This window comes from Pseudomonas sp. GW822-FHT02G04, from assembly GCF_058802085.1.
In genome coordinates this window covers 1-57671 of record NZ_JBXANU010000011.1, presented here as the reverse complement: position 1 = coordinate 57671, position 57671 = coordinate 1, and the positions used below count along the sequence as shown (strand labels likewise).

Here is a 57671-nt window from a genome sequence, read left to right as displayed (position 1 = left end):
GTGGACGATGGTTGAGCCCTCGTGACTCATACACATACGTCTTTACTTGTACATACAAGCATATGCAATCAAGCGGCCAACTTGTTGGTTGAGCATCCAAGAAAGTTTCTGGAAGGGCTGTAAAGCGCCTGGATCAAGGGTTCTGGCGTAGATGAAATTTTTCGGGGGGATTTTTTCGGCGACGCGCTGGTTGTTACTTGAGCGTGGTTTTGCGCCACGCTGGGGCGTTCGGTAACAAATTGGTGCGCGATGGGGAACGCTTAAAAGCAAAAGATCGCAGCCTTCGGCAGCTCCTACATTGATCGTGCTCACCACAAATATTGTGGATGGACATCGAACCTGTAGGAGCCGCCGAAGGCTGCGATCTTTTGGGGATGTTGAATCAGCGTGCGATCAGCTCGATCACACAGCACGAACCATTGATGGCGACGTCCAGCAGACCGACGTTACCGTCCAGTTGCAGGCAATCATGGCGACCGAGTTGCGATGCGCTGTTACCGACTTTCACTTCAAGCGCTTCACTGACACTGAACACCAGCAGAGTCCCGGCTTCACTAAAAAACCGCTGCTTACCTTCCAGCCACTGCAACCGCGCACTGTAGCGATCCGGCGCATAAATCAGGTTGAAGTCGCGAATCGCTCCACCGAGCAATGCGCAGGACACATGACTCTCACCACTGAAAGCAAACGGGTCCAGCGGTAACAACGCCCGCGTGTCCTGGCCATCGACGCGCAAGGTCATGCCCTCGCCTTGCAGTACGGTGATCACCCGCTCATAACCGGCAAAGGTGGAAAACCCACCCGACTCGCCAATGTCGGCAATCGACAGGCGCCAGCCAAAGCCATCAAGGCCTACACCCGTATCGCGAGTAATTTCTTCAGTGCTGCCGCCACCGTTTTTCCACGGCATGCGCGGGTAATCGGTTGCGCGTAAGACCTTCAACTGCCCCATTTGTGTCTCTCTACTTATGGTTCTTATTTATGGAACCGCCCTTCCAGACGATGACGGGAACCGGGGTGGATCAAGCGGGCGGCGGTCACTGGCTGACGGCCGGACCAGGTGCGGCGACGAATCAGCAGGCACGGCTCGCCCTTTTCAATCTGCAGCAACTTGCATTCGGACGGCTCGGCGAGAATCGCTTCGACCACATGCTCGCCTTCGGTCAATGGCGCGACCTGATTCAGATAGGCGTATGGCGTTTGCAGGGTGAAGTCTTGCTTGAGGTACTCCGGCGCCACCAGTGCATTGACGAAACGGTCTTCGATTTGCACCGGGATATCGTTTTCGAAATGCACGATCAGCGAGTGGAACACCTTCTGGCCTTCGCGCATGTCCAGGGCCAGGGCACGCTCGGAACCGGCGGCCTCTTCTTCAAGGGTGATCACCTTGCACGTGTGACGATGGCCACGGGAGGCGATCTCGTCGGCGATGTTATGCACTTCAAACAGCGCAGACTGACTTTTCGGCTCGGCGACGAACGTTCCGACGCCTTGCATACGCACCAACAGGCCGTCGGCTGTCATCTCGCGCAGGGCGCGGTTGATGGTCATGCGGCTGAAACCCAGCTGGCTGACCAACTCGCTTTCCGACGGAACGCGGTAGTGCGGCGGCCAGTTTCCACTGTCGATTTGCTGGGTAATCATCTGTTTCACGCGGGCGTACAAGGGCGCCGGACTGTCGCCCATGTTCGCGGCCAACGGGGAGACTGCAGGCGGAGTCGGCACGGTATTTCCCTGTTCGTTTAGTAAAGGTTGCTAGCTTGCCGGAGTTTACCGAGCAGGCAAACGTCTGTATATGTATATACAAATAACACACGATGGGGTGCTGAACCATGTCCGCCTTCTTTGCCGAACGCGCGCTGCTGCCTAGTGGATGGGCCAACAATGTACGTCTTGAAGTCAACGCCAATGGCGTGCTGACCCATATCCAGGCTGATTCCCACGCAGATGGCGCCGAACGGTTGAGCGGTCCGCTGCTGCCGGGAATGCCGAATTTACACTCCCACGCCTTCCAGCGGGCCATGGCCGGCCTGGCGGAAGTGGCGGGTAATCCGAATGACAGTTTCTGGACCTGGCGCGATCTGATGTATCGGCTCGTCGGAAAAATCAGCCCGGACCAACTCGGGGTTATCGCCCGTCAGCTGTACATCGAAATGCTCAAGGCCGGTTACACATCGGTCGCGGAATTTCATTACGTCCATCACGACAATAATGGCCAGCCGTATGCGGACCCGGCCGAACTGGCACTGCGCATCAGCCAGGCGGCCAGTTCCGTCGGTATCGGTTTGACCTTGCTGCCGGTGCTCTACAGCCATTCCGGTTTTGGCGGCCAGGCCCCGAACGAAGGCCAGCGCCGTTTTATCAACAGCACCGAAAACTACCTGAAGCTTCAATCACGTTTGCAACCGATTCTGGCGCAACAACCGGCGCAGTCGCTCGGCCTGTGTTTCCACTCGTTACGCGCGGTCACACCGCAGCAGATCAGCGAAGTGCTGGCGGCCAGCGACAAGCAGTGCCCGGTACACATTCACATCGCCGAACAACAGAAGGAAGTCGATGACTGCCTGAGCTGGAGCGGGCGCCGTCCGCTGCAATGGCTGTACGAAAATACCGAAGTCGATCAGCGTTGGTGCCTGGTCCATGCGACCCACGCCAATCCGGAAGAAGTCACGCTGATGGCCAAGAGCCGCGCCATTGCCGGCCTGTGCCTGACCACTGAAGCCAACCTCGGCGACGGGATTTTCCCGGCGGTGGATTTCCTGGCGCAGGGCGGGCGCATGGGTATCGGTTCCGACAGCCATGTGTCGTTGAGCGTGGTGGAAGAATTGCGCTGGCTGGAATATGGACAGCGTCTGCGCGATCAGCGGCGTAATCGTTTGTATGGCGCGAATCAGCCGATGGTCGGCCGCACGCTGTACGACGCCGCGCTGGATGGCGGTGCCCAGGCGTTGGGGCAGCCGATTGGTGCCCTGGAAGTCGGCAAGCGCGCGGATTGGTTGGTGCTCGACGGCAACGATCCGTACCTGGCGACGGCCAGTGGCGACGGGATTCTCAATCGTTGGTTATTTGCCGGTGGCGATCGCCAGGTGCGGGATGTGCTGGTCAATGGCCAGTGGGTCGTGCGCGATGGGCGGCATGCCGGCGAAGAAGAGAGCAACCGGGCATTCACCCAAGTCTTGCGCGACCTTCTGGGCTAAACGGCAAAAGCAAAAGATCGCAGCCTTCGGCAGCTCCTACGCGCCTGTGGGAGCTGCCGCAGGCTGCGATCTTTTTTCAACCGCGCCGCTAATTCGAAGTCTTGGCCATTTTGCTATCCGACGCGCGCCAGATCAGCCGCGTCGTGTCATACCCTTGCTGACGCGCCCTGCTCAGCAGTTCTTCACGCACTACGCCATTGACCGTCGGGGTCCGTGACAGCAGCCAGAGGTGATGGCGGCTCGGGTCGCCGACAATCGCGGTCTTGTAGTCATCGCTGACGTACAACACCCAGTATTCTCCCTTCGACACACCGGGTATCAATCGCGAGAACCAGGTATCGAATTCGACCCACAGTTTGTCGGCCTTGCCGGGTACCTGTGGATAAGCCTTGCCCTTGGCCTCTTCCCATTGCCACTCCGAGGTCAGGCAGCGGTTCAGCACCGCCATCTCACCGTCAGGCTTGAGGCTGTAATGGGCTTCGGATTGCGCACAGTTGCGCTGGAAATACACCGGCAGACGCGCCAACTCGTACCAGGTTCCCTGGTAGCGCTTGAGGTTGACGCTGTTGACGGTCTTGGGCGCCAACGGATCTACGCCAGACGAGGCGCAGCCGGCCAATACCAGGCCGGCCAAAAGAACGATCAGGAACCGCTTCATTATTTTTTTCTCCCGTGGGCGCATAGCCCCGGTTTACTTCAAGCCTTGGCCCGAAAACATCAGCACTTTGTCACCAGCGTACTGCACGCTGATAAAGCTGTTTTTGTCACCCCAGGTGCAACTGGACATGCCGAGCGCGCCCGAGCAATCGGCTGGTTTGCCCAGCAAGGTTTCAACCTCGGCCTTGGGCATGCCGGTCGACAGCTTTGAGTAATTTTCCTGATTGATCTTGCTGCACGCGGCCAACAGCACGCAGAACGAGAGCAAGGCGATAGAACGCAGCGACATGGTGTAACTCCTGGAGCGGAAGGGGGGTGGCATGTTGCCAACCAGAAGCTTAGAAGAGAAAACCCCTGTCTGGTTCCCTGAGCGTCCGGCTATTTATCAGGCCGCTCGTCAGCCTTTTGCCAAGAAATCAGCCACTTTCTCGCGTCGTTGAGTATTTCGTCGGTTTTCGTCAAAACCCGCCTAATCTTTGGCGCTGGCCAGTCGACATAAAAGCAGCGCCAAGCCCTCGACTGTGGCAAATTGACGCCCCTTTGCTGACCAGCCACTGCGCGGTAGATCATTTAATGACCAGAAACATGAAATTCAGCCACAAGATCTTGTTGGCAGCCGCTCTCGTGGTGGCCGTTGCATTCGCCTGTTTCATCCTGTTCAACGATTACCGCCAGCGGCAAACCCTGCGCAGCAGTACCGAGTCTTCGATGCAGGAACTCGGCAGCCTGACCACCAGCAACATCCAGACCTGGCTGGAAAGCCGCATCCAATTGCTGCAATCGCTGTCCCAGCAGATCGCCGTGGATGGGAGCGCCCAGGCCAATCTCAAGCGCGCTATCGACCTGCCGGCCTACACCAGCAACTTCCAGCTGAGCTACTTCGGCGGCACCGATGGCGTGATGTTCTCGGTGCCGGCCGGTAACCGCGCCGCGGACTACGACCCCCGCGCCCGTGGCTGGTACAAGGCTGCCAACAACGCGCAACAGACCATCGTCACCGAACCCTACATCGCGGCGTCGTCGGGCAAACTGGTGATCACCGTGGCCACGCCGGTGAAGCACCAGAACCAGATGATTGGCGTTGCGGGTGCGGATATCGACCTGTCCAGCGTCAGCGCAATCATCAACTCGCTGAACTTCGGCGGTCACGGCCAGGCGTTCATTGTCAGCGCCGACGGCAAGATCCTGATCCACCCGGACAGCAAACTGGTGCTCAAGAACCTGGCCGACGCCTACCCCAACGGCGCGCCGAAAATCAGCCCGGGCCTGAAGGAAGTCGAACTGGACGGCAAAACCCAGTTCATCTCCTTCACCCACGTTAACGGCGTACCGTCGGCCGACTGGTACGTAGCGCTGGTGCTGGACAAAGACACCGCGCTCTCGATGCTCAGCGAGTTCCGCACCTCGGCGATCATCGCCATGGTCATCGCCGTGGTGATCATCATCGCCCTGCTGAGCATGCTGATCCGCGTGCTGATGCAGCCGCTGCTGATCATGGGCCGGGCCATGCATGACATCGCCGAGGGCGAAGGCGACCTGACCAAACGCCTGACCATCCACGGCCAGGATGAATTCGGTGCACTGGGCACCTCGTTCAACCGTTTCGTCGAGCGTATCCACACCTCGATCCGCGAAGTATCTTCGGCCACCGGCCAGGTCAACGAAGTAGCCCTGCGCGTAGTGGCGGCCTCGAACTCGTCGATGTTCAACTCTGATCAGCAGGCGTCGCGCACCAGCAGCGTCGCGGCGGCGATCAACCAGCTCGGTGCCGCTGCCCAGGAGATCGCCCAGAACGCCGCCCTCGCCTCGCAACACTCGAGCGACGCGCGCAGCCTGGCCGAAGACGGTCAGCAAGTCGTGGATAAAACCATCGCCGCGATGCACCAGCTGTCGGCAAAAATCAGCGATTCGTGCGGCAACATCGAAACCCTGAACAGCAACACGGTGAACATCGGCCAGATTCTGGAAGTGATCACCAGCATCTCGCAACAGACCAACCTGCTGGCCCTCAACGCGGCCATCGAAGCGGCCCGTGCCGGTGAAGCCGGCCGTGGTTTTGCCGTGGTGGCCGACGAAGTACGCAACCTCGCCCACCGCACTCAGGATTCGGCGCAGCAAGTGCAGAAGATGATCGAGGAGTTGCAAATTGGCGCCCGGGAAGCGGTCAGCACCATGACCGACAGCCAGCGCCAGAGCGAAAGCAGCGTCGGCATCGCCAACCAGGCCGGCGAACGCCTGGGCAGCGTGACGCAGCGCATCGGTGAAATCGACGGGATGAACCAGTCGGTGGCTACCGCGACCGAAGAACAGACCGCCGTGGTGGAATCGATCAACGTCGACATCACCGAGATCAACACGCTGAACCAGGAAGGTGTGGAGAACTTGCAGTCGACTTTGCGTGCCTGTGCCGATCTTGAACAGCAGGCGGCGCGGTTGAAGCAGTTGGTCGGAAGCTTCAGGATCTAAGTCGCTCTCAGCGGCCTCCTGATCGTTCCCACGCTCTGCGTGGGAATGCCTCAACGGACGCTCCGCGTTCGACTCTGGAAGGGACGCGGAGCGTCCCGGGCTGCATTCCCACGCGGAGCGTGGGAACGATCAGTCGAAAAGCTAGAAGCGCGATCCAGGCCCTGAAAGAAACTCCAGTTCCTCAGCCGTAGACTCACGCCCCAACACCGCATTGCGATGGGGAAACCGACCAAACCGCGCAATGATCTTCTGATGCCGTTCGGCGTAATCCAGGTTGCTGGCAAACACCGCCCGATCCGCCTCGGGTTGCTGTTCCACCAGATCGAGAAACCGCGAAACCGCTTCGTTCTGCACCGCCAGGTTTTCGCAGTGTTCGAACACCAGATAGATAAAAACCCGCTGGATCGGTCGCAGTTGCCGATCGAAATCCGCTGCAATGCCTTGCGCCACCAGTGCCTGGGCCCTGACGTCGCCGGAAAAGGATTTGGGGGTGTCGCGAAAGATCATTCGCGGCAGTTGATCGAGCAGCAGCACCAGAGCCAGCCAACCTTCGGGGCGTTGCGCCCATTCGGTCAATCCGCCGGCCAGTGCCTGCTCGACCAGGTCCCCGAAACGCATCCGCGCTTCGAGGTCCTGACTGTCACGCTTGCCGAACCATAACTTGCCCTTGTCAGCCGCTATTTCGTTGGGTGATTCGAAAGATCCAAACCACCATACGAGTAACGGCTGCCAGGGCGCGGTCATGTTTTATTCCTTGTGGTAAGCCGTGACGCGGGCAACTTCTTCTTTCGAACCGAGGAACACCGCAACACGCTGGTGCAGGCCTTCCGGCTGGATGTCGAGGATGCGCTGGTGGCCGTCAGTGGATGCGCCACCCGCTTGCTCCACCAGGAACGACATCGGGTTGGCTTCGTACATCAGGCGCAGTTTGCCCGGCTTCGACGGCTCGCGGCTGTCGCGTGGGTACATGAACAGACCGCCGCGGGTCAGGATGCGGTGCACGTCGGCCACCATCGCGGCGACCCAACGCATGTTGTAGTTCTTCTTCAGCGGGCCTTCATCGCCAGCCAGCAATTCGTCGACGTAGCGTTGTACCGGCGCTTCCCAGTGACGCTTGTTGGACGCGTTGATCGCGAATTCCTGCGTGGACTCCGGAATCGTGATGTCTTCATGGGTCAGTACGAAGCTGCCCATTTCACGATCCAGGGTGAAGCCTTTGACGCCATTGCCCAGGGTCAGCACCAGCATGGTCTGTGGACCGTAAATCGCGTAACCGGCGGCAACCTGCTGAGTGCCTGGCTGCAGGAAGGCCTTTTCGTTCAAAGGCTCGTTCTGGGTCAGGTATTCGTTCGGGCAACGCAGCACCGAGAAGATCGTACCGACCGGCGCGTTGATGTCGATGTTCGACGAACCGTCCAGCGGGTCGAACACCAGCAGGTACGCGCCTTTCGGGTATTTGCCCGGGATCTGGTAGGCATTGTCCATTTCTTCGGATGCCATGCCGGCCAGGTGACCGCCCCATTCGTTGGCTTCGAGCAGGATGTCGTTGGACATCACATCAAGCTTCTTCTGCACTTCACCTTGGACGTTTTCAGTGCCCATGCTGCCCAGGACACCACCCAGGGCGCCTTTGGAGACGGCGTGGCTGATTTCCTTACAGGCACGCGCCACCACTTCGATCAGGAAACGCAGATCGGCAGGAGTGTTGTTGCTGCGGGTCTGCTCAATCAAATAGCGACTCAGGGTAACGCGGGACATGGACGGCTCCGGAGGAATGGGGGGCTAAAAACCCGCGCAGTTTAACGCGAGTCGGGGCGCATTTCCTCCTATCAGACGTGATACGTCCAATAGAGTTCATGCGCGGGGTTGAGCGTAGTTGGAAATGGGGCCGCGATTGGCGGCAGTTTCAATATTTTTGGTGGCAGGAAGGACGCCTTCGCGGGCAAGCCTCGCTCTTGTAGGAGCGAGGCTTGCCCGCGATCTGGCGCACAGCGCCAGCCACCCTCAGGATTTAGCAGCAGGCTTGCGCAGCAAACTGAACGCCATCCCCCCCAGAAACAGCACACTGAGCAGCAACACCGCCCACAGCCCGATCTTTTTCCAGTTCGTGCCCAGCACCGTTGGCGCTGTCGCCACCGGGGTCACCACTGCCCCGCCGTCCACCGTCGCCTTGCCCAACGTCGCCAGCTTCGCCGCGCTGTAATCGGGAATCAGCGTCGACAACGGCAAGCTTGCAGCCTTCACCGTCGCACTGCCCAGCGCCAGCGTATAAGGCCCGGCCCCGCGTGCCAGGAACACCAATTGCGTGGAGCGCACGGCATACCGCACGGTGGGTGCTTCGGCGCCCAGGCCACCTCCGCGTTCATCCACCGTCAGTTTCAATTGCTGCACGGTCTGGCCCGACAACTGCAATTCGTTCTGCACCACGTCCTGGCCATTCTGGGTCAGGCGATAGAGCAAACCGTTGGTCAGCGTTTGCCACGGCAGGCTGGTCTCCCGGCGCCCTGATAATGTCACCGGTGCCAGGCTGTTGGGCTGATTCAGTTCGATCTGCAAACGCTGGACGTTCAACCCCATCGGCAATTGCCAGATGTACTCACCGGCCTTCACGCTGCTACCGGCCAATGGTTGCGACCAGACCAACGGCAGCGGCAAGGTGCGAGGGTTGGTGCTTTCCAGTTGCGCCGACGTCAACACCGGCGCCGATTGCGGTGAACTCCACAGCAAGCGCAAATAGCGCGCCGATTGCCCCGGCAGGCCGACTTCATGTTGCTCGACCCGTTCGTCGGCAAACGTCAGACGCGCCACCTGCCCTTCACCCCACGACTGCCAATGCTGCAGATCGTTGCTGGCTTCGATGCTGAAACGCTGGAAACCGTCGCGTTCGCTGGTCCAGTCGAGGATCAATTGCTGCAACGGCGCCTTGATGCCGCTGGCATCGAGTAACCAGCCGCGCAGTTCTTCTTCGCCCGCCTCCAGCTGGCTGGACGGCTGCACTTCGATCAACGTGCCGTTGGTGTTCGATTGCACCCGTACGCTCGGCGTGCGTTCAGTGTCGTCCGCCGAGTTGTACAACGGGAACCACTTTACGTCGGTCAGCATACGGTTTTCGTGGGTCTGCGCCGGCTCTCGGGCCAGGGCGTACGCCTGAGGCTCACCAGCGGCGTTGAACACACGTACATCGCTGAGATCGGTTTGCCGCGCGTTCAGTTGCACGCCCAAGGGCAATTCCAGGCGATACCACGGCCCCTCGCCGCTCACGGACAACGGTACCTGCGTGGCGAAATCCGAAGGTTTTTCCTGCGCACTGACCGACAGCGTCACACCCAGCACAACAGCACCGCACCAACCCAGCTTCAGCTTCTGACTCAAGACGACACTCCTTCGGTTTCAGGGGCCGGTTTTTCAGCATCCGGCGCGGCTTCGGCACGCTTGGGTGGCAACGGGGCGAAGTAGCCCACCACCAACAGCAACACGCCAACGCCGATAAACGACACGATCCGCGCCAGCCCGCCGCGGTTACTCAATTCAACGAAGAACAGCTTGGCGACCACCAGCGCGATCAGCCCTGCGCCGATCAGCCAGACTTCACGGCGGTGACGCAGATGCCCACCGATCATCAGACTCAGGGCCATCAAGGTCCAGACGATGGACAGGCCGGCCTGCACCAGCATCGATTCAAGCAGCAGATCCAACGCAAACGGCACGCCACCCCAGTGATGGGCCGCGCGCATCACCAGTGCGGTAAAGAAGGCGAACAGTGAAACACCGGCAATCACCTGCGTGGCGTTATCGGCGTAATCCTTGCGGATCGCCAGTTGCGTGACTGCGTTGCGGGACCAGACATAAACGCCGAACAGGGAGAACAACAGGCCCAGCTCCAGCGGGTTGATCAGTGGCACATACGGCAACGGCTCGGCGGTGCCGTCGCTGGCAATGTTCGCCAGCCAGAACCAGCCGAGCATCAACACCGCCAGCGGCGCGGCGGCATAGACCCGGTACTCGCGGGAATAAGCCGACACTGGCCATGGCCACGCGCGCGGTGTGGCCGCCAGCACCAGATACAGGCTCGGCAGAATTGCCCAGCCCAACCAGCGCCAGGCGTTGTACTGCTCCGACAACAGCAGCAAGCCATAACGCAGCTCCAGGGCCAACACGCCGATCAATAGCCAGCAACCGAGCACATGGGCGGTGCTCAGGGCTTTTTCGGGCAGCATCGGCGCCAGACGCCGCAACGAGATGAAATGCACGACGAACACCGCGGCCCAAACCAGCCAGCCGAAGTTGGCGGCCGGGTGATAACGCGAATGCCAGGCCGCGAGCAACACCAGACCGGCGGCGGGAATCAGCAAGGTGCAGAGCAAGCCTAGTGACGACCACTTCAGGCGCGGCGCCAGCACCGCCCACAGCGCCACACTCACCGCCGCGACCGCCAGCAACAACGTCGCTTGCAGGTTCACAGGCGCAAAGCGCAGCACTTCGCTGATCCACGCCAGTGCCCACCAACCCGCGCCCCATACCAGCAACACCTCGGACAAACGCTGCAGGCTCAACACATCGAAAGCCGAAGCATGGTTGCCGAGCTGCAAACGCCAGGCCCCGACAAATGCCGCCAGCCCCAGCACCAGCGGTGTCCAGAACCCGCTATGCGCCAACGGTCGCAAGCCTTCGCTGAGCAGCGGCCCGAGCAGGTCCGGCCCGGCGAACAGGAACGCTACGCCGCCGATCACCTGCAACAGCAGACCAAAGACAAAACTCACACGCTGCTTCAGGTACAGGCTCAGCCAGATGATGAACAAACCACTGGCCGCCCACACCGCACTCGCGGTTTGCCACGGCAACACGAACAGCACCGCGAGGTTGATCAGCACCAGACCGGCCAACAACACCACCGACAAGCCGCGCAGCAAACGCACGTCGCTGCGCACCATTTCGTCCCGGGCCGCCATCAACATGCCCGCGATCAGTGCCAGCCCGATCAAAGATGCGCTGAGCAAACCGCTCCAGCCGGCGCTGAACACCGCAGCCGAGTCTCCGCTCGCCCCTCGCAGCCGCACCAGGAACAACGCACCGCCAAGCAGTTGCACGGCGAACGCGCTGAACAGGAACGCCCGCGATTGCAGGCGCAGGCCGACGAACAGCGTCGCCAACCCGGCCAGCGCCCAACTGATCGCCGTGCCATGAGTGAAGAAAAACAGCGGCGCCAGCAGATAGAGGAACGTCAGGCCCAGGCAGGCCAGCACCGGCAACCCTTGGCGCTCCCACGGCAACGCCTGTTCAGGCAACGCTTTGCGCAATTGGTAGAAGCTGAACAGCAGCGCCACGCCGAGCATCAACGCCCCCAGCGGCGCACCATCGAGCAGGCTGCTCTCGCCGCTGCGCAATTCACTGAGGAAGGCCAGTGCCGAACCCAGTTGCAGCAGCAAGGCAAAGGCGCGTGCCAATGGCCGTTGTTGACGCAGGCCGAGCCAGAAAATCCCCGCGCCTTCCACTGCCCAGGCTGCGGCGGTCCAACGCGCGTCGAGCCCCAGAGGGATCGCCAGGCTGGCGAAGATCACCCCCAGCGCCAGGCAGGTTTCGGCCAACAACAGTGCTCGACCGCCCATCAGCAACCGGGCCAGGCCCATGTAAATCATGCCCAGCGCCAAGGCGCTGAAGGCCGCGGCAAATTCCAGATGTTCCACCAGCGCGAACTGCAAACCGAAGCCCACCAGCGGTGGCGCAAACAGCATCGTACCGTCGACGTAATCACCCTTGCGCGCCGACCAGTGCAACAGTGCATCGCGGCTGTCGTCCTCGGGCGCGTCGCTCATTTCCAGCAGTTTGCGACGGGCGAACAACAGGCCGATGGCCAGGTACATCAGGAAAAACAGAATCAGGAACGGCTCGGTGCTCCACAGCAGTTCCGGTTTATAGGAACGCAGGCCCCAGGCAAACCCGATGCCGAAGGTGCCGACAAAACCGATCAGGTTGAGCAGTCGCCAGGCCTTGAACCAGGCGATAGCGAGGATGCCAGCGTTGAGCAGGGCGAAATAGCTGAACAGCGCGACATGGTTGCCGGCACCGGTGGAGGTCAGGATCGGCGCGGCGAAACCGCCCAGAGCAGCGGCGGCGGCCAGGCCCAACGCATTTTGGGTAATGGCGAGAATCGCCGAGAACACCGTCACCACCACCAGCAACCCCAGTGCCGCCGTAGGGTCGAGCAGCGGATGCAAACGCATCGCGGCAAATACCGTGAGGTACAAGACTGCGATCCCGGTGCCTTGCAGCATAAGCGCGTAGTTGCTGTTGCGCAGTCGCAGCCACCAGCCCAGGGCGAGCAGGCCCAAGGCCGCCGCCGCGACACCGGCGTAACGCAGCTCGACTGGCACCACCATGCCTTCGGTGGCGTAGCGCAACAGGAAAGCCAGTCCGAGGAACAACAGCACCACGCCGACCCGCAGCACGGTATTGCCGCCGAACAGCCAATTGCGTGCGCCACTGATAGCGCGTTCGATGAAGTTCGGGCCGCGCGGCTCGGCCGGTTGCTGTGGTTCGCGGACGACCGGTTCGGGTTTCCAGGCATCAGCGGGCAGCGGACGACTGGCTTCGGCGGCGGCCACCGTGACGGGTTCGAGTTCGGGCGGCAGCTCCCAGACCAATTCCGGGGTTGCGACGGGGGCTTGTTCGAGGATGATTTCAGGGGATGCAGCGGGCTCGCTGGCAACCGGTTCGCCTGATTCCGGTGCCTTGAAGCCCGACACCTCCAGCAACGCCAGTCGCTGCTCGACTGCATGCAGCGCAACCTGAGCCTGATCGAGCAAACGCCGCTGCTCGGCCGATTGAGTGCTCAAGCGGCCAATGCGAATGGCCTGGCCGAGACCCAGCCCGAGCAACGCGCCCAACAGCGCGTCGCTGAACGACTCGTCAAGTATCCAGCCCAGCAGCAGCCCAATCAGCATGAACATCCATTGCATGGTCGATATCCCTAAGCGCAGTGGCCAATCCGAGAAGATTAGCGCAGCCCGTACAGCAAAGATCGCAGCCTTCGGCAGCTCCTACAAAGGCGACGTTCACCACCATGTTAGGTGAACACTGACCGTAGGAGCTGCCGAAGGCTGCGATCTTTTCCGGCGCGTCAGTATATCGATCCGAGCGAAGACTTACTCCAAAGCCTTCCAGATATCCGTGGCGTACTCGCGAATGGTCCGGTCGGACGAGAACCAGCCCATCCGCGCGGTGTTCAATACCGCCGAACGCCACCACTCTTTCGAGTCGTGCCAGTGAGCTTCGACCCGCATCTGAGCGTTCCAGTAAGAGTCGAAATCGGCGCAGACCAGGAAGCGGTCGTAGTCCACCAGCGAATCGATCAGTGAGGTATAACGGGACGGATCGTCCGGTGAGAACACCCCGCTGCGAATCGCTTGCAGCACGTCGTTGAGTCGATGGGAGGCGGCAATGTCCGGCGCTGCGTTGAATTCATGGTTACGTTTGCGCGCTTCCACTTGCTGGGCGCTGAGGCCGAAGATGAACATGTGCTCGGCACCGATGCGCTCGCACATTTCCACGTTGGCCCCGTCCAGGGTGCCGATGGTCAGCGCGCCGTTGAGGCCGAACTTCATGTTGCTGGTGCCCGAGGCTTCGAAGCCGGCGGTGGAAATCTGCTCCGACAAGTCCGCCGCCGGAATGATGCTCTCGGCCAGGCTGACGTTGTAGTTGGGCAGGAACACCACTTTGAGCAAACCACGTACCGTCGGGTCGTTGTTGACCACCCGCGCAATGTCGTTGGTCAGTTTGATGATCAGCTTGGCCTGGTGATAACTCGCCGCCGCCTTGCCGGCGAAGATTTTCACTCGCGGTACCCAATCGATTTCCGGCTCGGCACGAATCGCCTGATACAGCGCAACGGTATGCATCAGGTTGAGCAACTGACGCTTGTATTCGTGGATCCGCTTGACCTGCACATCGAACATCGCCGCCGGGTTGATCGCGATCCCCAGCCGTTCATGAATCAGATACGCCAGGGCTTTCTTGTTGTGCAACCGTTGTTCGGCGAACTGCTTGCGAAATGCAGTCTTCTCGGCAAACGGCTCCAGAGCGAGCAAGCGCTCCTCGGGGTTGTCCAGCAGGTTCGGGCCGAGGGCGTCGACCAGCATGGAGGTGAGTTCGGGGTTGGCCTGATAAAGCCAGCGGCGGAAGGTAATGCCGTTGGTTTTGTTGTTGATCCGGTCCGGGTAAAGCTTGTGCAGTTCGGAGAACACCGTGCTGCGCATCAGCTGCGTATGCAGGCCGGATACGCCATTGACGCTGTGGGAACCAAGGAACGCCAGGTTACCCATGCGCACGCGGCGACCGTTGTCTTCCTCGATCAGTGAAATCGCACGCAACACGTCGAAGTCGTGGATGCCCTTGGCCCGCAACGAGTCGATGTGCTGGGCGTTGATCAAATAAATGATCTGCATGTGCCGTGGCAGCATCCGCTCCATCAAACCGACCGGCCAGGTTTCCAGCGCTTCCGGCAACAGCGTGTGGTTGGTGTACGACAGCGTGTCGACCGTGATCTGCCACGCCGCATCCCACGCCACGTCATAGACATCGACCAACTGACGCATCAGTTCGGCCACGGCGATCGAGGGGTGAGTGTCGTTGAGTTGAATGGCGGCGTGATCGCCCAGGGTCAGCACCGAGGTGTGCATGTTGCGATGGCGGCGCAACAAATCCTGCAAGGACGCGGCGACAAAGAAATATTCCTGACGCAGGCGCAACTCCTGGCCGGCCTCGTTGCTATCCGCCGGGTAGAGCACACGAGAGATACTTTCTGCCCAGGCCACTTCCGCGACCGCGCCCAAGTGGTCGCCCGCGTTGAAGCGCTCCAGATGCAATTCTTCCATGGCCCGGGCGCGCCACAGCCGCAGGGTGTTGACACTCGCGCCGCGCCAACCGACCACCGGGGTGTCGTAGGCGATGGCCCGCACGGTTTCCGCCGGGGACCAGACTTGCCTGGACTTGCCGGCTTCATCGGTCACGGTTTCGACACTGCCGCCAAAACCGATCGGGTAGGCAACCTCCGGCCGTTCGAACTCCCACGGGTTGCCGAAATCCAGCCAGTGTTCGGTCTGCTCCTGCTGCCAGCCGTCGACGATGGCCTGGCGGAACAAACCGTGTTCGTAACGAATGCCGTAGCCATGGCCGGCGATGCCGAGGGTCGACATGCTTTCCATGAAGCACGCCGCCAGACGCCCGAGGCCACCGTTGCCCAGTGCGGCATCGGGCTCCAGCAGACGAATGCGTTCGATGTCGACGCCCAGTTCGGTCATGGCCTCGCGGGCCACATCGAGCAGGCCGAGGTTGCTCAGGCTGTCGTAGAGCAAGCGACCGATAAGGAATTCCAGGGAGAGGTAATAAACCCGTTTCTGGCCTTTGCGGTAGATCTGCCGGGTGTGGTCCATCCAGTGCTCGACCATGTGATCACGCGCCGCCAGGGCAATGGCTTCGAACCAGTCATGGTCGAAGGCGTGATCCGGGTCTTTACCCACCGCGTAAGTGAGCTTGGTCAAGACGGCGTCGCGGAATGCGGCCACCTCTGCTTCGCGAACAAGTGGTTCTTGAGTCATCGATAGGACCTCGAGCGAGCGTGGAATTGTCTGAGCCTAGTCGGTCTGACAGACCGTAGAGACTCTGGTTCGGCAGTTTTTCCTGTTAGTACGAGATAGATCGACATTAGGTTATCGCGTGCCTGAAACGATGCAGGGGTCGTGCCGGACACAGGACTATTTTGCGACAAGCAAAAAAATCTGGCGAAAGGTTGTTCAAAAATCCACCAGTCCCGGTATGATCGCGCGCCCTGATGCACACGCTGGTAACAACCGATGATGAAGCCCAACCTGATCGCCGCCGCGGAAATCGATCGCCTCGATACCTGGGCCAAGTACTCTGCCCCAATGTGCGGCTCGTGCATGTCCAGCTGCTGCACGCTGCCGGTCGAGGTCAAGATCAAGGATCTGATCCGTATCGGCATCGTCGACGAATTCGAGCTTGGCGACCCGCCGAAGAACATCGCCAAGCGTTTGCAAAAGGAAGGGATCGTCGAGCGCTACAATCAGAAGTCCGAGATCTTCACCCTCCAGCGCATGAGCAACAACGATTGCCTGTACCTGGATCGTAAAAGCCGTTTGTGCACTATTTATGATAAGCGCCCGGACACCTGCCGCAACCACCCGAAGATCGGACCGCGGCCGGGGTATTGCGCGTACAAGCCCAAAGAAGTGGTGCGCGAGAACAATCCGCGGACGCTGGACAAGTTCTGATCCCAATCTTCGTCGCCTGACAGATTGCCCGCGATAGGGGCAGCACAAACACCGCACAAAACCCAGACAAACAAAAACGCCCCCGGCCTTTCGACCGGGGGCGTTTTCATTCAGCCTGAGTTAACTCAGTTCTTGGCTTTCTTGGCAGCGCGGGTACGCTCGCCTTCGTCCAGGATCTTCTTACGCAGGCGGATCGACTTAGGTGTCACTTCGCACAACTCGTCATCCTGGATGAATTCCAGAGCCTGCTCCAGAGTGAAGCGAACAGGTGGAACCAGGGCGATGGTTTCGTCTTTACCCGAAGCACGCATGTTGTCGAGCTTCTTGCCTTTGGTTGGGTTGACGCCCATGTCGTTGTCACGGCTGTTCAGACCAACGATCTGACCGTTGTAGATCTCTTGACCGTGTTCAACGAACAGCTTGCCACGCGCCTGCAGGGTTTCCAGGGAGTAGGTCAGTGCCTTGCCGGTTTCTACCGATACCAGAACACCGTTCTGACGGCCGGACATGTCGCCGGACTTCATGGTGTCGTAGCGATCGAAGATCGAGGTCAGGATGCCAGCACCGTTGGTCAGGGTCAGGAACTGGTTACGGAAACCGATCAGACCGCGAGCAGGGATGTTGTATTCCAGACGAACACGGCCTTTGCCATCCGGCACCATGTTGGTCAGGTCGCCTTTACGCAGGCCCATCTCTTCCATGACCTTGCCCTGAGATTCTTCAGGGGTGTCGATGGTTACGTTTTCGAACGGTTCCTGCTTCACGCCGTCAACTTGACGGATGATCACTTCCGGACGACCAACGCCCATTTCGAAGCCTTCGCGACGCATGGTTTCGATCAGTACCGAGAGGTGCAGCTCACCACGGCCGGAAACCTTGAACTTGTCAGCCGAGTCGCCTTCTTCAACGCGCAGTGCAACGTTGTACAGCAGCTCTTTGTCCAGACGCTCCTTGATGTTACGGGAAGTCACGAACTTGCCTTCTTTACCGCAGAAAGGCGAGTCGTTTACCTGGAAGGTCATGGAAACGGTTGGCTCGTCAACGGTCAGAGGCTTCATCGCCTCGACGTTGTCCGGCTGGCACAGGGTGTCGGAGATGAACAGCGAGTCCATACCGCTCACGCACACGATGTCACCGGCAAACGCTTCTTCAACGTCGATACGGTGCAGGCCGTGGTGACCCATCAGCTTCAGGATACGACCGTTACGCTTCTTGCCGTCGGCGCCAATGGCCACGACTGGAGTGTTCGGCTTGACGCTACCACGAGCGATACGGCCAACACCGATAACACCCAGGAAGCTGTTGTAGTCCAGTGCCGAGATTTGCATCTGGAACGGGCCTTCACGGTCAACTTTAGGAGCCGGTACGTTGTCGACGATCGACTGGTACAACGGGGTCATGTCTTCAGCCATGTCGGTGTGGTCCAGACCGGCGATGCCGTTCAGGGCCGAGGCGTAGACGACTTTGAAGTCCAGCTGTTCTTCGGTAGCACCCAGGTTGTCGAACAGGTCGAAGATCTGGTCCAGAACCCAGTCCGGACGCGCGCCTGGACGGTCAACCTTGTTGATGCACACGATTGGACGCAGGCCGGCTTCGAACGCCTTCTTGGTCACGAAACGGGTTTGCGGCATAGGGCCGTCTTGAGCGTCAACCAGCAGCAGAACGGAGTCGACCATCGACATTACGCGTTCAACTTCGCCGCCGAAGTCGGCGTGGCCCGGGGTGTCCACGATGTTGATGTGGTAGCCGTTCCAGTTGATGGCGGTGTTTTTCGCCAGAATGGTAATACCGCGCTCTTTCTCCTGGTCGTTGGAGTCCATCACGCGCTCGTCGTTGAGCTCGTTGCGCTCCAGGGTGCCGGATTGACGCAAGAGTTTGTCTACCAGGGTGGTTTTACCATGGTCAACGTGGGCAATGATGGCGATGTTGCGTAGATTTTCGATCACTTGTGTATCTCGATCAGAGGATTCGGTGTGCTGACAAGTCTTGGCAGCGATTGACAGTAGTGTCCGGCATGGCCGTTACAGCTTGACGGCAGTGTCGGGGGGCCGGTGACGCAGGCCACAGGCAAACAGCCCCGGGCACTTAGCTCGGTCGATAAACGCGCACATTGGCATGCCCCTCACTGAGCAAATGGTGGGCATGCAGGCGACTCATCACGCCTTTGTCGCAATACAGCAGGTACTGGCGAGTAGGGTCCAGTTCCTTGAAACGAGCGTTCAGTGCATAAAACGGCATCGTTTGTACCTCAATGCCAGAAAGCTCCAGCGGGTCGTCTTCGGCGGCATCCGGGTGACGGATATCGATGATGATCTGGCCCGCCAGCGCTTCGCTGACTTCTTCAATCTGCAAGTCCTGGCCCAATTCGTCGATCACCCGATCGATCGGCACCAGTTTGGCGTTTTCGAGCGCACGCTCGAGCACCGCCATGTCGAATTCTTTCTCTTCGTGTTCAACGCGGTAGCGCTTGGCCGCGGTTTTCGGATTGACCGAGATGACCCCGCAGTACTCCGGCATGTGCCGGGCGAAATCGGCGGTGCCGATCTCGTTGGCCGTGTCGATGATGTCCTGCTTGTGGCTGGCGATCAGCGGGCGCAGCACCAGTTTATCGGTCACACAGTCGATCACCGACAGGTTCGGCAGGGTCTGGCTCGATACCTGGGAGATCGCTTCGCCGGTGACCAGCGCATCGATGTGCAGCCGGTCAGCGATACTGGACGCGGCGCGTAACATCATACGCTTCAATACGACGCCCATATGACTGTTATCGACTTTGCCGAGAATCTCGCCCAGCACTTCCTCGAACGGCACACTGACAAATAACACGCGTTGGGAGCTGCCGTACTTCTTCCAGATGAAATGCGCGACTTCCATGACGCCCAATTCGTGGGCACGTCCGCCCAGGTTGAAGAAGCAGAAGTGGCTCATCAGGCCGCGGCGCATGATCTGGTAGGCCGCCACGGTCGAGTCGAAGCCGCCGGACATCAGCACCAGCGTCTGCTCCAGGGCGCCGAGCGGATAACCGCCGATGCCGTTGTGCTGGCTGTGGATCACGAACAACCGTTGGTCGCGAACTTCGATACGGACTTCAATTTCGGGCTTTTTCAGGTCGATCCCGGCGGCACCGCACTGACGGCGCAACTGGCTGCCGACATATTTCTCGATGTCTATCGAACTGAATGGGTGCTTGCCCGCACGCTTGCAGCGCACCGAGAAAATCTTTCCGGCCAGCGCATCGCCGTAGTGCTGCTTGCACTTCTCGACGATGTCGTCGAAGTCGCCCAGCGGGTACTCGTCGATCTGCAAAAAGTGCGCGATGCCCGGCGTGCAAGTCAGGCGCTCGCCCATCTCTTTCAGGACCTTGGGGTCGCTGACGCGGGTTTCCAGCTCGAGATTGTCCCACACACCGTTCACCACCACGGCCGGGTCCAGATCGCGGAGCACGGTACGGATGTTTTTGGCCAACTGGCGGATGAAACGCATCCGGACCGGGCGGCTCTTGATGGTGATCTCGGGGAAGACTTTTACGATTAGTTTCATGAAAACAGCGCGCGCAGGGCCAGCCGAAAAAGGGGGGCGCGGATTATAGCGGAAATTGCTCAAGGTTTAACCAGTTAATGTGCAGAAGGTTTTGCACGCACCAAAACAGGTCATTTATGGAATTCGACGCTACATTACAGGGCGAGATTTTGCGCTTTATGGTGCGCCACCCCCTAATAAGCGTGATATTGGGGCAAAAAACCCATGATGAGGCACTGGCATGCAATTTGCTCCCTTGTGAGGCAGGTTGCCTTGGCAGAGTATTCGCGCCGGCATCACCCACATTCTAAGGGCATCCACTACTAAGCCCGAAGCCACCCGGAGGACACTATGTCGAAGTCGGTTCAACTCATCAAAGATCATGACGTCAAGTGGATTGATCTGCGCTTCACGGACACCAAAGGCACTCAGCACCACGTGACCATGCCGGCTCGCGATGTGCTGGATGAAGCTTTCTTCGAAGAAGGCAAAATGTTCGACGGTTCCTCCATCGCTGGCTGGAAAGGCATCGAAGCTTCCGACATGATCCTGATGCCGGACGACAGCACTGCCGTTCTCGACCCGTTCACCGAAGAGCCGACCCTGATCCTGGTTTGCGACGTGATCGAGCCTTCGACCATGCAAGGCTACGACCGCGACCCACGGGCGATCGCCAAGCGTGCCGAGGAATACCTGAAGTCGACCGGTATCGGCGACACCGTATTTGTGGGTCCAGAGCCTGAGTTCTTCATCTTCGACGAAGTGAAGTTCAAGTCCGACATCTCCGGCTCCATGTTCAAAATCTTCTCCGAACAAGGTTCGTGGATGTCCGACCAGGACGTGGAAGGCGGCAACAAAGGCCACCGTCCAGGCGTCAAAGGTGGCTACTTCCCGGTTCCACCGTTCGACCACGACCACGAAATCCGTACCTCCATGTGCAACGCCATGGAAGAAATGGGCCTGGTCATCGAAGTTCACCACCACGAAGTGGCGACTGCCGGTCAGAACGAAATCGGCGTGAAGTTCAACACCCTGGTTGCCAAGGCTGACGAAGTTCAGACCCTGAAATACTGCGTACACAACGTAGCTGATGCATACGGCCGCACCGCGACCTTCATGCCTAAGCCTCTGTACGGCGACAACGGTTCGGGTATGCACGTTCACCTGTCCATCGCCAAAGATGGCAAGAACACCTTCGCTGGCGAAGGCTATGCCGGCCTGTCTGACACCGCTCTGTACTTCATCGGCGGCATCATCAAGCACGGTAAGGCTCTGAACGGCTTCACCAACCCGTCGACCAACTCCTACAAGCGTCTGGTCCCAGGTTTCGAAGCTCCAGTGATGCTGGCCTACTCGGCTCGCAACCGTTCCGCTTCGATCCGTATTCCTTACGTGTCCAGCCCTCGCGCTCGCCGTATCGAAGCCCGTTTCCCGGATCCAGCAGCTAACCCGTACCTGGGCTTCGCTGCACTGTTGATGGCTGGCCTGGACGGCATCCAGAACAAGATCCACCCTGGCGACGCAGCTGACAAAAACCTGTACGACCTGCCGCCTGAAGAGGCGAAAGAGATCCCACAAGTTTGCGGCAGCCTGAAAGAAGCCCTGGAAGAGCTGGACAAAGGTCGTGCGTTCCTGACCAAAGGTGGCGTTTTCAGCGACGACTTCATCGACGCTTACATCGCTCTGAAAAGCGAAGAAGAAATCAAGGTTCGCACCTTCGTACACCCACTGGAATATGAGCTGTACTACAGCTGCTGATCCGGTAGCGCCGCGACACGCGGCGTGACAAAAGAGAGGCCTCCTTCGGGAGGCCTTTTTTGTGGGCGAACGTCTGTCATCGGATGCCCGGTTGCGTGCATCATGCCCGTCATCCGATAAAGCCGAGATCCTCCATGCGCCTACGCCCATGCCTTGCCTTGTTCACTGCCTTGCTGGCCAACAGCGCTTTTGCCAGCCCGGCACCTGCCACCCTCGCCCCGCTGCTTGGCACCATTGAGGAGCGCCTGGCGATTGCCGATCAAGTCGCGTTGAGCAAATGGGACAGCGGCAAACCCGTCGAGGACCGTCAGCGCGAGCGTGAGGTGATTGCCGGCGCCGTTGCTCTGGCACCTGCTTATAAATTGAGCAACGAAGCCGTCGAACAGCTCTTCTCGGCGCAGATCGAGGCCAACAAACTGGTGCAATATGCGCATTTGTCTGACTGGCATGCGCAAGGCAAGGCTCCCAACGACCCTCGCCCGGATCTCGTCGGGCAGATTCGCCCGCAACTTGATCAGTTACAAAAACGCCTGCTGCAACAACTGGCCGATTTCAGCCCTTATCGCAACGACCCGCAGTGCCCATCCTGGCTGGCCAAGGCCAACAAATCCGGCGCCCAAGTGTCACTGCGCGAGCTCGCCCGGGTACGCGCCACCGCCGAGTTGTGCAGCGCCAGCCGCTGAGCCGGCCTGCCGACATGCGCTGATGTGCTCTATGCTCAGCGCTTAGTCGCCACGAACGGAATAGGGCCGGACACTTGCCCAACGGCCAATGGAAGCCTGCAATGCGCTCATTGTTGTTATGCCTGCTCGTACTGATCGCCCTGCCCGCCACCGCGCAGATCTACAAGTACACCGATGCCAATGGCAACACTGCCTACAGCAATCAACCGCCCGATGGCGTTAACGCCCAGCCGGTCGAATTGCCACCGCTCAACAGCGTCGAGCGTCAGTCGCCAAGCGAGCCGGTAGCGCCTGCGCAAGCCAGTAGCCGTGACCAGCCCCACAGCGCTTATCAGGTGCTGGAGTTGACCGGCCTGCCCACCGAAGAAGCCTTGCGCGCCAACAACGGCACGTTCACCGTCAGCGTATTGATCAATCCACGCCTGCAAGGCTCTCATCGATTGAGGCTGTTGCTGGACGGCCAATCCTACGGCCAGCCAAGTAACGTGCCGATTCTGCAACTGGTGAACATCGACCGTGGCGAGCACAACCTCGCGGTTCAGGTGATCGACGGGCAAAACGTCGTGCAACAGAGCCCCACCGTGACCTTCACCGTACAACGGGTGCATAAGCCTTGAGGGCCTGGTTGTTGATCGCGTGCCTGGTCTGTCTGCCGGCAATGGCCGAAGTTTTCACCTACGTCGATGCCCAGGGTAATCGGGTCTTCACCGATCAGCCGGGAACCCGCAACGCCAAGCGCGTGCCACTGGCGACCAGTAATCGAATGTCGGCCAACCCGAGCGGCGCGGCTCCCATGACGGCGACAAAATCAAAACTGGCCATACCACTGTTTCATTACGACATGCTTCGGGTGCTGGTACCGGAACCGGATGCCACGATCCGTAGCAGTGCCGGTGAATTGATCGTCAGCGTTACCAGCGAACCCGGCCTGCAACGGGGCCATCGTTACCGATTGCTGCTGGACGGCCAGCCCACCGCCGAGCCCGGCCCCAGCCCGGTATTCGCCCTGAACAACATCGACCGCGGCAGCCACAACCTGTCGGTGGAAATCCTCGACGAACAGGGCCGCACCGTCGAACGCACGGCCAATCAGCCGTTCCACATGCTGCGCATTTCCCTGGCGCAGAAACGCCAGGTCAAACCCTGCGTCCTCACCGACTACGGCCAACGGCCGGAATGCCCCCTCAAAGACAAACCCGAAGAAGAAAAAAGCTCCTTCCTGCGCTTCTTCTAACTTCGTTCAGGCTTGCGCACCATATTGGTGCAACAATCTGCACCATACTCACATCTCAACCCATTTTGGTTCGAAAGTACCCGCAAAAGCTGGCAGAACGCCACGCAAACGAGCGTAAAACGCCTGTTTCAGGCTCTAAACGCTTCTTTTCGGAGCCTTGGTTTGGTTTTTGCATTTTCCTCGTATCAGCGCTTGTTTCCTTTCGCGCGCCCTGCTCCAAAAGAGGTCCTGATGACCATTAGCGACGCACTACACCGCTTGCTACTCGACAACCTGACCACCGCCACCATCCTGCTCGACGCCGAACTGCGCCTCGAGTACATGAACCCGGCGGCGGAGATGCTCCTGGCCATCAGCGGCCAGCGTAGCCATGGGCAGTTCATCAGTGAGCTGTTCACCGAATCCACCGAAGCGCTGAACTCCCTGCGCCAGGCGGTCGAGCAGGCGCACCCGTTCACCAAGCGCGAAGCGATGCTCACCGCCCTCACCGGCCAGACCCTGACCGTCGACTACGCGGTAACGCCGATCCTGAGCAATGGCGACACGATGCTGCTGCTGGAGGTTCATCCCCGCGACCGCTTGCTGCGGATCACCAAGGAAGAGGCACAACTGTCGAAGCAGGAAACCAGCAAAATGCTGGTGCGCGGTCTCGCCCACGAGATCAAGAACCCTCTCGGCGGGATTCGCGGCGCGGCTCAGTTGCTCGCCCGTGAGTTGCCGGAAGAAAGCCTGCGCGATTACACCAACGTCATCATTGAAGAGGCCGATCGCCTGCGCAATCTGGTGGATCGCATGCTCGGCTCTAACAAGCTGCCGTCGCTGGCCATGTGCAATGTCCACGAAGTGCTGGAGCGTGTGTGTCAGTTGGTGGAGGCCGAAAGTCAGGGCTGCATCACTTTGGTGCGCGACTACGACCCAAGCATTCCGGATGTCTTGATTGATCGCGAACAGATGATTCAAGCCGTGCTGAACATCGTCCGCAACGCGATGCAGGCCATCAGCAGCCAGAACGAGCTGCGCCTTGGCCGCATCAGCTTGCGTACCCGCGCCATGCGCCAGTTCACCATCGGCCACGTGCGCCATCGCCTGGTGACCAAGATCGAAATCATCGACAACGGCCCGGGGATCCCCGCCGAGCTGCAGGAAACCATCTTCTTCCCTATGGTCAGCGGCCGCCCGGACGGTACCGGGCTGGGCCTGGCCATTACCCAGAACATCATCAGCCAGCACCAGGGCCTGATCGAATGTGACAGCCATCCAGGCCACACCACGTTCTCGATCTTTCTGCCACTGGAACAAGGAGCCACATCGACATGAGCCGTAGTGAAACCGTGTGGATCGTCGATGACGACCGTTCTATCCGTTGGGTCCTGGAAAAAGCCTTGCAACAGGAAGGCATGACCACGCAAAGCTTCGACAGCGCCGACGGCGTGATGAGCCGCCTGGCGCGCCAGCAGCCGGACGTGATCATCTCCGACATTCGCATGCCGGGTGCCAGCGGCCTGGACCTTCTGGCGCGGATTCGCGAACAACACCCACGGCTGCCAGTCATCATCATGACCGCTCACTCTGACCTGGATAGCGCTGTCGCGTCCTATCAGGGTGGCGCGTTCGAATACCTGCCCAAGCCGTTCGACGTCGACGAAGCCGTTTCCCTGGTCAAGCGCGCCAATCAGCACGCTCAAGAACAACAAGGCCTGGAAGTCGTCCCGACGCTGACCCGCACCCCGGAAATCATCGGCGAAGCGCCGGCGATGCAGGAAGTGTTTCGCGCCATCGGGCGCTTGAGCCACTCCAACATCACCGTGCTGATCAACGGCGAATCCGGGACCGGTAAAGAACTGGTGGCCCACGCCCTGCACCGTCACAGCCCACGGGCGACCTCGCCGTTCATTGCGCTGAACATGGCGGCGATCCCCAAGGACCTGATGGAATCCGAGCTGTTCGGCCATGAAAAAGGCGCGTTCACCGGCGCAGCCAACCTGCGTCGCGGGCGTTTTGAACAGGCCGACGGCGGCACGCTGTTCCTCGATGAAATCGGCGACATGCCGGCGGACACCCAAACTCGCTTGCTGCGAGTACTGGCGGATGGCGAGTTTTACCGCGTCGGCGGTCACACGCCGGTGAAGGTCGATGTACGCATCATCGCTGCAACTCACCAGAATCTGGAAACCCTGGTGCACGCCGGGAAATTCCGTGAGGACTTGTTCCACCGCCTCAACGTGATCCGCATCCACATTCCACGGCTGTCGGACCGTCGCGAAGACATCCCGACCCTGGCCAAGCACTTCCTCAGCCGCGCCGCGCAAGAGCTGGCGGTGGAACCGAAGCTGCTGAAAAGCGAAACCGAGGAATACCTGAAAAACCTGCCATGGCCGGGCAACGTGCGTCAGCTGGAGAACACCTGCCGCTGGATCACCGTGATGGCTTCGGGTCGCGAAGTGCACATCAGCGACCTGCCGCCAGAGCTGCTGAGCCTGCCGCAGGATTCGGCACCGGTGACCAACTGGGAGCAGGCGCTGCGCCAGTGGGCCGACCAGGCGCTGGCACGCGGCCAATCGAGCCTGCTCGACAGCGCCGTGCCGAGTTTCGAGCGGATAATGATCGAAACCGCCCTCAAACACACCGCCGGCCGCCGCCGCGACGCCGCCGTGCTGCTGGGCTGGGGGCGCAATACCTTGACGCGCAAGATCAAGGAATTGGGGATGAAGGTAGATGGTGGGGATGATGATGAGGGGGATGAGGGTTAATCCCTTCACCTGATCGTTCCCACGCTCCCGCGTGGGAATGCCTCAATGGACGCTCTGCGTCCGCTTCGGCAGGGACGCGGAGCGTCCCGGGCTGCATTCCCACGCAGAGCGTGGGAACGATCATCGTCCCTCCGTGCACCGCCGCAATGCACCGTGAACCGCAATCGCGCACGGCATCTACTTTGAAGTCCTCGATTCATCCGCAACAAAACCCGAACTGCAAAAACACAAAAGCCCCGTAATACGGGGCCTTCAGCGCTGCTCAGCGACTTCTTTCTTCAATCTGTCAAAAACTGGCACGCGCCCTGCAATAGTCCAATCAGTGATTCGATTCACTACCCAGTTTCGGGGACCTTGGTACAGGCAGGCCGGGGATTCCCCTCTTTACACCGGGCTCACACCGCAACAGCGACGAGCCCACCCAGTTTTGGGGTCCTTGGTACAGGCAGGCCGGGGATTCCCTCTTTACACTGGGCTCACGATGCAATGCGCGAGCCCTCCCGTTTTGGGAACCTTGGTACAGGCAGGCCGGGGATTCCCTCTTTTATTGCTCTCGGAGATGGATCTCCAGCCGCCAGCGGTCATCGACCTCGCTACCGGCCCACTCACCCTGCAGTGGCCGGGCCGCCACCACCGTCAGCAACAATCCCCCATCACTCAATCGCGTTCGCCAGTTCACGTCCTTGCCGTTGAGCTTGAACTGACCTTTCTGTGCACGGCCTTCAGCCTCAAACAGCAACGCAACACTGCCGTCGACCATCTCGCCGTGGTTTTTTGGTTCGTTGTTGAACCACACCACCAACCCATCGCTGGTCACCTCGACCTGCTGCAAAACGCTGGGGTCAGGCGCGGTCAGACGACCGATCATCAGGCCCACCATCACCCCGACAATCGCCAGCGAAGCCATCACCCGCGGGAATAGTTTCGAACGGGGATCCGCTTGCGGCGTAGAATGCTGCTCATCTTTACCTTCGGAGCCGTGCATGTTTCACGTCATCCTTTTCCAACCAGAAATTCCGCCGAATACCGGCAACGTTATCAGGCTGTGCGCCAACAGTGGCTGCCACCTGCATTTGATCGAACCGCTGGGCTTCGAGATGGACGACAAGCGCCTGCGCCGGGCGGGCCTCGATTACCACGAGTATGCCACCCTGCAACGCCATGCAGACCTCGCCAGTTGTCTGGAAAGCCTCGGCCACCCTCGACTGTTCGCCTTTACCACCAAGGGCTCGCGGCCGTTTCACGACGCCAGCTTCGCCGAGGGCGATGCGTTCCTGTTCGGCCCGGAAAGCCGCGGCTTGCCAGCCGAAGTGCTCGACGCCCTGCCCGGCGAACAACGCCTGCGCCTGCCCATGCGCGAAGGCTGTCGCAGCCTGAACCTGTCCAACACCGTGGCCATCGCGGTGTACGAGGCGTGGCGCCAGCTCGGGTTCAAGTAGGACCACCGGTGTGACGCGGAGCGTCACGGGCTGCATTCCCACGCAGAGCGTGGGAACGATCATTGCCCCCTGCGAGTTCGTTTGCCCCATGAAAAAAGCGCCCGTTACGGCGCTTTTTTCGTTACGGCATCGAACGCTTATTGAACGGTCGGAGTCTCGCCAGCCGCCTGCATACGTTGCAGCTCTTGTGCGTACAGCGCGTCGAAGTTCACCGGAGCCAGCATCAGGGCCGGGAACGAACCGCGGGTCACCAGGCTGTCCAGGGTTTCGCGAGCGTACGGGAACAGGATGTTCGGGCAGAACGCGCCCAGGGTGTGGCTCATCGACGCCGCGTCCAGGTTCTTGATCAGGAAGATCCCGGCCTGTTGCACTTCAGCAATGAACGCCACTTCTTCACCGTTTTTCACGGTGACAGACAGGGTCAGCACGACTTCGTGGAAGTCACCTTCCAGGGCCTTCTGACGGGTGTTCAGATCCAGACCGACGCTCGGTTCCCACTGCTGGCGGAAGATTGCCGGGCTTTTCGGGGCTTCGAAGGACAAGTCACGTACGTAGATGCGCTGCAAGGAGAATTGCGGTGCGTTTTCTTCTTCGCTAGCTGCAGTGTTCTGTTGGTCAGTCATCTCAGATCCTTTCTGATCTCGGGTCTTATAGGATTAGCTATTTCTAAGTAACGCAGTCAGGCCTTGAGCATGGCGTCGAGCTTGCCGGCGCGCTCCAGGGCAAACAAATCATCACAGCCGCCAACGTGGGTACTGCCGATCCAGATCTGCGGCACGGACGTACGCCCGGCCTTCTGAGCCATCGCGGCACGCACCTGCGGCTTGCCATCGACCTTGATCTCTTCGAAGGCTACGCCTTTGTTCTCGAGCAAGTACTTGGCTCGAGAGCAATAAGGGCAGTAATCGCTGGAATAGACGACGACGTTGTTCATATCACTTCACCAGTGGCAGATTGTCGGCTTTCCAGCTGGAAATACCGCCAGACAGCTTGGCAGCGGTGAAGCCGGCTTTCACCAGTTCACGGGCATGAGTGCCGGCAGTCTGGCCCAGGGCGTCGACCAGAATAATGGTCTTGGCCTTGTGCTTTTCCAGTTCGCCGACGCGAGCGGTCAGTTTGTCCTGAGGAATGTTCAACGCGCCAACGATGTGACCGGCGGCGAAATCCTTGGTCGGACGAATGTCGACCACTACGCCTGCGTCCTTGTTGACCAGCCCGGTCAGTTCACCGGTGCTCAGGCTGCGGCCGCCGCCTTGCATCTGATAGGCCAATAGCAGGGCCGCCAGTACAACGAAGATACCCACGAGAATGTAGTGGTTGGTGGCGAATTGAATCAGGTGATCAACCATCGAAGGAGGTTCCAGGGCGTTAAAATGTCGGCCAGTATACACAGCCACTATGGTGGGCCAAACCCCGTCCGGCGGTGACGGCGCCGGAACTTAGCTTTAAACTCCTACTCCCTTTTCCATCGCCCTCTTTTAATTCAGCCACGAGTGGAATCCATGACTACCACGCCTAAACCTTTGGTCCTGATTATTCTCGACGGCTTCGGTCACAGTGAGAGCCCTGAATCCAACGCCATCTATGCGGCGAAGAAGCCCGTACTGGACCGTCTGTGGGCCACCGTGCCGAACGGCCTGATCTCGGGCAGCGGCATGGACGTCGGCTTGCCGGACGGCCAGATGGGCAACTCTGAAGTTGGCCACATGAACCTCGGCGCCGGCCGGGTGGTGTATCAGGACTTCACGCGCGTGACCAAAGCGATCCGTGACGGCGAGTTCTTCGAGAACCCGACCATCTGCGCCGCGGTGGATAAAGCCGTTGCTGCCGGCAAGGCCGTGCACTTCATGGGTCTGCTGTCCGATGGCGGCGTTCACAGCCACCAGGACCACCTGATCGCCATGGCTGAACTGGCCTTCAAGCGCGGCGCCGAAAAAATCTACCTGCACGCCTTCCTCGACGGCCGCGATACTCCGCCGAAAAGCGCCCAGTCGTCGATCGAGTTGCTGGACGCGACCTTCCAGGCCCTCGGCAAAGGCCGGATCGCCAGCATTATTGGCCGCTACTACGCCATGGACCGCGACAACCGTTGGGATCGCGTGTCCCAGGCCTACAACCTGATTGTCGATGGCGCCAGCGAATTCAACGCCGCCACCGCCCAGGAAGGCCTGCAAGCCGCGTACGAACGTGGCGAGAGCGACGAATTCGTCAAAGCCACCAGCATCGGTGAGCCGGTGAAGGTCGAAGATGGCGACGCCGTGGTCTTCATGAACTTCCGCGCCGACCGTGCCCGCGAACTGACCCGCGTGTTCGTCGAAGACGATTTCAAGGAATTCGAACGTGCTCGCCAGCCAAAACTGGCCGGTTTCGTCATGTTGACCCAATACGCCGCCAGCATCCCCGCGCCGTCGGCTTTCGCTGCGGGCAGCCTGGAAAACGTACTGGGCGATTACCTGGCGAAAAACGGCAAGACTCAGCTGCGCATCGCCGAAACCGAGAAATATGCCCACGTGACCTTCTTCTTCTCCGGCGGTCGCGAAGAACCGTTCCCGGGCGAAGAACGCATCCTGATCCCGTCGCCAAAAGTCGCCACCTATGACTTGCAGCCCGAGATGAGTGCCCCGGAAGTCACCGACCGCATCGTCGATGCCATTGAAAACCAGCGTTACGACGTGATCGTGGTCAACTACGCCAACGGCGACATGGTCGGCCACAGTGGTGTGTTCGAGGCGGCTGTCAAAGCGGTCGAGTGCCTGGACCTGTGCGTGGGCCGCATCGTCGATGCCCTGGAAAAAGTCGGCGGCGAAGCCCTGATTACCGCCGACCACGGCAACGTCGAGCAAATGTCCGACGCCTCCACCGGCCAGGCCCACACCGCTCACACCACCGAGCCGGTGCCGTTCATCTATGTCGGCAAGCGTGACTTGAAGGTTCGTGAAGGCGGTGTTCTGGCCGACGTGGCGCCGACCATGCTGAAGTTGCTGGGGCTTGCGAAGCCTGTGGAAATGACCGGAACTTCGATTCTGGTGTAATCCGCCTCTTCAAACACCACACAACCCTGTGGGAGCGGGCTTGTGTGGTGAGGGGGCTTGCCCCCGTTCGGCTGCGTAGCAGTCGTAAAACAACTGCATGCGGTGTACCTGATACACCGCGATTGCAGGTTTTGGGGCCGCTTCGCGACCCAACGGGGGCAAGCCCCCTCGCCACACAGGCTCGCTCCCACATTGGTTTTCAGTCCAGTTATCACACAGCCCCAATTGGGCGTTTTTTTTGCAGCGTGGGGCGGGCATACTAGGCCGTCCCTTTCCCTGGTGTCGCCCGCCTCTATGCTTCGCGTCCTGATAGCCCTCGCTCTGACATGCCTGCTCCAACCGGCCTTTGCCGACGAGCGCACGCAAACCCAACAACAGTTGGACGCCACGCGTCAGGACATTGCCGAACTGAAAAAGCTGCTGGGCAAGCTGCAGGAAGAAAAGTCCGGGGTGCAGAAAGACCTCAAAGGCACCGAAACCGAGATGGGCAAGCTCGAGAAGCAGGTCGAGGCGCTGCAAAAAGAGCTGAAGAAAAGCGAATCCGAGCTGCAGCGACTCGATGCCGAGAAAAAAAAACTCCAGAGCGCGCGCGTTGAACAGCAACGACTGATCGCCATCCAGGCCCGCGCGGCCTATCAGAATGGCCGCCAGGAGTACCTGAAACTGCTGCTCAACCAGCAGAACCCGGAAAAATTCGCCCGCACCCTCACCTATTACGACTACCTGAGCCAGGCCCGCCTGGAGCAGCTGAAGAATTTCAACGAAACCCTGCGCCAACTGGCCAATGTCGAAAAAGACATCTCCATGCAGCAAGCGCAATTGCTGGTGCAGAAAAGCAGCCTCGACAGCCAGCGCGACGAACTCGACAAGGTCCGCAAAGAGCGCCAGCAAGTCCTGGCCAAGCTCAACGACGACGTGAAGGCTCGAGACCAGAAACTGGCCACCCGCGAGCAGGATCAGGCAGATCTGTCTAAAGTCCTTAAAACCATTGAAGAAACCCTGGCCCGTCAGGCCCGTGAGGCAGAAGAAGCGCGGCAAAAAGCGCTGATCGCCCAGCAGGAAGCCGAAAAAAAGCGGTTACGTGAGGCTCAGGCAGCAGCAGACGCCACCGATGCCCCACGCAAACCCGTCAAATCGACGCCCGGCGCCCTGGTTTCAAGTTCAGGCGAGACCTTTGGCGGCCCCTTTGCTTCCACCCGCGGCAAACTTCCATGGCCGGTTGATGGTCGACTGCTGGCGCGCTTCGGTGAAACCCGTGGCGACGATGCCCGAACCAAATGGGACGGCGTGATGATCAGCGCCTCCGCCGGTAGCCAGGTGCATGCCGTTCACGGCGGCCGCGTGGTGTTTGCCGACTGGCTGCGCGGCGCCGGGCTGCTGGTGATTCTCGACCACGGCAACGGTTTTTTGAGTCTTTACGGTCACAACCAGACGCTGCTCAAGTCTGCGGGTGACGTGGTAAAAGCCGGTGAGTCCATCTCCACTGTCGGTAACAGTGGCGGGCAGGACACACCAGCACTGTATTTCGCTATTCGTCAGCAGGGTCACCCGAGTGATCCAGCGCAATGGTGCCGTGCGCAAGGATAAGCACGCCATCTACTTCAGGAGTTCGTTCGACATGCTGCATTTGTCCCGCCTTACCTCGCTGGCCCTGACGATCGCCCTGGTGATCGGCGCGCCTCTGGCGTTTGCCGCTCAACCGGCCCCGGCGGTCGCGCCTGCCGGCACCGCTGCGACCACCAAGGCGCCATTGCCGCTGGACGAGTTGCGCACCTTTGCCGAAGTCATGGACCGGATCAAGGCAGCCTATGTAGAACCGGTAGACGACAAGACCCTGCTGGAAAACGCCATCAAAGGCATGCTCAGCAACCTCGACCCGCACTCCGCCTACCTGGGCCCAGAAGACTTCGCTGAATTGCAGGAAAGCACCAGCGGCGAATTCGGCGGCCTGGGCATCGAAGTCGGCGCGGAAGACGGTTTCATCAAAGTGGTTTCGCCCATCGATGACACCCCGGCCTCCAAGGCTGGCATTCAGGCCGGCGACTTCATCGTCAAGATCAACGGCCAGCCCACTCGCGGCCAGAGCATGACCGAAGCCGTGGACAAGATGCGCGGCAAGATCGGCCAGAAGATCACCCTGACCCTGGTTCGCGACGGCGGCGCGCCATTCGATGTGACGCTGGTCCGCGCCATCATTCAAGTGAAGAGCGTGAAGAGCCAGTTGCTGGAGTCCGGCTACGGCTACCTCCGCATCACCCAGTTCCAGGTCAAGACCGGCGAAGAGGTCTCCAAGGCCCTGGCCAAGCTGCGCAAGGACAACGGCAAGAAGCTCAGCGGCATCGTCCTCGACCTGCGTAACAACCCGGGCGGCGTGCTGCAATCGGCGGTGGAAGTGGTCGACCACTTCATCACCAAGGGCCTGATCGTCTACACCAAGGGCCGCATCGCCAACTCCGAACTGCGCTTCTCCGCCACCGGCAAGGACGAAAGCGAAGCCGTGCCAATGGTCGTGCTGATCAACGGCGGCAGCGCCTCGGCCTCGGAAATTGTCGCCGGCGCCCTGCAGGATCAGAAACGCGCGGTGGTCATGGGCACCACCAGTTTCGGCAAAGGCTCGGTCCAGACCGTGTTGCCGCTGAACAACGATCGCGCACTGAAAATCACCACGGCGCTGTACTACACGCCGAACGGGCGCTCGATCCAGGCTCAGGGCATCGTCCCGGACATCGAAGTGCGCAAGGCCAAGATCACCAACGAGCAGGACGGCGAGTATTTCAAGGAAGCCGATCTGCAAGGTCACCTGGGCAATGGCAACGGCGGCGCCGACAAACCGACCGGTTCCAGCGGCAAAGCCAAGGCCATGCCGCAGGATGACGATTACCAGTTGGCCCAGGCCCTGAGCCTGCTCAAAGGACTGAGCATCACCCGCGGCCACTGAGATGCGCTTGCGGTTGCTACTCGGTCTGCTGTGCAGTCTGGCGGGAGTTGCTTATGCGGCGCCCGCTACGACAGCGACCACAGCTCACAAGGCTTATCTGAGCCTGATCATTGATGACCTGGGGCAGAACCTGCCCCGGGATCGTCGCGTGCTGGCCCTGCCCGGCCCGGTCACCACGGCGATCATGCCCGATACGCCCCACGCCACCGAATTCGCCCGCGAAGCCCATCGCGCCGGCAAGACTGTCATTCTGCACATGCCCATGGACCCGGCCACCGGACCGTTCGCCTGGCATCCCGAGTTGCCCATCGAAGAACTCGAGAAGCGTCTGAATGCGGCGTTCAACGCAGTGCCATACGCCGCCGGCATCAACAACCATATGGGCAGCCGCATGACCGCTCAGCAACCGGCCATGGCCTGGCTGATGGCGGACTTGCAGCGTCGGCACAAGTTCTTCGTCGACAGCCGCACCACTGCACAAACCGTGGCCGCCGCCGAGGCGCAGAAGATCGGTTTGGCGAGCGTTTCGCGGGATGTGTTTCTGGATGATGAGCGCACCGAAGCGGCGATCTTCACGCAACTACAGACGGCGATCAGCCTGGCGCGCAAGCAGGGCTCGGCGGTGATGATCGGGCATCCGTATCCGCAGACGCTGGCGGTGCTGGAGCGTGAGTTGCCCAAGCTCAAGGCTCAGGGGATCGACTGGATCGACATCAAATTGATGATCAGCGTACGTGGCAACAAGGCGACGGCCGGGCATGGGAAAGATGGCGTGTACCGCTGAACAGATCACAGCCTTCGGCTGCGATCTTTTGATTCACGCTACAAATACCGCGCCATGATGTCGTCCACCACGCCTTCCTTGCGCAACTGATCCAGCGCGGCCTGCAGCTTGGCCACGGTCTCATCCGGTACGTCCTTGTTCAGCGCCAGGTACAACTCGGCGCTATTGAAGCGCAGCACAGTCTTGAGCCCGGTCACCCCGTCCTGCCGCGCCAGGTAACGCCCGGCCGGATCGCCGGTGGCCCACAGGTCAATCTGACCGTTAACCAGTTTCTTCGCGTTGTCCTGATCGCGCAGCACCACAATCGGCTTCAGCCCTTGCTTGGCCAGCGTCTCGGCAATCGCATCGCCCTTGTAGGCGCCAATCATGTACTTGCGCGCCTGCTCCAGCGACTCGAGGGTGATCTTGCTATCGGCCTTGGCCAGCATGATCCAGTCGTCCGGGCCGATCGGGCCGACCCACTTGAAGAGTTTCTCGCGGTCCGGCAACCGCGCCATCACAAACACGCCATAACCGGGTTTTTCCAGGGCGAGTTTGTAGATTCGCTCCCAAGGGAAACGCAGCGTCAGACTGTAGGGGATGTCGGCGCGCTTGAACATCTCGCGGACGATATCCACGGCGATGCCGTTGATGTTCTCGTCCTGGGCGAAGTTCTTGCCGTTCTTCGCCATGTTGTACGGCGGGAAATTTTCCGTCAGCAGCACCAGGCCAGTGTCGGGACTTTCTTCGGCATAAACTCCGTTGATGAACAACAGAGAAGCGCTAGCGAGGGCAAGAAGAAGTCGTTTAAGCATGTCGGGCTACCGGAATCCATGGCGTGCCCAAGAGTGCCTTGAGCCCGCCATACTGTCCACCGGCCTGTATGTTTAACGCATCACGATTCCGCGATGAGCCATGTAGGCCTTGGCTTCCTGAACGGTGTATTCGCCGAAGTGGAAAATACTCGCCGCCAATACCGCGCTGGCGTGGCCTTCGAGAATGCCGTCGGCCAGGTGCTGCAAGTTGCCGACACCACCGGAGGCGATCACCGGAATCCCCAGCGCATCGCTGATGGCGCGGGTGACGCCCAGGTCGAAGCCGTTTTTCATGCCGTCCTGGTCCATGCTGGTCAGCAGGATTTCGCCGGCACCGAGGCCTTCCATCTTCTTCGCCCACTCAACGGCGTCGAGGCCGGTTGGCTTGCGACCACCATGGGTGAAGATTTCCCAGCGCGGGGTTTCGCCAGGACCGGAAACTTTCTTGGCGTCGATGGCGACGACAATGCACTGCGAGCCGAAATGCTGCGCCGCTTCGCCGACGAATTCCGGGTTGAACACTGCGGCGGTATTGATCGATACCTTGTCCGCGCCGGCATTCAGCAAATTGCGAATGTCCTGCACGGTACGCACGCCGCCGCCCACGGTCAGCGGGATGAACACCTGGCTGGCCATGCGCTCGACGGTGTGCAGCGTGGTGTCGCGACCGTCGACGCTGGCGGTGATGTCGAGAAAGGTAATCTCGTCGGCACCCTGCTCGTCGTAGCGACGGGCGATTTCCACCGGGTCGCCGGCGTCGCGAATGTTCTCGAACTTGACGCCCTTGACCACCCGGCCGTTATCCACGTCCAGGCAAGGGATGATGCGTTTGGCCAGCGCCATGGTGAGTCCTCAGCCTTTGTACGAATCGCAGAAAGCTTGCGCTTCAGCGACGTCGAGGGTGCCTTCGTAAATCGCCCGGCCGGTGATGGCGCCGATGATGCCGGGCGCCTTGGCGTCGAGCAGCGACTTGATGTCACCCAGATTGTGGATACCGCCGGATGCAATGACCGGGATCTTCGTCGCAGCAGCCAAAGCAGCGGTGTAAGAGACGTTGCAGCCCTGCATCATGCCGTCTTTGGCGATGTCGGTATAAACGATCGCGGACACGCCGTCGGCTTCGAATTGCTTGGCCAGGTCAATGACCTGCACGGTGCTGATTTCAGCCCAGCCGTCGGTGGCGACAAAACCGTCTTTGGCATCGAGGCCGACAATCACCTTGCCCGGGAACGCGCGGCAGGCTTCAGCGACGAAGGCCGGATCTTTCACGGCCTTGGTGCCGATGATCACGTAGCTCACGCCAGCTTTCACGTAGTGTTCAATGGTTTCCAGGGAACGGATACCGCCGCCGATCTGGATCGGCAGGTTCGGGTAGCGCTTGGCGATGGCGGTGACCACTTCGCCGTTGACCGGCTGGCCTTCGAACGCGCCGTTCAGGTCGACCAGATGCAGACGACGGCAACCGCCCTCCACCCACTTGGCAGCCATGCTCACCGGGTCATCGGAGAACACTGTGGAATCTTCCATGCGGCCCTGGCGCAGACGAACACAGGCACCGTCTTTGAGATCGATAGCGGGAATAATCAGCATCTGGCAAACCTTCAAATTCGAGTGTTCAGCTTCGCTCGGAAATCAGTTTTTCTCGAGCGCCCACAGGTCGCTTTCGATGCTCTCGAACCTCTCTTTGAGGTGCGTCTGCACATCGAAAATCGCCCTGTTGTAATAGTGCGGAGCAATTTCGCGGGTAAACAGCTCAAGGATTTCAGCCGCTTCGAATGAACCCAGGTCCAGTTCGAAGCGGTCTTCCATGAAGCGTTTGATCTTGTGATTGGCCTCTCTCTCCTGCTCGGGAGTGAGGGTCAGGATCGGCGGCTTCTTCTTGACAGCCATTTACCAGCGACCATCCCACGCAGCGAAGTTCTGCAGCAATTGCAGGCCATGGGTATGGCTCTTCTCCGGGTGGAACTGCACGGCGAAACGCGAGCCATCGGCCAGCGCGGCGGCGAAATCGACCCCGTAGTGACCGCTACCGACCACCTGCCGCGCATTGCCGGCAGCGATGTAGTAGCTGTGCACGAAGTAGAAACGCGCCAGGTCCGGAACGTTGTGCCACAGCGGGTGACTCACCGTTTGCTTCACTTCATTCCAGCCCATGTGCGGCACTTTCAAGTGTTCGCCGTCCTCGTGCAAATCTTTGCCGAAGAACTTCACCTGGCCCGGGAACATACCGATGCAGTCGACGCCGTCGTTCTCTTCGCTGCTGTCGAGCAAGGCTTGCATGCCCACGCAAATGCCGAGGAACGGACGGTCCTGGCTGACTTCACGCACCAGCGAATCGAAGCCCAGGCGACGGATCTCCGCCATGCAATCGCGAATCGCGCCGACGCCGGGGAATACCACCCGGTCGGCTTCGCGAATCACGTCGGCATCGCTGGTGATCAAGACCTTGCCGGCACCCACGTGCTCGAGGGCCTTGGCCACCGAGTGCAGGTTGCCCATGCCGTAATCGATAACCGCGACCGTCTGCATTACAGAACGCCTTTGGTCGAAGGCATTTGCCCGGCCATGCGGTCATCCAGCTCCACAGCCATGCGCAGCGCGCGGCCGAAAGCCTTGAACACGGTCTCGATCTGGTGGTGGGTGTTGTGCCCACGCAGATTGTCGATGTGCAGGGTGACGTTGGCGTGGTTGACGAAGCCCTGGAAAAACTCCTGGAACAGGTCAACGTCGAAGCCGCCGACGGTAGCGCGGGTATACGGAACATGCATCTGCAGGCCAGGACGGCCAGAGAAGTCGATCACCACACGCGACAGTGCTTCATCGAGCGGCACGTAGGCGTGGCCGTAGCGACGGATGCCTTTCTTGTCGCCGATGGCTTTGGTGAAGGCCTGACCCAGGGTGATACCGACGTCTTCCACCGTGTGGTGGTCATCGATATGCAGGTCGCCCTTGCTGACAATATCCAGGTCGATCAGCCCGTGACGGGCGATCTGGTCCAGCATGTGCTCAAGAAAAGGCACACCGATATCAAATCGGGCCTTTCCGGTGCCATCCAGGTTGATCGAGGCTTTGATCTGGGTTTCCAGAGTGTCGCGCTCGACAGACGCCATACGTTCGGCCATCACCAGCTCCGCAAAAAATCATTGGGGCGAAAAAGGCAGCCATTATAGGGTCGCGGGCGCTAAACAGAAACACGGGAGGTGATATCACTGACGGAGTGAACCCCGTGCCGTCGGGGATAGACATGTCCATACAAGCATCCCGGGACCACTGATCGCTCCCACGCTCTGCGTGGGAGTGCAGCCCTGGACGCTCCGCGTCCGCTCTGAAGGTGACGCGGAGCGTCACGGGAGGCATTCCCACGCGGAGCGTGGGAACGATCAGCTACAGGGGTAATGCGTTTACTTAGTGGAAGAGGACAGCCGTTTTCTGCAGAGTCACCCAAACACCCCACGCCAACGGAATCCCCACCACCAGCCACGCAGCCACCGCCAACGGTTTGGTGCCCGCATCCGCTTTCCACTCCAGCACGGTGCTGGCGTCAGCACCCTTGTCGTGGCCCAGCGCCTGTTCGGCAGCCAGTTCAGCGTCGGTCATGAAGTACTTGTCCGCCACCGGACGCACCAGCAGGTTGCAGATGAAACCCAGCACCAGCAGGCCCGCGAGGATGTACAGAGTGATGTCGTATGCCGCGGCACGTTCGACGCCGATGCTCAGCTGATATTCACGCAGGTAGTTCACCAACACCGGCCCCAACACACCTGCCGCCGCCCAGGCTGTCAGCAGACGACCATGGATCGCGCCGACCATTTGCGTACCGAACAGGTCCGCCAGATAAGCCGGCACCGTGGCAAAACCACCGCCGTACATCGACAGGATGATGCAGAACGCCGCCACGAACAGCGCAACGCTGCCCAGGTGACCGAGGTTCGGGATCAGCGCGTACAGGGCGAAACCCAAGGCGAAGAACACAAAATAGGTGTTTTTGCGGCCCAGGTAGTCCGAGAACGAAGCCCAGAAAAAACGGCCACCGATGTTGAACAGGCTCAGCAAACCGGTGAAACCGGCAGCAATGGCAGCGATCGAAGCCAGCTGCGAAGCGTCCAGTTGACCGAACGTCAGGTCGTTGCCAAGCAATTTACCGGCGAACACTTCCTGCAACAGCGGCGAAGCCATGCCAAGGATGCCAATACCCGCCGAAACGTTCAGGCACAGCACCAGCCACACCAGACGGAACTGCGGAGTCTTCCACGCCACATTCACGTGCACGTGGCGGTGCGTGATCATCGCGTTCGAGGCTTTTTTCGCCGGAGCCGTCCAGCCTTCAGGCTTCCAGCCGGTTGGCGGAACGCGATAGGACAGCGCGCCACCGATCATGAATACGAAGTAGATCGCGGCCATCACCAGGAAGCTCTGCCATACACCGACACTGGTTGGCGAAGCAAAGTGGCCCATCAGGGCTGCAGCCAGTGGAGCGCCGACCATCGCGCCGCCACCGAAACCCATGATCGCCATGCCGGTCGCCATGCCGCGCTTGTCCGGGAACCACTTGATCAGGGTCGAGACCGGCGAGATGTAGCCCAGGCCCAGACCGATACCACCAATGACTCCGGAGCCGATCCACATCAGCCAGATCTGGTGGGTATAGACCCCCAACGCCGAAATCAGCAGACCGCCACACCAGCACAGCGCCGACACAACACCTGCCTTGCGCGGGCCTGCGTGTTCGAGCCAGCCGCCCCAGATCGCTGCCGAGCAACCCAGGAAGATGAAGAACAGGGTATAGATCCAGCCGAGCATCGAGATCGGCCAGTCGCATTGCGACGAAAAGACTTGGGCGATGAAGCTCATGTCCGGCGCGCAAGTCACGGCTTTGGTGACGCCCAGGGCTTTGGACAGCGGCAGCCAGAACACCGAAAAACCGTAGGCCATGCCGATGCACAGGTGGATGGCCAGAGCGGCCGGTGGTACAAGCCAGCGGTTAAAACCGGGCTTGGCGATGATGCGCTCCTTGGACAGGAACGCGGGCTGGTCGGCTTTAAGGCCGTCCGCCGTGATGCTCGTGGTCATTGTGTATCCCCCAATTATTAGAATGGTTCGTCAGCGCTCCTCACCCCCAGCCTTTATGCACGCAGACATGACTGTTTTTAGGTGAAGCTTCATTTTGGTGCGACATCACGTCGCAGAAGGACGGACGAACGGGCAGAGGTTACCATTTGCACGTGACAGAAAAACCAAACTGATATCACCTTTTGTATGTCATCTGATCTCGTACCACTGGATGAACATTGTTTTCACGCGTACGGGGAATGGCTCCGTTTAACTTCACAGGAATCTCCATGCCGATCATTGTCGAACTGCTGAACCAGGCCACTTATCAGGATCAGCAAGATCTGCAGAAGATCTACCGCGACGCCCCGGACTGGCTGTTTGCGCCATTTACAGGCAATGCTGAGCTGATCGAAAGCTGCTTGCGGGACGGCTCTCTGATCGCCGGACGCTTCAACGATCGGCTGCTGGGTGCGGCACGTCTGCAACGGCACCATGACACCTGGCATTTGTCCCATTTATGCGTACGAACAATCACCCGCCGCCGTGGTGTTGCCGAGCGTCTGGTGAGCGAAGCGCAGAAAATGGCGGCGCAATCGGGCGTGACATTGCGCCTGCTGGCACCTGCCGGGCACCTAGAAGCCCAAGCGCTGGCGGCTAAGCTGAAAGTGCCGCTGGATGTGCTCCCGACATGATCGCTGACCGGGCGGCCACTTCGGGGCGCTATACTCCCCGGCTAAATTTCGAATTCGACTAATACAAGGACTCGCCCATGAAAGCGTTCGGCAAAATCCTGGGTCTGGTACTTCTCGGGCTGTTGCTGATCATTGTGGCGCTGGGCTTTGCCCTGACCCACCTCTTCGATCCCAACGACTATAAAGACGAGATTCGCCAGATTGCCCGCGACAAGGCCCACATCGAGCTGACGCTCAATGGCGATATCGGCTGGAGCCTGTTCCCTTGGCTGGGCCTGGAATTGCATGAAGCCAGTGTGGCGACGCTGGCCAAGCCCACCGAGCCGTTTGCTGACCTGCAGATGCTCGGCCTGTCGGTCCGTGTGATTCCGCTGCTGCGCCGCGAAGTGCAGATGAGCGATGTGCGCGTCGAAGGCCTGAACCTGCGCCTGAACCGCGACAAGGACGGCCACGGCAACTGGGAAGACATCGGCAAGGTGCCGGCGCCTGCCGCTCCGACAACCTCGGCCACAACGCCCGCCACCACCGGCGAACCCGCGCCAACGACCACTGCCCAGGCCGAAAAACCGGCTCAGCCGGTCCGCCTGGACATCGACAGCCTGACCGTCAACAACGCCCGCGTTGAGTACAGCGATGAGAAAACCGGCAAGCAGTTCAGTGCCGAAAGCATCCAGCTGAGTACCGGCCCGGTACATGACTCGACCAACATCCCGGTCAAACTCACGGCGTTCCTGGGTACCAACCAACCGGTTCTGCGGGTGCGGACCGAGCTGGCCGGCGAGCTGCGTTTCGAGCGTGCGCTGCAACGCTACAAATTCGAAGACATGAAACTCTCCGGCGAAGTCTCTGGCGATCCGCTGCAAGGCAAGACCATGACCTTCGCCGCTCAAGGTCAGTTGCTGCTGGACAAGGCCGCCAACGTCGCCGAATGGACCGGCATCAAGATCTCCGCCAACCAGTTGCGCGCCCTGGGTGAACTGAAGGCCAACGACCTCGACAAGACTCCGCAAATCAGCGGTGGCCTGTCGATTGCCCAATTCGATCTGGCGAAATTCGTCGACAGCATTGGCCAGAAACTGCCGGCGATGGCCGAAGGTAGCCTGAGCAAAGTTGAACTGGTCAGCCAGGTTGCCGGCACGCCGACCAGCCTGTCGCTCGACAACCTCAACCTGAAACTCGACGACAGCAACTTCAGCGGCCGCATCGCCATCGAAGACTTCGCCAAGCAATCACTGCGGGCAACCCTCAAGGCCGACACCTTTAACGTCGATCGTTACCTGCCGCCGAAATCCGCCGAAGCCAACAGCGCAACGCAAGTGCGCAAGGCCGAAGTCGCCAGCACCGAGGCCGATGCCCTGGCCGGCGCGGGCAGCACACCGCTGCCGCCATCACCGACCAAAGGCCCGTGGAGCACTGAGCGTCTGTTGCCGGTGGAGCGCCTGAGCAAACTCGACGTGGACGCCGACCTGACCTTCGGCCAACTGACCCTCGACAAACTGCCAATTCAGAACGCAGCGCTCAAGGCTAACGGCCAGGGCGGTTTGCTGACCCTGGAGAACCTGCGCGGCGATCTGTACGACGGTGACTTCGAAGCCAAGGGCACCCTGGATGTACGCCAGCAAGTGCCGGCCCTGAACATGCAGACGCGCATCAACAAAGTGCCTGTGGAAAAAATCCTCGAAAGCCAGGGGAAAAACCCACCGGTCAAAGGCCTGGTCACGCTCAACAGCGCCCTGACAGGCAGCGGCAATAGCCAGAGCGCACTGATCGACAGCCTCAACGGCAACGCCAGTTTCGTCATCAACAACGGCATGTTGCTCAATGCCAACCTTGAGCAACAACTGTGCAAAGGCATCGCCACCCTGAATCGCAAAACCCTCAGTGGCGAACCGCGGGGCAAGGACACGCCGTTCGAGGAGCTCAAGGGCAACCTGATTTTGCGCAACGGCGTGGCCAATAACCCGGACCTGAAAGTGCGCGTCCCGGGTATGACCGTCAACGGTAACGGCGACATCGACCTGCGGGTGCTGGGCATGGATTACCGCCTGGGCATCATCGTCGAAGGCGACAAGAGCGACATGCCGGACCCGGCCTGTCAGGTCGGCGAGAAATTCATCGGCATTGAATGGCCGCTGCGCTGCCGTGGCCCGCTGGAACTGGGCGCCAAGGCTTGCCGTCTCGATAATGAACGCATGGGCCAAGTCGCCAGCAAACTGGCTGGCGAGCGAATCAGCGACAAAATCGATGAGAAGCTTGGCGATAAAGTCAGCCCGGAACTGAAAAACGCGCTCAAGGGGCTGTTCAAGCGATGAGAGCCGAGCAGTTTTCAACAGCCGTGCTGGACTGGTACGACCGCCACGGTCGCCATGACTTACCGTGGCAACAGGGCATCACCCCTTACCGGGTGTGGGTCTCGGAAATCATGTTGCAGCAGACCCAGGTCAGCACCGTGCTGAACTACTTCGACCGGTTCATGGCCTCGCTGCCAACCGTCGAAGCCCTGGCCGCAGCACCGGAAGACGAAGTGCTGCACCTGTGGACCGGCCTCGGTTACTACACCCGCGCGCGCAACCTGCAAAAGACCGCGAAGATTGTGGTCGCCGAATATGGCGGCGAGTTTCCCCGTGATGTGGAAAAACTCACCGAGCTGCCGGGTATTGGCCTGTCCACCGCTGGGGCGATTGCCAGCCTGAGCATGGGCATCCGCGCCCCGATCCTCGACGGCAACGTTAAACGGGTGCTGGCGCGCTTTACCGCGCAAGAGGGTTATCCGGGCGAGCCGAAGGTCGCCAAACAGCTGTGGGCCAACGCTGAGCGCTTCACGCCATACGACCGGGTCAACGCCTACACCCAGGCGATGATGGATCTGGGCGCCACGCTCTGCACCCGCAGCAAGCCAAGCTGCCTGCTCTGCCCGCTGGAAAAGGGCTGCGAAGCACACATGCTCGGCCTGGAAACCCGCTACCCGATCCCCAAGCCACGCAAAGCCGTGCCACAGAAGCGCACGCTGATGCCGATGCTCGCCAACGGCGACGGCGCGATTCTGCTTTACCGACGCCCTTCCACGGGTCTGTGGGGCGGTCTCTGGAGCCTGCCGGAACTCGATGACCTCGACGACCTGCAACATCTGGCCTCGCAGCACTCGCTGGAACTGGGCAGCCAGCAGGCACTGCCGAGCCTGGTGCACACCTTCAGCCACTTTCAATTATCCATCGAACCCTGGCTGGTGCAGGTCCAGGAGGCCGGCCATCACGTGGCCGAGGCCGACTGGCTCTGGTATAACCTCGCCACCCCGCCGCGCCTGGGCCTTGCCGCCCCGGTCAAAACCTTGCTCGAACGCGCGGCCGCCGTATTGAACGCAGGAGAGTCGTCATGACCCGCACCATCATGTGCCGCAAGTACAAAGAAGAACTGCCCGCCCTGGAGCGCGCTCCATTCCCGGGTGCAAAAGGTCAGGACATTTTTGACCACGTCTCGGCCAAGGCCTGGGCCGACTGGCAGAAACACCAGACCCTGCTGATCAACGAAAAACGCCTGAACATGATGAACGCCGAAGACCGCAAATACCTTCAGGGCGAAATGGACAAATACTTTTCCGGCGAGGAATACGCCAAGGCTGAAGGCTACGTTCCACCTGCTCAATAATTGATCAAAATCCGGGGTCGGCACGTAAGCGACGGTAATAATTAAATATTTTTTGAAAACTTGCTTGACGACCCCCTGAAAAACCCGTTTAATGCGCCCCGTTGCCCAGATAGCTCAGTCGGTAGAGCAGGGGATTGAAAATCCCCGTGTCGGCGGTTCGATTCCGTCTCTGGGCACCAAATACCGAAAACCCTGAATCGCAAGATTCAGGTTTTTTTTTATGCCTGCGATTTAATCGGACATCACGCAAGCCACCTCTCCTGACTAGTTTTGACCGCCCCAGTGGAAAACCAGATTGCGAGCGGCACCACTGCCTACATCCGCTGTATCACGCCGCACCTCACCTTTATGCGTGGCGACAACGGTGTACTTGCCGGCAGGCAGCTGAACGTAAACCAACGGTCCAGCCTCACTCAGTGTCAGCACGGTCTGCCCTGCGGCTTTCTGAATAACCAGATCCACATCGGGAACGTATTCGTCCTGAGGCCCGGTAGAGAAGGTCATGTGCAGGTTGTAGCCCTTGGTTTGTTGAATGGCTTTAGCCTCGTCCTCTCCAATCCCCCCGGACAGGTAGGTAATCCCGTTTTGCTGTTGCTGCTGGACTTGCACGGCTGAGCTGTCGATCGGCTCAAGGCTGGCGGCGTTAAGCACGAATGGCAACATCAGTACGCCGACAGCGGCAATGGGCAGCATGAATGAATGGACGTACTTCATGATGGCGACTCCCGGGTTACAGAGAACCCTATCGTTACTCCTTTTAGATTTATCGCCGGATACTCAAGTTTTAGATCGATTCGGACTTGAGTTCACTACGAATCGGACTACGCAATGCGCTCCTCAAACACGGGGAGCAATCGGTTTGGTCCTGCATAACGAATCCGGCATTTCCTTCCGGTTTACCAGCAGCGCCCGGCATCGCCGACTATCGCTCTCTTGCCATCCTCTTTCGTCTGTTTCCTTCAGCTGCGGAAGATGTCATGAGCACCCTCAAATCCGATAACACTCAAGATCCACAAATGACTTCACTGCTCGGCAGTCTTGGCGAACTGATCCGTGAAGCGCGTCAGAAGGTGCTGCGAGCGGTCGATACCGTTCAGGTGCAAACCTGTTGGCAGATCGGCCGGCATATCGTGGAGTTCGAGCAGGAAGGGGCTCGGCGGGCGGCTTATGGCAAGCAGCTGCTATCGACGCTGGCCAAGGTCCTGACTTCCGAGTTTGGAAAAGGTTTTGACGAACGCAACCTGCGATACATGCGGGACTTTTATCAGACCTTTCCAATTTGGAACGCAGTGCGTTCCGAATTGAGCTGGACCCACTACCGCAGGCTGCTCCGGGTCGACAACGAGAACGCTCGCCACTGGTACATGAACGAATCAGCGCTCCAGAACTGGTCAAGTCGCGCCCTCGAGCGTCAGATCAACACCCTCTACTACGAGCGCCTGCTGGCGAGTCGCGACCGGTCTGCCGTCAAACAGGAAGCCGCCACCAACATCCAGCAAATCAACGCCAGCCCTCGGGATTTCATCCGGGATCCGGTGCTACTGGAGTTTCTCGGCCTGGCCAATGCAGTCCTGAGCGAGGAGGAACCTCATGCAGAACCGGATAGGGAACGGGATGCTTGAGGAGCGATTACTCAAACGCCCCCGATAAGCGCGGGCAGATTGTTCATAAACGGCATGACGACTATGGTGAGTAACTCGCCGCAAAGGTTCAAAGCCGATGAACTTGCAGGACATACCCTCACTGGCCCCGACGCAACTCGAGTTGCCGTTGCCCACCCGCACACCCGGCGAACCCTTCAAGGAGCACGCTGCCGACGGCTTCCTCCTTGGCGGCTTCAGCTGGCAGCATGCCCTTCAAGACCCGTCCCGCCCGGTGATGATCATCAACGCCGCCACCTCAGTCCGTTGCCGACACTATTCGCGCTTCGCCGATTACCTGTTCGCCAACGGCTTTGACGTGATCACTTATGACTACCGCGGCATCGGCGAGTCGCGTCCCGCATCGCTGAAAGGGCTTGAGGCCTCATGGTCCGACTGGGGCGCGCTGGATTTCGAGGCGATGCTGCAAAGAGCGCAACGCGAATTTGCGGGACAACCCATCAATGTCGTCGGCCACAGCTTCGGCGGCTGTGCTGCGGGGCTGGGCGCTTCCGGGCATGTGATCCGACGCCTGGTGACGGTGGGCGCGCAGTTCGCTTACTGGCGCGACTACGCCCCTGCCCATCGTTGGCGGATGCTTGCCAAATGGCACGTAGTGATGCCGTTGATGACGATGCTTTGCGGCTACTTCCCCGGCAAACGCCTGGGTTGGCTCGAAGACACTCCGGCCGGTGTGGTTCGCGACTGGAGCATGCCCAGCGCCCGATATGAGAAACGCCCTAGCGGTCGTCTCATCCACGCCAGAACCGGTCAGCTGCCCTTCGCCAACGTCAACGCACAAACCCTCGCCATCAGCCTCAGCGACGATCCCTACGGCACGATTCCAGCTATAGAACGCCTGCTCAGCTACTTCACCGGCAGTACAAATACCCACCTGAGAATCGCGCCTGAGGACATCGGCGAAGAAGAAGTCGGACATTTCGCCTTTTTTCGCAGCGCATACCAAGCCACACTATGGCCCATTGCATTGTCCTGGCTGCAGACCGGCGAGCTGGCCCCCGACACACCCGGGCGGCGAGTGCCGCGCAGTTGATTGATGCGCCCTCTCAACGAATTACGGAACGACGCCCATGGCCTCCGCCAACAAGCAGAACAAACGCGCCTCCCGCGCCAAAGCCAAGGCCAAGCAGAACCGCACCCAGCGGGCCGCCGCGCCAGTCGAGCTGGACCCGAACGACGATCGCATCGACTTCGAATCGGTGGACCTGACCGAACTGTTCAAAAAAATGATCGACGCCGAAAAAACCAGCCAGCAAGCGATGTGCGCGGCCTTCCTTGAAGACCCGCTGCTGGAGCTGGTGTACGAACAGGAAGGCGAAGAAGGCGCGATGGACTTCATCCTCGCGGCGCTGATCGAATATCGCCAATGGTCCACCGAGACCGACGAGGCCGGTGCACTGGCGTGGATCGAATCGCCGGCCTTCCAGGCTGATTACGTGGCGGCGTCCGACGCCATCGCGGCCCAAACCCAACAGAAAACCCACTGAGTTCCCATGGCATCCCTGAACAAGCAACAGAAACGCGCCAAACGCGCAAAGGCCAAAGCCAAGCAAATCCGCATGGTCGGCAGAAAGTCTGCCGATCTGAACGATGACCTGGGTGAGGTCGGCGAACCGATCCCGGAATACACCCTGGCGATGTTCAGCAAAATGCGTGACGCCGAAGCCACCAGCCGCAACGACATGCTGCTGACGCTGCTGTCGAACCTCGCCGGGATCATCAGCGACCATCCAGAACTGCTGGACATGGAAAACGCCGACAACGAAGCCATGGCCGCCACGCACTTGGCCGCCGACATGCTGATCGACTACCGCATGTGGGCCGATGGCATGGACCGCGATGCCGCCCAGGCCTGGCTGACCGATCCGCAATTCATCACCGACTTTGGCGATGCACTGGACAGTTATCGTCAGTCGCTGGATGCACAGGAAGAAAAGGGCGAGTAAACATCCCTTCAGAAACAAAAACGGCCGCTTGTCATCACTGACAGCGGCCGTTTTTCGTTACGCGGTACGAATCAGTTCAGCACCACCGCGCCCAGTTTCTGCAGCTTGCGACGGCGAGCCACAATCAAACCGGCTGCCACCACCAACACGCTCAGCAAGCCAGTCGCGAGGATCTCCACGCGATGCGCTTCCTGGAACAACATAATGGTCAGGGCCGCGATGATGAATACGATCACCGCGTAGGTCAGCCCCGGGAACAACCACATGCTGAAGGCGATTTTTTCACCGCGAGCCATACGCTGTTTGCGCATCCGCAGTTGCGAAAATGCGATCACCAGGTACACCAGCAACGCGATGGCGCCAGAGCTGGCCAGCAGGAATTCGAACACGGCAGCCGGGGCCACGTAGTTGGCGAAGACTGCAAGGAATGCCGCAGCGGTCGACAGCATCACGGCCCAATAAGGCGTGCCGCTGCTGTTGGTGCGCTGGGAGACGGCCGGCGCATCACCGCGTTTGCCCAACGAGAACATCATGCGCGAAGCAGTGTAGAGCGCTGAGTTCAGGCAGCTGGTTACCGCAACCAGAACCACGATATCAACGATCAGCTTGGCATTCGGGATACCCATGCGCTCCAGCACGGTCTGGTAGGAACCGACGCTGGCGAGAATCGGGTCGTTCCATGGCACCAAAGCCACAACGATGAAAATGGAGACGAGGTAGAACAAACCAATCCGCCAGATGACCGAGTTGGTGGCCTTGGAGATCTGCTGGCCAGGGTTCTTCGATTCCGCGGCCGCGATGGTCACGATCTCGGTGCCCATGAAGGAAAACATGGTGGTCAGAATGGCGCCGAGCACCGCGCCCATGCCGTTTGGCAGGAAGCCTTGAGTGTCAAACAAGTGCGACACGCCGCTAACCTGACTGGTGGGCAGGAGGCCGAAGATCGCCAGAATGCCCAGACCGATAAAGCCGATGATCGCCACGACTTTGACCAGGGCGAACCAGAACTCGAACTCGCCATAGTTCTTCACGCTGAACAGGTTGGTCACCGTCAGCAGTAACGTGATGACCAAGGTGAAGGCCCAGATCGCCACGTTCGGGAACCAGGCATGCAGAATGGTCGCCGCAGCGTTAGCTTCCAGCGGGATTACCAAAACCCAGAACCACCAGTAGAGCCAGCCGATGGTGAAGCCGGCCCAATGGCCGATGGCACGGTCAGCGTAAGTCGAGAACGAGCCGGTGTCAGGCGATGCAACCGCCATTTCTCCGAGCATGCGCATCACCAACACGACCAACATGCCTGCAGCAGCGTAGGCCAACAGCACGGCCGGGCCTGCAGCGGCGATGGCGTGGCCGGAGCCGACGAACAGGCCGGCACCGATAACCCCGGCGATCGACAGCATGGTCACATGACGCGGTTTGAGCCCCTGTTCAAGGCCATTGGAGCTTGGGGAACTGCTCATTAAAACTACCTTTGTAAGGAAAAGCGGAAGCGTGCATCCCGTTTGGCGTTCCTTCTCGTAAAAAGAAACCAACAGGGCGTTCCGTATTCTGCACGCAATAATTGCGCCAAAATGTTGCAAACTCCTCAACCTCGGGGCTCTCAGCCTGACCGGGCAGTTATCGCAAGTCATTGAGATTAATGGCAATTCGCCAGAACGTTACCCGGCGACCCACTTTAATAACGAAACAGCGCACCAGAAACACACCCCGAAATACCCCCATGCACAATAAAAGTGCGGATCAGGAACGTTTGGCCGGTTAACGCTTCCAACACCCCGCCAAAGCTGGCAACATCGCGCCCTTTTTTACGGGGCAGCCGCATCCCATCGGGTTCAAACGGCTGTTCGGTTGATAGCAGCGCGACAGTCTGCTGTACCGATGCGACAACCTGCCACATGCCATCCGTTTACCGTCCCGAGCGCTGTTGGCTGCCATTCGAACGCTATGCTAGCTTGGCCGCCTCGCCAGGAAGGCGACCAACAGCAGGAGCGCAACACACTATGAGGAACGCACATGGCTGAGGCCACGCCCGCGCTTGAAATCCGCAACTTGCACAAACGCTACGGACAGCTTGAGGTGCTCAAAGGCATCTCGCTGACCGCCCGCGACGGCGACGTGATCTCGATCCTGGGCTCCTCCGGTTCCGGCAAGTCCACGTTCCTGCGTTGCATCAACCTGCTGGAAAACCCGCACCAGGGCCAGATCCTGGTGGCCGGCGAAGAACTCAAGCTCAAGCCCGCCAAGAACGGCGAACTGGTCGCTGCCGACGGCAAGCAGATCAATCGCCTGCGCAGCGAGATCGGTTTTGTGTTTCAAAACTTTAATCTCTGGCCGCACATGAGCGTGCTCGACAACATCATCGAAGCCCCTCGCCGCGTACTCGGCCAGAGCAAGGCCGAGGCCATCGAAGTCGCCGAAGCCCTGCTGGCCAAGGTCGGCATCGCTGACAAGCGCCACGCCTACCCCGCGCAACTCTCTGGCGGCCAGCAGCAACGCGCGGCCATCGCCCGTACCCTGGCGATGCAGCCCAAGGTGATCCTGTTCGACGAACCCACCTCCGCCCTTGACCCGGAAATGGTCCAGGAAGTACTTAATGTCATCCGCGCATTGGCCGAAGAAGGCCGTACCATGCTGCTCGTGACCCATGAAATGGGCTTCGCCCGTCAGGTTTCCAGCGAAGTGGTGTTCCTCCACCAAGGCTTGGTAGAAGAACAAGGATCGCCGCAGCAGGTATTCGAAAACCCGCTTTCGGCACGCTGCAAACAATTCATGTCCAGCAACCGCTAACGGAGCTACCCGCATGCAGAACTACAAAAAAATCTTCCTGGCTGCGGCCGTCACCCTGGCCTTCAGCGCCGGTGCCGCCGCCGAGACCTTGAAGATGGGCATCGAAGCGGCCTACCCGCCGTTCAACAACAAAGATGCCAGTGGCAATGTCGTCGGCTTCGACAAAGACATCGGTGACGCCTTGTGCGCCAAGATGAAAGTCGAGTGCAGCGTGGTCACGTCCGACTGGGACGGCATCATCCCGGCCCTGAACGCCAAGAAGTTCGACTTCCTGATTTCCTCGATGTCGATCACCGACGAGCGCAAGCAAGCGGTGGACTTCACCGAACCGTACTACTCCAACAAGCTGCAGTTCATCGCACCGAAAAACGTCGACTTCAAAACCGATAAGGCTTCGCTGCAGGGCAAGGTGATCGGCGCCCAACGCGCGACCCTGGCCGGTACCTGGCTGGAAGACAACATGGAAGGCGTCGAAGTCAAACTCTACGACACCCAGGAAAACGCCTACCTGGACCTGACCTCCGGTCGTCTGGACGGCATCCTGGCCGACAAGTACGTCAACTATGAGTGGCTGAAAAGCGACGCCGGCCGTGCTTACGAATTCAAGGGCGACCCGGTGGAAGAAAGCGACAAGATCGGTATCGCTGTGCGCAAGAACGACCCGATCCGCGAAAAGCTGAACGCTGCGCTGAAAGAAATCGTCGCTGACGGCACCTACAAGAAGATCAACGACAAGTACTTCCCGTTCAGCATCTATTGATTCTGACCTGCCTGACCGGCGCCGTTCGCTGACGGCGCCAGTCCTTGGCATTGCCTGCCGCGATTTGAAAAGAAATCCATGATTATCGACCTCTACGGATTCGGCCCGGCGCTCGCCGCTGGCGCGCTGATGACTGTGAAACTGGCACTCTCGGCCTTGTGCCTGGGGCTGGTGCTCGGTCTGCTCGGCGCCTTGGCCAAGACCTCCCCGTACAAGCCGCTGCAATGGCTTGGCGGCACTTATTCAACGCTGGTTCGCGGCATCCCGGAATTGCTCTGGGTGCTGTTGATCTACTTCGGCACGGTCAACCTGATGCGTGCGCTGGGTGAGTTCTTCGGCAATCCCGACCTCGAACTCAACGCCTTCGCCGCCGGCGTGATTGCGCTGGGGCTGTGTTTCGGCGCCTACGCCACGGAAGTGTTTCGTGGCGCGATTCTGGCGATCCCCAAAGGTCACCGCGAAGCCGGCGTGGCCCTGGGTCTGTCGAAATTCCGCATCTTCACCAAGCTGATCATGCCGCAGATGTGGCGCATCGCCCTGCCGGGCCTAGGCAATCTGTTCATGATTCTGATGAAAGACACTGCGCTGGTATCGGTCATCGGCCTTGAAGAAATCATGCGTCACGCGCAAATCGGCGTGACCGTGTCCAAGCAACCGTTCACCTTCTATATGGTGGCCGCCTTCATGTACCTGGGCCTGACCATCCTGGCCATGACCGGCATGCACTTCATGGAACGACGCGCCGCTCGCGGCTTTGCGAGGAGCACCCAATGAATTGGGAAGTCATCATCAAGTGGCTGCCGAAACTGGCTCAGGGCGCGACGCTGACCCTGGAACTGGTGGCCATCGCCGTGATCGCCGGGTTGCTGCTGGCGATTCCGCTGGGCATCGCTCGCTCATCGCGACTCTGGTATGTGCGGGCATTCCCCTACGGCTACATCTTCTTTTTCCGCGGCACACCGTTGCTGGTTCAGCTGTTCCTGGTCTACTACGGCCTGGCGCAGTTCGACGTGGTGCGTAACAGCTCGATGTGGCCGTACTTGCGCGATCCGTTCTGGTGCGCCACCGCGACCATGACCTTGCACACCGCCGCCTACATCGCCGAGATCCTGCGCGGCGCAATCCAGGCGATTCCACCGGGCGAGATCGAAGCGGCGCGGGCGCTGGGCATGTCCCGGGCCAAGGCGCAGCTCTACATCATGCTGCCGCGTGCTGCGCGCATCGGCCTGCCGGCGTACAGCAACGAAGTGATCCTGATGCTCAAGGCCAGCGCCCTGGCCAGTACCGTGACCCTGCTGGAACTGACCGGCATGGCCCGCACCATCATTGCCCGCACCTACCTGCCGGTGGAGATCTTCTTCGCCGCAGGCATGTTCTATCTACTGATGGCTTACGTGCTGGTACGCGGCTTCAAGCTGCTGGAGCGCTGGCTGCGCGTCGATGCCTGCCAAGGGCGCTGATGCCTGCGTGCTGACGGGCGAGGCCCTGCTCGCCCGCTTCGCTGCGCTGGATGCTTTTCTGATTGAGCATCAGGCGCTGTGGAAGCCCCGACCGTTTACCCATCTGCAACTGCCCTGGGAAGCGTCCTACCCGGAGTTGGCGTTGTGGCTACGAGGGCGGTCGCTGGAAGATGCGGAAAACAGTCATAACCAGCCTGGCTGGCTCGATGCGCCGGAGCCGTTTGCTTCATTGGCGGCGATGTCTCTTGAGCTGAGTGCGGTAGGTGAATTGCCGGCTCGTGCACTCGAAGCGGCGGGCCATCGGTTGAATGTGGATGTGCCGGGGCGCAAGTGGCAGCAAATTGAAGCATTCGCCGGTTGCTTGCAGTTTGCCCGTGCACCGACGCATTGGCTGGACTGGTGTTCGGGCAAGGGCCATTTGGGGCGACGTCTGCTGCAAACCGGTCAACAATTGACCTGCCTGGAATACGACCCGACGCTGGTCGCCAGCGGCCAGGCACTCAGCCAGCGCCATCAAATGCATGCGCTACATGTCGAACAGGATGTACTCGCGCCTGGCGCAGCCTCATTATTGAATGCCGATCACACGCCCGTAGCGCTGCACGCCTGCGGGGATCTGCATGTGCGACTGATCCAGCTCGCCAGCGCCGTCGGTTGCAAACAACTGGCCATCGCACCGTGCTGCTACAACCGGATCAGTCTGAACACCTATCAGCCGCTTTCCTGCGCGGCCGAGCGCTCCGACCTACACCTTTCCCTCGATGATCTTGCGCTGCCGATGAGCGAAACCGTCACCGCCGGCGCTCGCGTCCGACGCCAGCGCGACACCTCCATGGCCCGGCGCCTGGGGTTCGACCTGCTGCAACGGCAACTGCGTGGTGTCGACGAATACCTGCCCACCCCTTCCCTGCCCAGCGCCTGGCTGGACAAACCCTTCGCCGATTACTGCCGCGATCTGGCCGCACTCAAAGACTTATCCACAGTCGGCACGCCAGATTGGGCCGCACTGGAAGCCGCCGGTTGGCAGCGACTGGCCGAAGTGCGCAACCTGGAGCTGCTGCGAGGCCTTTTCCGACGGCCGCTGGAGCTGTGGCTGGTACTCGATCGGGCACTTTTCCTCATTGAGCAGGGTTATGTCGTTCGTCTCGGCACCTTCTGCGAATCCCCGCTCACACCGCGCAATTTCCTGCTCCTGGCAGAGCGCCCTTAAACAGCCGCAGCCTGTGGATAACTCTGTTGATGGAATTCTCGTGGATCCAATATCTACGCTGTTTTACGCCTAAAACACTGCTGGTCATTTTTTGTTCACACAAATAAAAAACCCGTAAAACAGGCATTTGCGGACAAATGAGAACGAGTCCACAAAAACGCAATGATCAAGCAGATACTGCCAGCCCGTTGTGCATAAGCATTCAATCAAAACGACATAACCGCCGAATTCCGGACATCACGGGCGGAAAATTGCGCCTTGCAATACCCCTTGCTATACACGCATACGAGGGCGCCGACAGCGCGGCCATGAACAAGAGAAATCTGACCGACAGGATGCGACCGTGACGTTCATTTCTTACGCACAGAATTTCGAAGACATCCGCCTGTGGCGCGCCCTCAAAAACGTCGAAAACGGCTTTTATATCGACATCGGGGCCAACGACCCCACCCAGGACTCCGTCACCAAAGCCTTCTACGATCATGGCTGGACCGGCATCAACGTCGAACCCATGCCGTACTACTACGACGCCCTGTGCCAGCAACGCCCCAACGACATCAACCTGCAATGCGTGGCCGGTGAAAGCGCCGATAACCTGACCTTCTATGGGATTGCCGGCACCGGCCTCTCAACCCTTGACCCGGCCCTGGCCCAACAACACAAAGATGCCGGCCTGGACGTGCGCAGCCAGATTGTCAAATCCCGCACCCTGGCCTCTATCTGCGAACAACATGTCCGCAACCGCCCGATCCACTTCCTGAAAATCGACGTCGAAGGTCACGAAGAAACCGTCCTGCGCGGCATGGACTTCGCCCAATGGCGGCCGTGGATCATCCTCATCGAAACCCCGTGGGAACGCGACCAGACCTGGGAAACCCTCGTCACCGGCGCCGGCTACCAGTCCATCCTGTTCGACGGCATCAACACCTACTACCTCGCCGAAGAACTCCTGGCCTACAAACCCGCCTTCGACATCCCGCCGTGCAACCTGGATGACTTCCAGTTCTGCAAAGGCCATAAATTCAGCCACCCCGTCACCGACGCCGAAAACCACCTCGCCGCCGCCCTGCAACGCGCCGAACACGCCGAAGCGCAACTGCGGGCGATGCAAAACAGCCGAGCCTGGCGCACCCTGCAGAAACTCAAGAAAGTAGTGCTTCGCGCCTGACTCAAAGCCTGCGCAAAAATAGTCTGAATTCAGGGGTTTACAGAACCAACCCAATCGCTATAATCGTCGCCCTGACACGCCGGTATAGCTCAGATGGTAGAGCAACTGACTTGTAATCAGTAGGTCCCGGGTTCGATTCCTGGTGCCGGCACCACATTAGGCTCCATTGCATTCTACTGAATGCTCTGGAAGCCCCGAAAACCCGCCCTTTGGCGGGTTTTTTCGTTCCAGGACCCTCTGTCGGGATCCAACAAAATCCCCCTTCCCCGAGGGTATGTTAGGGGTACTGCGATTTTCCGGTCAGGAGCGCGTACCCCTATGCCACGTCTAGCGATCCCTCTCAGCGACCTGCAATGCCGCACGGCCAAAACCCGCGAGCGCGCCTACAAACTGTTCGACGGTGGCGGCATGTACCTTTTCGTCAAACCCAATGGCGTGAAGACCTGGCGCTTGAAGTACACCAAGCCCAACGGCAAGGAAGGTACGCTCATCATCGGCAATTACCCCATAGTTACCCTTTCCGTCGCACGACGTAAGCGAGACGAAGCCAAGGCGTTGCTGCTCGAAAACCTCGACCCAATGGAAGAAAAGAAGAAGGCCAAGATCGTAGCCCAACGGGCGGCACTGCTTTTCGAAACCGTTGCTCTGGAGTGGCACGCTGATATGTCCCGCCGCTGGACCGAAGGCCACGCAAAAACCGTGATGAGCCGACTGCGTACCCATGTCTTCCCGCTGATCGGCCAACGGCCCATCGCTGAACTCGATACCCACGATTTGCTAGAAATCACCCAGCGCATCAAGGAACGCGGCACCATGGATGTGGCGTTAAGGGTACAGAACTACTTATCCACCATCATGCGCGGGGCCAAAAGGGCTCGGCAGATCACCATGAATCCCGCGCTGGATCTGGCAGGCTCGATCCACGCGCCGCGCACAGTCCATCGCCCGGCCCTCTCCCTCAACCGCCTACCAGAACTGCTACACCGTATCGACAACTACAACGGCCGCGAGCTGACGCGCCTTGCCGTTCTGTTGACGCTGCACGTATTCGTCCGCTCCAGCGAACTGCGCTTCGCACGATGGAGTGAGTTCGATTTCCAACGTGCCATGTGGGAAATCCCCGACACGCGCGCACCGATTGAAGGGGTACGCAACTCCACACGTGGGACCAAGATGAACGGCGACATTCAAATGGTTCCGCTATCGCCGCAGGTCATCGAAATACTTGAGCGCCTGCGCAGCCTCAGTCGCTTTTCAGAGTTGGTGCTACCGGGCGACCACAAGTACTGGAAGCCCATGTCCGAGAACACGGTGAACACCATGCTCCGCAACGTCGGCTATGACACCAGCAAGGACGTGTGCGGCCACGGCTTCAGGACCATGGCCTGCAGCGCCCTGCTTGAGTCCGGGCTATGGACCGACGCAGCCATCGAAAGACAAATGAGCCACAAGGAACGCAACCGTGTGCGCGCCGCGTATATCCACAAAGCTGAATTTCTGGAGCAGCGCCGGCTGATCATGGCGTGGTGGAGCAACTACATCGACGCTAACCGCCATGGGCATGTGACGCCCCACGAATTCGCTCACCCGGTCGGCGACAACATTACCGCCCTACAAAATAGCCGTGGCGCATCCAAACGTGGGTAAGCCTGTGAGATCACCGTTGTCCGCCCTTCCACGCGGGTCCATCCAAGCAGGGCTGCAAAGCCGCCCTGCTTGGATGGACCTCACTTAAAAAATCTAAAGCCCA

General features: G+C 59.8%; 53 protein-coding genes, 2 tRNA genes and 2 pseudogenes. 32 read left to right on the top strand and 25 right to left on the bottom strand.

Annotated elements, in window-relative coordinates; translation table 11 throughout:
- Positions 1–382 precede the first annotated feature (382 nt).
- The gene (locus tag AC1RO5_RS15860; RefSeq protein WP_493176121.1) at positions 383–952 is read right to left on the bottom strand and encodes a HutD/Ves family protein; all 570 of its coding nucleotides are present in this window, start codon (positions 950–952) and stop codon (positions 383–385) included.
- A gap of 23 nt (positions 953–975) precedes the next feature.
- The gene (hutC, locus tag AC1RO5_RS15855) at positions 976–1686 is read right to left on the bottom strand and encodes a histidine utilization transcriptional repressor HutC (RefSeq protein ID WP_170948611.1); all 711 of its coding nucleotides are present in this window, start codon (positions 1684–1686) and stop codon (positions 976–978) included.
- A 146-nt stretch (positions 1687–1832) separates the two neighbouring features.
- Here hutC and AC1RO5_RS15850 point away from each other — a divergent pair, with 146 nt between their 5' ends.
- A complete protein-coding gene (locus tag AC1RO5_RS15850; RefSeq protein ID WP_493176119.1) occupies positions 1833–3197 on the top strand; it encodes a formimidoylglutamate deiminase in 1365 nt (454 codons plus the stop codon).
- An 88-nt stretch (positions 3198–3285) separates the two neighbouring features.
- On the opposite strand, the gene AC1RO5_RS15845 is transcribed toward AC1RO5_RS15850, so the two are convergent.
- Entirely contained in the window at positions 3286–3855 is a 570-nt protein-coding gene (locus AC1RO5_RS15845) for a lipocalin family protein (RefSeq protein WP_493176117.1), read from the bottom strand.
- Positions 3856–3888: 33 nt separating this feature from the next.
- Positions 3889–4143, bottom strand: a complete 255-nt coding sequence (locus AC1RO5_RS15840; protein ID WP_007933963.1) for a hypothetical protein — start codon at positions 4141–4143, stop codon at positions 3889–3891.
- Between the two features lie 284 nt (positions 4144–4427).
- Between AC1RO5_RS15840 and AC1RO5_RS15835 the strand changes: the two are divergent.
- Positions 4428–5462 (top strand): annotated as a pseudogene (locus tag AC1RO5_RS15835) (HAMP domain-containing protein); the annotation flags it as partial.
- Positions 5463–5555: 93 nt separating this feature from the next.
- Complete coding sequence (locus AC1RO5_RS15830; protein WP_443200756.1) at positions 5556–6320, top strand: methyl-accepting chemotaxis protein; 765 nt, start codon at positions 5556–5558, stop codon at positions 6318–6320.
- A gap of 141 nt (positions 6321–6461) precedes the next feature.
- On the opposite strand, the gene AC1RO5_RS15825 is transcribed toward AC1RO5_RS15830, so the two are convergent.
- The 5 genes from AC1RO5_RS15825 to AC1RO5_RS15805 all read right to left on the bottom strand — a co-directional run bounded on the left by AC1RO5_RS15825 (position 6462) and on the right by AC1RO5_RS15805 (position 15913).
- Complete coding sequence (locus AC1RO5_RS15825) at positions 6462–7064, bottom strand: DUF924 family protein (RefSeq protein WP_493176116.1); 603 nt, start codon at positions 7062–7064, stop codon at positions 6462–6464.
- Between the two features lie 3 nt (positions 7065–7067).
- Complete coding sequence (locus tag AC1RO5_RS15820) at positions 7068–8078, bottom strand: class 1 fructose-bisphosphatase (protein ID WP_007933966.1); 1011 nt, start codon at positions 8076–8078, stop codon at positions 7068–7070.
- Positions 8079–8324: 246 nt separating this feature from the next.
- Positions 8325–9692, bottom strand: coding sequence for a DUF3999 domain-containing protein (locus AC1RO5_RS15815; RefSeq protein ID WP_493176114.1), 1368 nt, complete (start codon positions 9690–9692; stop codon positions 8325–8327).
- A complete protein-coding gene (locus AC1RO5_RS15810) occupies positions 9689–13276 on the bottom strand; it encodes a DUF2339 domain-containing protein (protein WP_493176112.1) in 3588 nt (1195 codons plus the stop codon). The genes AC1RO5_RS15815 and AC1RO5_RS15810 overlap by 4 nt, the downstream gene beginning before the upstream one ends.
- Positions 13277–13462: 186 nt before the next feature.
- Positions 13463–15913, bottom strand: a complete 2451-nt coding sequence (locus AC1RO5_RS15805; RefSeq protein ID WP_493176110.1) for a glycogen/starch/alpha-glucan phosphorylase — start codon at positions 15911–15913, stop codon at positions 13463–13465.
- A 255-nt stretch (positions 15914–16168) separates the two neighbouring features.
- Here AC1RO5_RS15805 and AC1RO5_RS15800 point away from each other — a divergent pair, with 255 nt between their 5' ends.
- Positions 16169–16606: a YkgJ family cysteine cluster protein gene (locus AC1RO5_RS15800; RefSeq protein ID WP_138866653.1), complete on the top strand. Its 438-nt coding sequence runs from the start codon at positions 16169–16171 to the stop codon at positions 16604–16606.
- Positions 16607–16731: 125 nt separating this feature from the next.
- Here AC1RO5_RS15800 and typA read toward each other — a convergent pair whose 3' ends face one another.
- Positions 16732–18552 carry a translational GTPase TypA gene (typA, locus tag AC1RO5_RS15795; RefSeq protein ID WP_008028025.1) on the bottom strand — a complete coding sequence of 607 codons (1821 nt, stop codon included), beginning with the start codon at positions 18550–18552 and terminating at the stop codon, positions 16732–16734.
- A 139-nt stretch (positions 18553–18691) separates the two neighbouring features.
- Positions 18692–20146, bottom strand: a complete 1455-nt coding sequence (thiI, locus tag AC1RO5_RS15790; protein ID WP_477814811.1) for a tRNA uracil 4-sulfurtransferase ThiI — start codon at positions 20144–20146, stop codon at positions 18692–18694.
- Positions 20147–20476: 330 nt separating this feature from the next.
- Between thiI and glnA the strand changes: the two genes are divergently transcribed.
- From glnA to ntrC, 6 genes are all read left to right on the top strand, one after another.
- Positions 20477–21883, top strand: a complete 1407-nt coding sequence (gene glnA / locus AC1RO5_RS15785) for a glutamate--ammonia ligase (protein ID WP_493176108.1) — start codon at positions 20477–20479, stop codon at positions 21881–21883.
- Positions 21884–22017: 134 nt separating this feature from the next.
- Complete coding sequence (locus tag AC1RO5_RS15780; RefSeq protein ID WP_493176106.1) at positions 22018–22566, top strand: chorismate mutase; 549 nt, start codon at positions 22018–22020, stop codon at positions 22564–22566.
- Positions 22567–22667: 101 nt separating this feature from the next.
- On the top strand, positions 22668–23183 hold the full coding sequence (locus AC1RO5_RS15775; protein WP_493176104.1) for a DUF4124 domain-containing protein: 516 nt from the start codon (positions 22668–22670) through the stop codon (positions 23181–23183).
- Complete coding sequence (locus tag AC1RO5_RS15770) at positions 23180–23800, top strand: DUF4124 domain-containing protein (protein ID WP_493176102.1); 621 nt, start codon at positions 23180–23182, stop codon at positions 23798–23800. The genes AC1RO5_RS15775 and AC1RO5_RS15770 overlap by 4 nt, the downstream gene beginning before the upstream one ends.
- Before the next feature lie 231 nt (positions 23801–24031).
- On the top strand, positions 24032–25117 hold the full coding sequence (gene glnL / locus AC1RO5_RS15765; protein WP_018929201.1) for a nitrogen regulation protein NR(II): 1086 nt from the start codon (positions 24032–24034) through the stop codon (positions 25115–25117).
- Positions 25114–26550: a nitrogen regulation protein NR(I) gene (ntrC, locus tag AC1RO5_RS15760; protein WP_493176100.1), complete on the top strand. Its 1437-nt coding sequence runs from the start codon at positions 25114–25116 to the stop codon at positions 26548–26550. Before glnL ends, ntrC begins: the two co-directional genes overlap by 4 nt.
- A gap of 544 nt (positions 26551–27094) precedes the next feature.
- Here the strand turns inward: ntrC and AC1RO5_RS15755 are convergent.
- Positions 27095–27535 (bottom strand): hypothetical protein, encoded by a 441-nt coding sequence (locus AC1RO5_RS15755; protein WP_493176099.1) that lies wholly within the window; start codon positions 27533–27535, stop codon positions 27095–27097.
- Between AC1RO5_RS15755 and trmL the strand changes: the two genes are divergently transcribed.
- Positions 27534–27989, top strand: a complete 456-nt coding sequence (gene trmL / locus AC1RO5_RS15750) for a tRNA (uridine(34)/cytosine(34)/5-carboxymethylaminomethyluridine(34)-2'-O)-methyltransferase TrmL (protein ID WP_007939438.1) — start codon at positions 27534–27536, stop codon at positions 27987–27989. The genes AC1RO5_RS15755 and trmL overlap by 2 nt on opposite strands.
- 137 nt (positions 27990–28126) lie before the next feature.
- On the opposite strand, the gene secB is transcribed toward trmL, so the two are convergent.
- From secB to AC1RO5_RS15735, 3 genes are read right to left on the bottom strand one after another with little or no spacing between them, the layout of a single operon-like run.
- Positions 28127–28612 carry a protein-export chaperone SecB gene (gene secB / locus AC1RO5_RS15745; RefSeq protein WP_007939439.1) on the bottom strand — a complete coding sequence of 162 codons (486 nt, stop codon included), beginning with the start codon at positions 28610–28612 and terminating at the stop codon, positions 28127–28129.
- A gap of 56 nt (positions 28613–28668) precedes the next feature.
- Positions 28669–28923, bottom strand: coding sequence for a glutaredoxin 3 (gene grxC, locus AC1RO5_RS15740; RefSeq protein WP_007939440.1), 255 nt, complete (start codon positions 28921–28923; stop codon positions 28669–28671).
- 1 nt (position 28924) lies between these two features.
- Positions 28925–29338, bottom strand: coding sequence for a rhodanese-like domain-containing protein (locus tag AC1RO5_RS15735; RefSeq protein WP_096481392.1), 414 nt, complete (start codon positions 29336–29338; stop codon positions 28925–28927).
- 153 nt (positions 29339–29491) lie between these two features.
- On the opposite strand from AC1RO5_RS15735, the gene gpmI reads away from it, so the two are divergent.
- The 4 genes from gpmI to AC1RO5_RS15715 all read left to right on the top strand — a co-directional run bounded on the left by gpmI (position 29492) and on the right by AC1RO5_RS15715 (position 34743).
- Entirely contained in the window at positions 29492–31021 is a 1530-nt protein-coding gene (gene gpmI / locus AC1RO5_RS15730; protein WP_493176096.1) for a 2,3-bisphosphoglycerate-independent phosphoglycerate mutase, read from the top strand.
- 294 nt (positions 31022–31315) lie between these two features.
- Positions 31316–32608, top strand: coding sequence for a murein hydrolase activator EnvC family protein (locus AC1RO5_RS15725; RefSeq protein ID WP_493176094.1), 1293 nt, complete (start codon positions 31316–31318; stop codon positions 32606–32608).
- Between the two features lie 31 nt (positions 32609–32639).
- Positions 32640–33959, top strand: a complete 1320-nt coding sequence (locus AC1RO5_RS15720) for a S41 family peptidase (protein WP_493176242.1) — start codon at positions 32640–32642, stop codon at positions 33957–33959.
- Between the two features lies 1 nt (position 33960).
- Positions 33961–34743 carry a divergent polysaccharide deacetylase family protein gene (locus AC1RO5_RS15715; RefSeq protein ID WP_493176092.1) on the top strand — a complete coding sequence of 261 codons (783 nt, stop codon included), beginning with the start codon at positions 33961–33963 and terminating at the stop codon, positions 34741–34743.
- Between the two features lie 38 nt (positions 34744–34781).
- On the opposite strand, the gene AC1RO5_RS15710 is transcribed toward AC1RO5_RS15715, so the two are convergent.
- The 7 genes from AC1RO5_RS15710 to AC1RO5_RS15680 all read right to left on the bottom strand — a co-directional run bounded on the left by AC1RO5_RS15710 (position 34782) and on the right by AC1RO5_RS15680 (position 40607).
- Positions 34782–35537 (bottom strand): substrate-binding periplasmic protein, encoded by a 756-nt coding sequence (locus AC1RO5_RS15710; protein WP_493176090.1) that lies wholly within the window; start codon positions 35535–35537, stop codon positions 34782–34784.
- A 72-nt stretch (positions 35538–35609) separates the two neighbouring features.
- On the bottom strand, positions 35610–36380 hold the full coding sequence (gene hisF / locus AC1RO5_RS15705) for an imidazole glycerol phosphate synthase subunit HisF (protein WP_007897430.1): 771 nt from the start codon (positions 36378–36380) through the stop codon (positions 35610–35612).
- 9 nt (positions 36381–36389) lie between these two features.
- Positions 36390–37127 (bottom strand): 1-(5-phosphoribosyl)-5-[(5-phosphoribosylamino)methylideneamino]imidazole-4-carboxamide isomerase, encoded by a 738-nt coding sequence (gene hisA / locus AC1RO5_RS15700; RefSeq protein ID WP_019581800.1) that lies wholly within the window; start codon positions 37125–37127, stop codon positions 36390–36392.
- Between the two features lie 42 nt (positions 37128–37169).
- A complete protein-coding gene (locus tag AC1RO5_RS15695; RefSeq protein WP_077432287.1) occupies positions 37170–37427 on the bottom strand; it encodes a DUF2164 domain-containing protein in 258 nt (85 codons plus the stop codon).
- The gene (gene hisH / locus AC1RO5_RS15690; RefSeq protein WP_019650824.1) at positions 37428–38066 is read right to left on the bottom strand and encodes an imidazole glycerol phosphate synthase subunit HisH; all 639 of its coding nucleotides are present in this window, start codon (positions 38064–38066) and stop codon (positions 37428–37430) included.
- Entirely contained in the window at positions 38066–38659 is a 594-nt protein-coding gene (hisB, locus tag AC1RO5_RS15685; protein ID WP_007939452.1) for an imidazoleglycerol-phosphate dehydratase HisB, read from the bottom strand. Before hisB ends, hisH begins: the two co-directional genes overlap by 1 nt.
- A gap of 283 nt (positions 38660–38942) precedes the next feature.
- Positions 38943–40607: an OFA family MFS transporter gene (locus AC1RO5_RS15680; RefSeq protein ID WP_493176087.1), complete on the bottom strand. Its 1665-nt coding sequence runs from the start codon at positions 40605–40607 to the stop codon at positions 38943–38945.
- Positions 40608–40876: 269 nt separating this feature from the next.
- Between AC1RO5_RS15680 and AC1RO5_RS15675 the strand changes: the two genes are divergently transcribed.
- The 5 genes from AC1RO5_RS15675 to AC1RO5_RS15655 all read left to right on the top strand — a co-directional run bounded on the left by AC1RO5_RS15675 (position 40877) and on the right by AC1RO5_RS15655 (position 45105).
- Positions 40877–41281 (top strand): acetyl-CoA sensor PanZ family protein, encoded by a 405-nt coding sequence (locus tag AC1RO5_RS15675; RefSeq protein WP_493176085.1) that lies wholly within the window; start codon positions 40877–40879, stop codon positions 41279–41281.
- Positions 41282–41358: 77 nt separating this feature from the next.
- Complete coding sequence (locus AC1RO5_RS15670) at positions 41359–43593, top strand: AsmA family protein (RefSeq protein WP_493176083.1); 2235 nt, start codon at positions 41359–41361, stop codon at positions 43591–43593.
- Positions 43590–44657, top strand: coding sequence for an A/G-specific adenine glycosylase (mutY, locus tag AC1RO5_RS15665; protein WP_007939457.1), 1068 nt, complete (start codon positions 43590–43592; stop codon positions 44655–44657). The genes AC1RO5_RS15670 and mutY overlap by 4 nt, the downstream gene beginning before the upstream one ends.
- Entirely contained in the window at positions 44654–44926 is a 273-nt protein-coding gene (locus AC1RO5_RS15660; protein WP_018929219.1) for an oxidative damage protection protein, read from the top strand. The genes mutY and AC1RO5_RS15660 overlap by 4 nt, the downstream gene beginning before the upstream one ends.
- Before the next feature lie 103 nt (positions 44927–45029).
- Positions 45030–45105 (top strand) — tRNA-Phe (locus AC1RO5_RS15655).
- 85 nt (positions 45106–45190) lie between these two features.
- Here the strand turns inward: AC1RO5_RS15655 and AC1RO5_RS15650 are convergent.
- Entirely contained in the window at positions 45191–45640 is a 450-nt protein-coding gene (locus AC1RO5_RS15650; RefSeq protein WP_007939459.1) for a hypothetical protein, read from the bottom strand.
- Between the two features lie 263 nt (positions 45641–45903).
- On the opposite strand from AC1RO5_RS15650, the pseudogene AC1RO5_RS15645 reads away from it, so the two are divergent.
- The 4 genes and pseudogenes from AC1RO5_RS15645 to AC1RO5_RS15630 form a co-directional block, all read left to right on the top strand.
- Positions 45904–46494, top strand: a pseudogene (locus AC1RO5_RS15645) (DUF1016 N-terminal domain-containing protein); the annotation flags it as partial.
- Between the two features lie 151 nt (positions 46495–46645).
- Complete coding sequence (locus tag AC1RO5_RS15640; protein WP_493176080.1) at positions 46646–47620, top strand: alpha/beta hydrolase family protein; 975 nt, start codon at positions 46646–46648, stop codon at positions 47618–47620.
- 37 nt (positions 47621–47657) lie between these two features.
- Positions 47658–48074, top strand: coding sequence for a hypothetical protein (locus AC1RO5_RS15635; RefSeq protein ID WP_019651462.1), 417 nt, complete (start codon positions 47658–47660; stop codon positions 48072–48074).
- 6 nt (positions 48075–48080) lie between these two features.
- Positions 48081–48533 (top strand): hypothetical protein, encoded by a 453-nt coding sequence (locus AC1RO5_RS15630; RefSeq protein WP_493176078.1) that lies wholly within the window; start codon positions 48081–48083, stop codon positions 48531–48533.
- A gap of 71 nt (positions 48534–48604) precedes the next feature.
- On the opposite strand, the gene gabP is transcribed toward AC1RO5_RS15630, so the two are convergent.
- Entirely contained in the window at positions 48605–49996 is a 1392-nt protein-coding gene (gabP, locus tag AC1RO5_RS15625) for a GABA permease (RefSeq protein ID WP_493176076.1), read from the bottom strand.
- A gap of 215 nt (positions 49997–50211) precedes the next feature.
- Entirely contained in the window at positions 50212–50433 is a 222-nt protein-coding gene (locus tag AC1RO5_RS15620; RefSeq protein WP_493176074.1) for a hypothetical protein, read from the bottom strand.
- Between the two features lie 116 nt (positions 50434–50549).
- On the opposite strand from AC1RO5_RS15620, the gene AC1RO5_RS15615 reads away from it, so the two are divergent.
- The 8 genes from AC1RO5_RS15615 (at position 50550) to AC1RO5_RS15580 (ending at position 57568) form a co-directional block, all read left to right on the top strand.
- Positions 50550–51323, top strand: coding sequence for an ABC transporter ATP-binding protein (locus AC1RO5_RS15615; protein WP_007939465.1), 774 nt, complete (start codon positions 50550–50552; stop codon positions 51321–51323).
- Positions 51324–51336: 13 nt separating this feature from the next.
- A complete protein-coding gene (locus AC1RO5_RS15610) occupies positions 51337–52083 on the top strand; it encodes an ABC transporter substrate-binding protein (RefSeq protein ID WP_493176072.1) in 747 nt (248 codons plus the stop codon).
- A 78-nt stretch (positions 52084–52161) separates the two neighbouring features.
- Positions 52162–52857: an ABC transporter permease gene (locus AC1RO5_RS15605; protein ID WP_413697375.1), complete on the top strand. Its 696-nt coding sequence runs from the start codon at positions 52162–52164 to the stop codon at positions 52855–52857.
- Entirely contained in the window at positions 52854–53543 is a 690-nt protein-coding gene (locus AC1RO5_RS15600) for an ABC transporter permease (RefSeq protein ID WP_493176069.1), read from the top strand. Before AC1RO5_RS15605 ends, AC1RO5_RS15600 begins: the two co-directional genes overlap by 4 nt.
- Positions 53524–54753, top strand: a complete 1230-nt coding sequence (locus AC1RO5_RS15595) for a methyltransferase (RefSeq protein WP_493176067.1) — start codon at positions 53524–53526, stop codon at positions 54751–54753. The genes AC1RO5_RS15600 and AC1RO5_RS15595 overlap by 20 nt, the downstream gene beginning before the upstream one ends.
- A gap of 343 nt (positions 54754–55096) precedes the next feature.
- Positions 55097–55921, top strand: a complete 825-nt coding sequence (locus AC1RO5_RS15590; protein WP_493176065.1) for an FkbM family methyltransferase — start codon at positions 55097–55099, stop codon at positions 55919–55921.
- Positions 55922–55999: 78 nt separating this feature from the next.
- Positions 56000–56075 (top strand) — tRNA-Thr (locus AC1RO5_RS15585).
- Positions 56076–56239: 164 nt separating this feature from the next.
- The gene (locus AC1RO5_RS15580) at positions 56240–57568 is read left to right on the top strand and encodes a tyrosine-type recombinase/integrase (RefSeq protein WP_493176063.1); all 1329 of its coding nucleotides are present in this window, start codon (positions 56240–56242) and stop codon (positions 57566–57568) included.
- Positions 57569–57671: the final 103 nt, after the last annotated feature.

Coding starts and splice junctions, on each gene's coding strand:
- AC1RO5_RS15860 (WP_493176121.1), bottom strand. CDS start 952: ATGGGGCAGTTGAAGGTCTTACGCGCAACCGATTACCCGCGCATGCCG.
- hutC (WP_170948611.1), bottom strand. CDS start 1,686: ATGGGCGACAGTCCGGCGCCCTTGTACGCCCGCGTGAAACAGATGATT.
- AC1RO5_RS15850 (WP_493176119.1), top strand. CDS start 1,833: ATGTCCGCCTTCTTTGCCGAACGCGCGCTGCTGCCTAGTGGATGGGCC.
- AC1RO5_RS15845 (WP_493176117.1), bottom strand. CDS start 3,855: ATGAAGCGGTTCCTGATCGTTCTTTTGGCCGGCCTGGTATTGGCCGGC.
- AC1RO5_RS15840 (WP_007933963.1), bottom strand. CDS start 4,143: ATGTCGCTGCGTTCTATCGCCTTGCTCTCGTTCTGCGTGCTGTTGGCC.
- AC1RO5_RS15830 (WP_443200756.1), top strand. CDS start 5,556: ATGTTCAACTCTGATCAGCAGGCGTCGCGCACCAGCAGCGTCGCGGCG.
- AC1RO5_RS15825 (WP_493176116.1), bottom strand. CDS start 7,064: ATGACCGCGCCCTGGCAGCCGTTACTCGTATGGTGGTTTGGATCTTTC.
- AC1RO5_RS15820 (WP_007933966.1), bottom strand. CDS start 8,078: ATGTCCCGCGTTACCCTGAGTCGCTATTTGATTGAGCAGACCCGCAGC.
- AC1RO5_RS15810 (WP_493176112.1), bottom strand. CDS start 13,276: ATGCAATGGATGTTCATGCTGATTGGGCTGCTGCTGGGCTGGATACTT.
- AC1RO5_RS15805 (WP_493176110.1), bottom strand. CDS start 15,913: ATGACTCAAGAACCACTTGTTCGCGAAGCAGAGGTGGCCGCATTCCGC.
- AC1RO5_RS15800 (WP_138866653.1), top strand. CDS start 16,169: ATGATGAAGCCCAACCTGATCGCCGCCGCGGAAATCGATCGCCTCGAT.
- thiI (WP_477814811.1), bottom strand. CDS start 20,146: ATGAAACTAATCGTAAAAGTCTTCCCCGAGATCACCATCAAGAGCCGC.
- glnA (WP_493176108.1), top strand. CDS start 20,477: ATGTCGAAGTCGGTTCAACTCATCAAAGATCATGACGTCAAGTGGATT.
- AC1RO5_RS15780 (WP_493176106.1), top strand. CDS start 22,018: ATGCGCCTACGCCCATGCCTTGCCTTGTTCACTGCCTTGCTGGCCAAC.
- AC1RO5_RS15775 (WP_493176104.1), top strand. CDS start 22,668: ATGCGCTCATTGTTGTTATGCCTGCTCGTACTGATCGCCCTGCCCGCC.
- glnL (WP_018929201.1), top strand. CDS start 24,032: ATGACCATTAGCGACGCACTACACCGCTTGCTACTCGACAACCTGACC.
- ntrC (WP_493176100.1), top strand. CDS start 25,114: ATGAGCCGTAGTGAAACCGTGTGGATCGTCGATGACGACCGTTCTATC.
- trmL (WP_007939438.1), top strand. CDS start 27,534: ATGTTTCACGTCATCCTTTTCCAACCAGAAATTCCGCCGAATACCGGC.
- AC1RO5_RS15755 (WP_493176099.1), bottom strand. CDS start 27,535: ATGCACGGCTCCGAAGGTAAAGATGAGCAGCATTCTACGCCGCAAGCG.
- secB (WP_007939439.1), bottom strand. CDS start 28,612: ATGACTGACCAACAGAACACTGCAGCTAGCGAAGAAGAAAACGCACCG.
- grxC (WP_007939440.1), bottom strand. CDS start 28,923: ATGAACAACGTCGTCGTCTATTCCAGCGATTACTGCCCTTATTGCTCT.
- AC1RO5_RS15735 (WP_096481392.1), bottom strand. CDS start 29,338: ATGGTTGATCACCTGATTCAATTCGCCACCAACCACTACATTCTCGTG.
- gpmI (WP_493176096.1), top strand. CDS start 29,492: ATGACTACCACGCCTAAACCTTTGGTCCTGATTATTCTCGACGGCTTC.
- AC1RO5_RS15725 (WP_493176094.1), top strand. CDS start 31,316: ATGCTTCGCGTCCTGATAGCCCTCGCTCTGACATGCCTGCTCCAACCG.
- AC1RO5_RS15720 (WP_493176242.1), top strand. CDS start 32,640: ATGCTGCATTTGTCCCGCCTTACCTCGCTGGCCCTGACGATCGCCCTG.
- AC1RO5_RS15715 (WP_493176092.1), top strand. CDS start 33,961: ATGCGCTTGCGGTTGCTACTCGGTCTGCTGTGCAGTCTGGCGGGAGTT.
- AC1RO5_RS15710 (WP_493176090.1), bottom strand. CDS start 35,537: ATGCTTAAACGACTTCTTCTTGCCCTCGCTAGCGCTTCTCTGTTGTTC.
- hisF (WP_007897430.1), bottom strand. CDS start 36,380: ATGGCGCTGGCCAAACGCATCATCCCTTGCCTGGACGTGGATAACGGC.
- hisA (WP_019581800.1), bottom strand. CDS start 37,127: ATGCTGATTATTCCCGCTATCGATCTCAAAGACGGTGCCTGTGTTCGT.
- AC1RO5_RS15695 (WP_077432287.1), bottom strand. CDS start 37,427: ATGGCTGTCAAGAAGAAGCCGCCGATCCTGACCCTCACTCCCGAGCAG.
- hisH (WP_019650824.1), bottom strand. CDS start 38,066: ATGCAGACGGTCGCGGTTATCGATTACGGCATGGGCAACCTGCACTCG.
- hisB (WP_007939452.1), bottom strand. CDS start 38,659: ATGGCCGAACGTATGGCGTCTGTCGAGCGCGACACTCTGGAAACCCAG.
- AC1RO5_RS15680 (WP_493176087.1), bottom strand. CDS start 40,607: ATGACCACGAGCATCACGGCGGACGGCCTTAAAGCCGACCAGCCCGCG.
- AC1RO5_RS15675 (WP_493176085.1), top strand. CDS start 40,877: ATGCCGATCATTGTCGAACTGCTGAACCAGGCCACTTATCAGGATCAG.
- AC1RO5_RS15670 (WP_493176083.1), top strand. CDS start 41,359: ATGAAAGCGTTCGGCAAAATCCTGGGTCTGGTACTTCTCGGGCTGTTG.
- mutY (WP_007939457.1), top strand. CDS start 43,590: ATGAGAGCCGAGCAGTTTTCAACAGCCGTGCTGGACTGGTACGACCGC.
- AC1RO5_RS15660 (WP_018929219.1), top strand. CDS start 44,654: ATGACCCGCACCATCATGTGCCGCAAGTACAAAGAAGAACTGCCCGCC.
- AC1RO5_RS15650 (WP_007939459.1), bottom strand. CDS start 45,640: ATGAAGTACGTCCATTCATTCATGCTGCCCATTGCCGCTGTCGGCGTA.
- AC1RO5_RS15640 (WP_493176080.1), top strand. CDS start 46,646: ATGAACTTGCAGGACATACCCTCACTGGCCCCGACGCAACTCGAGTTG.
- AC1RO5_RS15635 (WP_019651462.1), top strand. CDS start 47,658: ATGGCCTCCGCCAACAAGCAGAACAAACGCGCCTCCCGCGCCAAAGCC.
- AC1RO5_RS15630 (WP_493176078.1), top strand. CDS start 48,081: ATGGCATCCCTGAACAAGCAACAGAAACGCGCCAAACGCGCAAAGGCC.
- gabP (WP_493176076.1), bottom strand. CDS start 49,996: ATGAGCAGTTCCCCAAGCTCCAATGGCCTTGAACAGGGGCTCAAACCG.
- AC1RO5_RS15620 (WP_493176074.1), bottom strand. CDS start 50,433: ATGTGGCAGGTTGTCGCATCGGTACAGCAGACTGTCGCGCTGCTATCA.
- AC1RO5_RS15615 (WP_007939465.1), top strand. CDS start 50,550: ATGGCTGAGGCCACGCCCGCGCTTGAAATCCGCAACTTGCACAAACGC.
- AC1RO5_RS15610 (WP_493176072.1), top strand. CDS start 51,337: ATGCAGAACTACAAAAAAATCTTCCTGGCTGCGGCCGTCACCCTGGCC.
- AC1RO5_RS15605 (WP_413697375.1), top strand. CDS start 52,162: ATGATTATCGACCTCTACGGATTCGGCCCGGCGCTCGCCGCTGGCGCG.
- AC1RO5_RS15600 (WP_493176069.1), top strand. CDS start 52,854: ATGAATTGGGAAGTCATCATCAAGTGGCTGCCGAAACTGGCTCAGGGC.
- AC1RO5_RS15595 (WP_493176067.1), top strand. CDS start 53,524: ATGCCTGCCAAGGGCGCTGATGCCTGCGTGCTGACGGGCGAGGCCCTG.
- AC1RO5_RS15580 (WP_493176063.1), top strand. CDS start 56,240: ATGCCACGTCTAGCGATCCCTCTCAGCGACCTGCAATGCCGCACGGCC.